Here is a 50,970-nt window from a genome sequence, read left to right as displayed (position 1 = left end):
CCCGAGAAATATTTCTCTGGGACCACATATCATGAAACTGACTGTGGTCCCAGAGAAATATTTCTCGGGATTTCAAACTTATAGCTGTGAAAATAATCTTTTCGGACATTACGGCAGAGATCTTCAGTTGTGTCGAAGGGGATCTCTGCCACCAGGTCGCCGTTACTCCCTGCTTTAAAGATTTGAATTTTCGATTTGAGCAGTGTACGGTACATGCCATCGGCAGTCAGTTCGCTGGTGAAGTTTTCAATTTCCGAATACACAAGCACCGGTCGTCCTGGTGTGTACTCATCCCGTTCAAAGCGTTCATAACTTCCGAAGCTGTTAATTTTGTGGCAGAAGGCAACATTTTTCAGCGAGAGATTGGCTTTTTCCTGCAGTCTCGCTGTAGCCTGCCTCAGTTGTGTCACGGTCTGAGTTGCCCTGTCAGCCTGGTTAGGAATGGCTTCCTGGTCAAAATAGTTTGCGACTGCCCAGAACGTCTGTTGCCAGAACTCCTGATCGGCAGGATCAATTCCCGGGATTGCCTCCAGTGCGCGTTCGTGCTGGTTGGCCATCAGGTACAACATGCGAAGATATACATGGCGTTCAATATAATGCTGTTTTTCTGCCGGAGTAGAACCTGGTTGTAGCTGAGATATTTCTGCTTCGGCAACTGAGATCAACTGCTGTAACTGATCAGTGGGTGACAGGCTTGAGGGATTTGTGTCAGTATAACCAGTCGGCGTAGTCAGTTCGGCTGTTTGTGGTATTGCCGGCTGCATGGGCAAATTTGTTGAGGGTAATGTTTGTGGAATATTTTCTTGCGGGCCATTGATCGCCGTACTGGTGCGCGAGATTCCACTCTGTAAAGCGGACGTTCCTTGCTGAAACGCTGTAGACAAACGATTCTTTAATGTACCAACCACAGGAATATGGTTGAGTCCCTGGCTGATTGTCTGCGAAGTGGAATAAGCCTGGGGTTGAGTGGGGGCAATGGCTGGCATCCCGTTTTCAGGATGAGGACCGATGCCTTCCAGTTTACCGAATTGAACCGGATTGGATGGCATCACCGGCTGGTTTTCGTCAGGTGAAATCTGGCCTGGGACCGGCAGTTGCTGAGCATTGGCCTGGATCACAGGCGATTCAGAAACACCTGGTTCACTATGTCCCAGTCCGGGGAGAGAAACCTGTGAAATGGAAGCAGTGTCACTTTTCGCAAGCTGCTCCTGCTGCATACTGTTTACCATTCGCCGTGTACGGAGAATGTTTTTAATCATCTCAGGATCGACGCCTTTGAAACTGCTCAGATATTGTTTACGTTCCTGAGGAGTTGCATCTTTCAATTCATCATGAATGTAGGCGAGTAATTCTGCGTTATGTGTTGTGACTTTGACAGGGAGCTCGGCCTCGGCTGCCATTTTTTTTGTGTCTGACTCGGTTTCTTCAGATTTCTCAGCGGTCGCGACTGCTTCCTCTGTTTCTTCTGGCTGCTTGTTTTTGGGTTTTGCTGCAGTAGATTTTCCCCACTTCCAGGGCGCAGTGGGAGCTCTCCAGGCCATTGTCTGTTTGCCTGGTGCTGAACTGCAGCCATTGAGTGAGAATAAGATGAAAACAGCAGGGAGAACCATGCTGAGCCGGAAATACTTCATTTCGTTGCCCGGATCATTGGGGTAAAGGGCTCAATTAATGGAGGAGCACTATACTTGTGCCAAACATTGAATCAGGTGAAGGGGGTTGGAGAATCAGACTGATACTGATTCCGTAACGAGTATCTGAAATGACAGGACACGCGTTTTATGAAAAATCATGAAATGAAGCAAGATCGATTCAAGTTCCAATGGCATTGAACCGGGAGAATGGTTCTGCCGGGCTCAATTAGCTCTTGAAATGACAAGGGAAATAGTTGAAACACTATTTGTAAGTGCTATTGCAGCAGTTGGTTATATAAATCTGGTGCTGGTGGTCAGGAACGTATCTATCCTTGCCGGAAAGAAAGATATTCAGGAATTCTGCGCAAAGCAGCTGGCAAATCAGACGCTCAATTTTGTCTGCGGTTCAAAAACAGGTTCAGATTGATGGCAGAACTACAATCAGAAGCCTCGGGTTCAGGGTAACTCCCAGTTGCTGTCAAATAATTCCGCCCAGACGGTTTGATTCTTAAATGTTCCGTCTTTCTGTTTTTGAAATTGAATGACGGCAATATCACCCAGTTTGGGGAAGAGCCAGGAGTTTGAAGCCAGAAAATCTCTCTCATGCATTGTATGGCCTGAGTTGATTACGACATACCGGGAAGGGTTTAACGGGTTGGGATAGATCAAGGCAATGCCATGATTTTGTGTGTCATATTTTTTGCCATTGACCGTTATTTGATCTGCGGTCCATTCGACTGGCAGGTCTTGAAGTACTTTTGTGATCATTGCATTTGATCCCGGGTCGCCGAACAGGATCAGATTTTTATCCTGGATCACTTGATCGGAGACTTCAGTGTCTTTGATCACAGGCACTTCAGCTCTCAGCCATTTGTCAAACTCTTTCTCAAAGAGAGACAAGACAGAAGTTGACCACTCATTCTGTTGCGGGGTCAGCGGTGTGCCAGTTCCTTTGACGCAAACGAAGGGCAGGGTAAAAGCATCATCAATCGGGCCTTGCAGATTCTGGCGTTTTCTCAAGTTGGGGTTTTCGATGAACGACTTCGAATCTTCATACTTCAAAACGTCCCAGCCATTATTGCCTTTTATGAAATAGACCTGTGGCAGCAGTCCATTGGCGGCTGATTCGAGTGGCAGCAGATTTCCATCCAGATCCACCCGGGGGGCAATGTTTCGAGCGATGGAAAGCGCAGCCACATTTTCCGTCGTCAGAATCAGGTTGCCGGATTCTTCATCCACGCCGCCTTCGACCAGGGTTGGCTCGTACATTTCATCAAGCTCTTCGATTCTTACCCATTCACATTCATTAAACTTGGGTGTGTAGGTGATAAATCGAATCTGTTTTTTACCAGGCCAGGCAGGTCGCCCTGCTTTTGAGTGTTCTAAGAGTTTGGCCAGGAAATCCTGATAAGCGGGCATGCGAGACTGGTGGCCCGCATCGGGGCTGATATACAGGTGGATGTCAATTTCTTCTGATTTTGCTTTCTCAACCATTCTGGTGCTGGAAACCAGTTGTTTATCTTTTCCGCCGCCATAAGTCACAACAGGTACATTTGCGGCATTGAGGGCATAATCAATCGAATCGTAAATATGCAGTGTCTTATCCTGGTAATGGGGGAGCTTGTCTTTGTGGTTCTGGTATTGATAAAAGTCGACAAAGCCTGCACCAGGGCCAACGCCGCACCACAGTGAAGGATAATGCAGGCCCAGGTGCCAGGTTCCCGCTCCGCCCATGGAAAAGCCACGCAGCGTGATACGCTGTTTGTCGATCAGGTATCGACGCTTGACGTCTGCAATGGCTTCGTGGACGTCAACTTCGCCACTCCAACGCCAGCCATTATCAGTTCTCCCGAAGGGATCCAGGTGCAGCCAGTCATGATCTTTACGGGGACCTTTTCCATTGGGATGGGCAATGAAAAAGACCTCATTGCGTTTGCCGCCACGGCCATGAAGTTCCACATGGAGTGGCCAGCGATGACTGGTTTTTTCGTGATAATCCGCGGGAAACGTTAAGGCATACGGCTGTACGGAACCATCGATTTTGGAATAGTAACCAAAGATGACAGTTCCAGTCTGCTCAGTCCATTCCGGCTTTCCTGCTTTGAGTTGTTCTGCTCTTTGCTGGCCTGTTTTCAAAACCTGGAACGTATCTTTGACATATTGAGGTTTATAAAACTCCTGATGTCGGAGAATCCATTCTGCCGCCTTGGCGTACACTTCGACATCCGCCAGGAGTTCCTGTTTGATTTCCGGTTGTGTTTTCAGTTCGCTGATCTGTTTCTGTAGTTCTTTGAGCTGTTTCTCAAGCTGGGCCTGATCTTCAGCGCCGGGGGATTGAGCGTGTAGTCTGCCGGGATTAGAGAACAGGGAGGTCCAGAAAATCAGTATGAAAATAACAGGAGCAATGCGGAGGCAATTCATCTTTAAACCCTGCAATGTAAGGGGAACGAGCTCATGTCTGGAAAGCGGTTCCAGACTGACAGGCTGTTTATTGTATATTGGCTATGGAAAAACCTTAACCAGAGGAATTCAGTTCACGGAGCGGTTTCATTTCCGATGTGAACCAGACCCGCATTTACAGTATCACGGATTAAAGGGCCAGGCAAGAGGTACAATGATCACAGTCATCAGCCAGACGATCAAAGTTAAGGGGCCTCCAATGCGAAGGTAGTCGGCGTATTTATACCCGCCGGGACCAAAAACCATCAGGTTGGTCTGATAACCGATCGGAGTTGCAAAGCAGGCCGCTGCGGAGATGATGATCGTAATCACGAAGGGCATTACATCTACATTCAAAGTCGCAGCAGCAGCAACTGCAATCGGGAAAATCAGGGTGGCAGTCGCTTTTGCCGTGATCAGATTGGTGAGAACCAGTGTGATCAGTGAAAGGATCGCCAGGACAATCAGCGGGCTGTTATTGGCCATACCCGTAAAACTGGAGGCAATTAAAACGGCAGCTCCCGAGTTCTCGATTGCCCGCCCGATGCCCAGTCCAGCCGCGATTGTGATCAGTACTCCCCAGTCAATCGATCGCTTGGCTTCGGTGGCGCTGCAACAGCGGGTGGCAGTCATCAGCCCGGCGGCAACCATGGCAGCGACAATCATCTTGATGTTAAAGATCGCAACCATCAGAATCATCGCCAGTAAGATCGTGCGGGCAATCCAGGCACGTTCATGACGCGGAGGAGTGGAGTCTTCTACCTGGCTGACGAGAAAGAATTCACGGGAATTTCTCTGCTGATCGATAAAGGAAGGATGTGCCTCTATCAACAGAGTATCACCGCGCTGGAGTTCAATGTCGCCGATTTTTTTATTGATTCGTTGACCATTCCGGGCCACGGCAATGACAGCAGCATTGTAATTAGAGCGAAATTTAGCGGTGCGAATCGACATGTTGATAAATCGAAAGCTGTCGGAAACCACGGCTTCAATCAGGCAACGCTCGGACCGGGGGCCTGAGAGTTTAAACAGCTGGTCGGTTGCCGGTTTGAGACCCGGGATTTTCTGGAGATCGATGACTGATTCCACGATTCCCACGAACACCAGCTGGTCATTGGCGGCCAGTCGTTCGTTGGAGGAAACAGCGGCAATGACATCATCCTTGCGGTCGATTTCCATCAGATACATTCCCGGCAGATGTCGCAGCCCCGCCTGTTCGATCGTTTTGCCAATCAGGGGACAACCGGGTTCGACAATCATTTCCACGGTGTATTCCCGCGGGTCATCCATGGGCGTGATGGCTGGTTTGCGTTCAGGCAGGAGCCAGCGGGCAAACACCAGCAGGTAGAGCAGGCCCACGATCATCACAGGAATACCCACCCAGGCAATTTCAAACATGGATAAACCGGGACGGTGAGCCTGACGCTGCAGCAATCCATCGACCACGAGTGTGGTACTGGTTCCGACCAGTGTGCACAGCCCTCCTAAAATTGCCGCGTAGCTTAACGGCAGCATCAGGTGTGATACGGAAATCCGCATTTTCTTGGCCCAGTCTGAAATAATGGGCATCATCATGGCGACGACAGGAGTATTATTGAGAAAGGCGCTCAGTACTGCGGAAGGCAGCATCACGCGCGCCTGCGCATCGGTCAGGGATTTGGGACGACCCAGCAGTTGTTGCCCCGTGAAGGCAAATCCTCCTGTCTGTCGGATGCCTTCGCTGACAACAAATAAAAATGCCACCGCAATCAAGCCTTCATTTGCAAAACCGGCGATGGCTTCTTCTGCCTGGATCACCCCCGTGACGACCAGAATGGTGAGCCCCCCCATCAGGATGGTGTCGGCACCGGCACGCAGAAACGTCAGTGAGCAGATCACTCCACCCAGAACCAGAAACGTAACTACAATATGCCAGTCCATGTGGGTCAATAATTCATAATCAAAAGATGAATCAAACTAAGTGTGACTATTGACTGATTCCCAGTTCGTTCAGAGTCTGGATCAGTTTCGGGTGTAACAGACCATTGGTAACGATCACGCCCTGATTATTGGACAGTTCATAACCTTGATTAAATTCGAGTGGTTTTCCATGGATGTCCGACACGGTACCACCTGCTTCCTCGACCAGTAATACGCCAGCGGCATGATCCCAGATTTTTTCACGATAGCCGGCTCTTGTTGGCAGCCGCATGTAGATGTCTGCTTCTCCCTGTCCCACGATGGCGTACTTTGCCTGACTGTCGAGTCGTCTGGGATCTTTTTCGATGCCCAGTTGTTCTGCAATCTGCTGTGAATGACCATGCGAGCTATGGCCCGATTCGACGGACTCACAAAAACGAGATTCGGAGAAGTCTGGTGTCTTCGTAACGTGGATGGGAACCGAAGCCTGAGAGTTGTTCTGTTCCAGCGGCATAGCGAATGAGCCTTGGCCTGCGACTGCGTAGTAAATCGTTCCCGTGACGGTTCCCTCTGCCGGACAGGGGAGGTTAGGGCAACCTAATACTCCCAGGACAATTTTTCCCTCAACAATCAGAGCGAGCGAAACGGCATATTGTTCTTTGCGCAGAAAACCTTTCGTGCCATCAATCGGATCCAGGGTCCAGAAACGATCGCTATATGTTTTTGCTCCCCCATGGTCGATCCAGGAACAGACATGTGCTGGCGTGGTGTCAGGAACACCTGCTGCGTTCAGTTCAGAAACGATCTTTTCCAGAAATTCCCGGTTTTCAGATTCTTTCAGTTCAGCGGCATCTTCTTCTCCGATCACCGGATCTGCAGGAAATGCCTGGAGTAATTCTCGACAGATGACAGCCTGGCTGCTGAAGTCAGCGATTGTAACCGGGCTTTTATCTTTCTTTTCCAGAACTTCATCTGTGATCGCTGATTGAACAGAACGGCAAATCAGAGAAGCCTGTTTGACGGCTGCGAGGGCTGTTTTTAATTCGCTCTCATATGGTTTCGTCATGTTTCGTGCGATTCTTCGATCTGTAAACTAATCATTTTCGGAGTCCCAGAAAGCTCCATGCCGATCTACCTGGTTTCATCGTCAGCAGGTCTTACAGCGGGAGTGACACGGGTTGATTTTTTTCGCAGCTTAATGCGACTGCTTCTGTGAATTCCATATATTTTACACCAGATGCAAAATCGGTATGATGTACGATTTCTTCGCCGCGAATCGCTCCGATAAATTCTGCTTCGACACGCCAACCACCCTGGTCTGCCTCGGGAACCTGAATCGCTTTTAATTCCGGTTCTCCCATGTGACCGACAAAAATTTTCTCTTCCGGCGTGAAGTGAACCTTAATCGTGCCATGGCTGCCATACAGGTGAATCTGCAGTCCCGGCCCAAACAGGATCGAACCACTGAGGTGATACATGACATTGGCTCCGCCCTGCAGTCTGGATACGATCTGCAGACTGTCGGGGATCGTCACATCAGCATTCCCCGGCCCTTTGGTTGAAGGCCGTTGCGGTTCAAATATCGAGCATTGTGCGAAGACTTGCTCTGCAGGGGGAACCCAGCGACTGAGAGTTTCGTGCAGAATCCCCATCGTGAGGACGTTGTTCCCGCTGATTTCTTTGTCCTGACGCCAATGCAATTTTTTGCTGTAGTCCCAGAATGAATCGTCGGCTCCCAGCACAACCACTTCCCGCAAATCTCCCAGATATTTCTGAGTGATCAACTTAATGACTTCCGGATTGTATTTGAGGCCGAACGGGCTGGGGACAATCTGGGCGATCAGATCAGGTCTTGCCTGGGATACCTTGAGCATCTGCTTTGCTTCGGCCAGATTTCGTGCCATTCTGGCTTCTGTCAGAACATGCTTGCCGGCTTCCAGGGCCATGCAGGTGATTTCGCAGTGCAGGTCCGGCCAGGTCCCGATCATCACGGCGTCAATTTCCGGATCTGACACCAGTTCTTTCCAATGTGAGTAAGTTTGAGGGATCGCATATTTGCGAGCCACTTTCTCGGTCGAAGCGGGAGTCGAGTTGACAACCCCCACAATTTCGACATCCTCAATCGCTTGAAATCCTGGAATATGGCGGGTTTTTGTATTGGCTCCTGCCCCCACAATTCCGATACGGATCGTTTTTTTACCCATTAGCTTACGTAGTCCCGATGATCCAAGATGCGTGTTTTGAATTGAAAATAATCAGCTGGCCACAATCACAATGATACCGGTGGCCTGCCTGTTTCAACGTATCCGACGATTCTAACGAGCTGAATTCTGGAGGACCATTCACACAAAACAAACAATTAAAGGTTCCCCAAATTCTAAGAGGAAAGTCGTTGTTTTGTGCCTGATATTACACGAAATCGCAATTGGACACTGTCGGTATGTGTACTATGCTGCTGATTTCTGCTGTGACGCCGGTTCGATCTTATTCAAGATCGCGATCGCAGCCTGTGCTGATGCTCCGGGGATGACAGTCTCATCATAAAGTGAAGAGAGTTTGTGTCGGGCTCTTTCGAGGGAGAGCGGAGTTCTGAGCCAGTCGCTGAGGATGGTGTTGATTTTCGCCAAATCCTTGACCGCCGATCCCACGGAAGGGAATTCAGGCATGAGTTCTCTGTCCGCGATCAAGTTCGGCAGAGACATATACTTACAGGTGATAAGCAGGTGCGCCATGAAGTACATGCCCCAATGGCTGCGATAGATGACAACGGCAGGAGTCTTTCTCGCCAGTAACTCGAGGCTGACCGAGCCTGATACCATCAGGCAGCAATCAGCAGATTCGATAATCTCGGAGGTCTTTTTGAGATAGAGCCGAATGGGCAGGTGACTGAGTTTTGCTTCCTCAATAAACTGGCTGCAGAGATCAAGGTGTGCTTCCCGGTAGCAGGCGACAGGAAATGTCACTTGCGGAAACTGATCAGCGAGCTGGCTTATAATCTGCAGCATGAAAGGAAAGTTCCGCGTGACTTCGCCGGTGCGCGAGCCAGGTAGAACTCCGACCTTTTTTTCTGATTGCGCAAGTTCGCTCAAGGTGCTGCTGTCCAGCTTTTTTGACGCAACTTCATCAAAGAACGGGTGTCCGATGTAGTCTACTTTGACTCCCCTGTTTTCATACCAGGCTTTTTCAAACTTCAGTCCGGAGAGGACATAATCTACGTTTTTACGAACACGGCGAATGCGCCACGGTGCCCATGCCCAGAGTTGGGGGGGGAGATAATAAAATACCGGAATGCCCAGTGCTTTTGCTTTCCTGGCAATCCACCAGTTGAAACCGGGAAAATCGACCAGAATGACAGCGTCGGGACGGTGAGACTCCAGGTAGGCGCCTGCCTGCCGGATCAGTTGAATGAACTTAAAAATCAGCGGTATGACATTGAAAATACCCATGACCGCATAATCAGTCAGTCTGACTTCCACGTGACAGCCAGCTGCCTGCATTTCGGGACCTCCAAATGCTGAAAAAGTAGCCTCCGGATTCCGTTTGCGAATTTCTTCAATCAGGTGTGCTGTATGCTGATCGCCACTGGGCTCGCCGACAGAAAAAAACAGGTGCATCAAAGTATCCTCTTCCAGTACTTGAATCAATTCGCGTCGAGGATCCTGCTCGGCACAATTCATGAAGACGGGGTCAGGGCAACAGCGGGTCTCCGCAGGCAGAGCAGGGGGCTGTTTCCTCCCCTGAACCTCGTAAAGTTATGCTCAATAAAGCTTTTTGGTCAACCCCGATTTTTCGCAGGTTTTATCGGGAAGGGGTTGGAAATGAAAACAGCTCCCTGAAAATAAATTCAGGGAGCTGTTTAATATGATCAGTGTGATGTCGAACTCAGTTGCTTTCTGAAAAACAGTCTCAGTCCACTCGCATAAGGGTTAACCTTCTGCAGTTGCGGTCTCTGTTTCTTCAGCAGCTTCCGATTCAACAATTTCCAGTCCAGGTACGGTGATCGTTTTGATCTGGACGGTAGTATATTTCTGGCGGTGACCGGTATGTCGGCGAGAATTCTTTCGGCGTCGGAACTTTTGAATTTCGAGCTTTTCACCCTTCAGTTCTGCTAAAACCACTTCTGCTTCCACAGAGGCGCCTTCAATGGTGGGAGTTCCAATAGAACTGGATCCACCGCCGTTGGCCAACAGAACGCTTTCAAAAGTAATGGGATCGCCTGCTTTTGCTGTAGCTCGGTAGTCGATTGTCAGGGTGTCGCCTTCCTGAATCGTATACTGACGGCTGCCATCTTCGATTACTACAAACATCCTCAAACCTTCTTTTCTTCTTACACTTTGATCAATAATTTGCTGAAGACGGATTGAGAAATCAAATTCAATCCGGTTTGTATTCAGAATCAATCGCGCAATGCCATTGATAGTATCTGGTTAAGCACGCATGCTCTACTGCGGCGATTCGCTGGAATGTACCTGCCTGGCGCAGAAACTCTTCCATTCACACGAATAGCGAGCAGGGCATTGTAAAGTGTCACTTTTGAAATTTCGAGTCAGAAACCCCTAGAAATTTACTTCATTTCCAATATCGTCATAACATCGCGCCATTAAATGCTCCGGCTCTACATCTGTACGAGCGTTTATAATGATTGAAGTCTGGGCGGTTTCTTCCAGCTGGGTAATGTCTTTTCGTCGCTTGTTATTGAGATAGTTGGCGACGTTTTCGTGTACATTCAGTACCAGCCGTGAAATATTTTTCTTATTCACAGTGGTCATCAGGGTTCGCATGACTTCAATCGCCATACTTTCCGCAGTTTTTACCTGGCCGGTTCCCCGGCAGGAAGGACAGTCTTCGTACATGCTTCTTCGCAGGGAAGGCCGAATACGCTGACGTGTCATCTCGATCAGGCCAAAGGGGCTGATGCGTAAAACTTTGGTGCGGGCGCGATCCCGTTTGACGAGTTCTCTTAACCTGCGTTCCACGGAACGACGATGTTTCTCTTCCCGCATATCGATGAAGTCGATCACGATCACACCGCCGAGGTCGCGCAATCTGATCTGGCGACTAATCTCTTCTGCCGCCTTCATATTTACTTTGAACGCGGTTTTTTCCGCATTGTCATCTGCTCGATAGTTTCCACTGTTCACGTCGATGGCGACTAAAGCTTCCGTCTGGTCGATGACAATCGAACCGCCCCCCTTCATGGGAACATGTCGATTCTGGATGCTGCAGATTTCATCGTCCAGTTTACTGTTATAGAAGATGGGGTCGTTGCCCGTGTAGTGTTTGACCCGATTGACGTGCTTGGGAAGCACGACCTTCATGAAGTCTCGGGCTCTCTGATAAGCCGTCGGTTCATCAATGTAGAGCGTATCGATTTCACTGTTATAGATGTCTCGAATTGTGCGGATCATCATATCGCTCTCGGAATAAATCTCGACGGGAGCGGGTAGTTTTTTAATCCGACCAACAATGGTTCCCCAGAGTCGCAGCAGATAGTTTAAGTCCCGCTTGAGGTCATCAGCGGTTCTGTCAATTCCGGCTGTACGTACGATAAATCCAAGACCCGGTGGGGGAGCCAGTTCAGTCAGAATGGTTCTCAGTTCTTTGCGTACATCTTCGTCAGCGATTTTGCGGCTGATACCAACCCGTTGCAGTCCGGGCATAATGACCAGGTAGCGTCCCGGGATACTGATGTAGGTTGAAAGGGTCGGGCCTTTGTTGCCCAGGCCTTCCTTGATGACCTGCACCAGGACTTCGCTGCCTCGTTTCAGGATTTCCTGAATAGGAGGTTTGTTGGCAACACTGCGTTCGTTAACGCGGCGGCCTTTTGGATTGCGACCGCGACCTGATTTGCCGTCACCTTGTTCAGTCAGATGTTTGTAGTATTGATGCTCAATATCGCTGACATGCAGGAAGCCGTTGCGGCCTACGCCGAAGTCCACAAACGCAGCCTGAATGCTGGGTTCGATATTAACAACTCTTCCCTTGTAGATATTTCCTACCAGGTTTTCGAGGCTGTTTCGTTCTACATAAAGTTCTTCGAGAATGCCGTCTTCAACGATAGCAATTCGACTTTCCTCCGGTTGGAGGACATTAATCAGCATTTCCTTTTTCATGGAATACCCTTTGTCGTGTTTCACGACGAAAACTGTATTCCTCATCAGCCACGGGGGAGGCGGACCTGCTACGCATTGAATGAATCAGTGCGATAGTAGAATCGGCCAGTTGCCTGTCGAGTTGCTGGAAGAATCCAGCGAAGGCAGACCTCAATGCATGAATTGCGCAGTGACGGAATAAATCCCGTGGAACACAATCAAAGAGAGGCTTCGTGATGCGGCTGCTGAGCCGAATCATTTCCCTTGTGAAGCCATAAAAGGTCCGGAGCAGAATATCATCTGTCTGGTCTCTGACAGCAGTTTGCAGATTCGAATCAGGCAGGCTGCAGTATTGCAGGTCATGCCAGTCGGATATTGATAACTGATGTGATGGTGAGACCAGAACTGCGATCTGGCGGGAACTTTGCCGGCTCTGAAACCGTGTTGCGAAAGCTGCAGCATAACCCTTTAAGGCGGCAATGGCCGTCTTTTGAATGATTTCCCGGGGGTAGTCTGATGGTTTGCTCATGCTGTCATTGAAAGCAGAAACGGGACGCAGGTAATCTCTTCAGTCTGATTTAAGATATCAGACTGAGTGCTGAGACTATCCGTTGTGGTAGCGTGTTCTACTCATACATTTTTCGGATTCAGGGTCAGGAAACGATGTGGTAATACATTTCGTCTTGATGGAATTTGTTGTACGCAATCCACTCACCACCGAGGTGAGCTGGATGGCCGCTGGCTGAGTTTTTGAATAACAGTTTCAGACAACGGCAAGTTGTAAACGTATAAATGGGGTGAGAGATGCCGGCGTTCAGGCAGGCATCCATCAGGAATCTGTTGCTTACTGACAAGCTGGCTTTTTCAGAGAACCGGCTGTGACTGACAGTTGGCAGTCACAGTGGCATTTCTTCATCAAACAGGTCAGGGCAGATTTTGTACAGTTCTCCTCTTAAATAACTTTCTACGTCCCGGGCGACATCGATGGTCATGGCGTGTGCCGCAATTTCCTCTGCCCGGGCGATTGTCAGGTGTCTGATTACTTCTTTTACTTCCGGTATCGCCAGTGGAGTGGCGCTGATCGACCTGATTCCCAAACCTGCAAGCAGGGGGATCGACTTCAGGTCAGAACTCATCTGGCCACAGACTGTCACCGGAATATTTTTTTTGTTTGCTGCCTCTACAATCATTTTAATCAGCCTTAAAATCGAAGGATCTGATGAATTGTAGAGTGGTGAGACCGCGGGGTCAGAGCGGTCAACTGCTAGAGTATACTGAATTAAGTCATTTGTCCCAATGGAAAAAAAGTCAACTTCTTCCGCAAACTCTTCTGCCAGCAGGGCGGCGGCAGGTACTTCGACCATCATCCCGATCGGGATATTGGAGTTAAATTCCACTCCCCGCTCTTCCAGGTCTTCCAGTACGTCTCCCACGATCATTTTGGCTTGCCGCCATTCCAGCAAGGTGGAAATCAGGGGAAACATGATTCTGACATCCCCATGCACGGCAGCCCGGAAAATAGCCCTGAGCTGTGTTTTAAACAGGGGTAAATCCCGCAGGCTCAGTCGTACACTTCTCAACCCCAGTGCGGGATTCATGCCTTCTTTCGCCAGATGTCGATATCCCCTGGGGATCTTATCGGCTCCCAAATCGAGTGTTCTGATGACAATGGGCCGATTTTTGGCGGCCTGAACGACTCGGCAGTAAGCATCGTAGTGGACTTCTTCCGTCGGTTCGGTATTTGACTGAAGGTAGAGAAATTCGGTGCGGTAGAGTCCAATTCCGTCAGCACCCCGTTCTGTGCAGTGTTCGACTTCATTGGGAAACTCGATATTTCCCATCACATGAATTCGGGTGCCATCTTTGGTTTCCGAGCGAATTTTTCGGCGTGAAGCCAGCCGGGCGGCCATCGATCGCTGTCGTTCGCCGGTATCCTTGTATTTCGCGAGGGTTTCCTCGTCGGGGTCGATAATGACTTCGCCATTGTTGCCATCAACAATGACCATATCTCCGCCGGAAATGTCAGATAGAAACTCACCCAGACCAACGACCGCCGGTATTTCCAGTGCACCTGCCAGGATGGAAGTATGGCTTGTTCGACCACCGACTTCTGTCGCAAAGCCGAGAACAAATTCCTTGGCCAGTCCTGCTGTTTCACTGGGAGTGAGATTGTTGGCGAGGACGATAATGGGGGTGGTGAGGTTGGAAAGTTCTTCGCGTTTCTCTCCCAGCAGTTGTTTGAGCAGGCGTTTCTCGAGATCGATGATATCGCTGGCCCGTTCTGCCAGGTAGTTATCGCCCAGGTGCTGAACCAGCTTGGTGTACCGTCGAAATACCCGACTGGAAGCATGCTCTGGCGAATAGCACTTTTCGCGGATGAGGGTTTCAATCTCCTCCCGCAGGCGGGGGGAACTGACCATCTGTAAATGAGCAGCAAAAATGGCCCCGTATTGTTCGCCTAATTTATCGGAGGCCAGTCTTTCATTTTCTGCGATTTCTTCACAGACGGCATCCAGCGCTGATTGCAGGCGGGCGATTTCCGTGTCGATGGCGTTGACGCTGACGAACTGACGTGGGATGCGAAAGTCCTCCGCACCCAGAATGAGTGCGGGGCCGAAATTGACTCCCGGAGAAACAGCGATTCCACGTTTAACAAGCATTCAATCAGAGCCTAATATGGCGCTTTCAACAGACAGGCAACTGGCGGAGTACCACGCAGTCGAAGTGTACGGGGGTTATTCTGGCAGATCAGTCAGTTCTTCGAATTTCTTGTATCCTGACTCAAAAAATTGAACCATTTCTTCCATCATTTTGCTGGCGTCATCACCATTTGCTTCCAGGACAAGCTGAGTTTCGGGAAGGGCTTTCAGCTCAAGCAGGTCATAAACCTCCTTGGCGTTTCCTGTCTGGTCTCCGTTCGAAATCTTAAAATCGCAAGTATAATCACGGGCGATCCGTACTATTTCTGAAATAGGGCGAAGATGGAGTCCCTGTTTCATTTTGACAGTCACAATCTGACGGCAAACAGATTCTTGCATAGCACTAACTGATAACTACTCATGCAACCTGAAAACAAATTACTCTCGAAGAGAAAATGACCGCTGCTTTCAGTGAGATTTCGTAATTACCCCTTTCCACTTAGTTCGACCAACCAGGAGCCACAGCGAAGCATGTGTTCTGAATCTCAGAAACAGGTTAACTCAGACAGGAATAGTCAGCCTTTTCGAACAGGGTTTTCCCTGACAACACCACACTGACCTTAATCCAGTTGATTACTGTCAGCCTCATTCAGCAATTCTACAATGTCGTCCACACTTTTGGACTGGCGTAAAAACTTACAGAAGTTTTGATTTCTCAGGTGGCGGGAAATGTTTTCCAATCCCCGTAAATGATCGCCCGGACGATCCAGAGGTGAAATCAGCAGAAACAGAATGTAGACGTCTTCTCCATCCAGGCTGGCGAAATCAACGCCTTCGGAGGACAAGGCAACTGCTGCTGTCAAATTTTCTACCGAGGAATGCTTGGTATGGGGAACGGCGACACCATTTCCAATTCCCGTTGATCCCAGCTCTTCGCGCTTGAGAATGGCTGAGACGATACCTTCTTCGTCATCTGCTGAAATGCTGCCGGCATTCTTCAGGCCAGCAACCATTGTGCGGATCGCTTCTTCTTTGGTAGTGACATTCAATTCCGGAATGATCGCGTCCGAAACCACGAAGTCTGTTAACTTCATGTATTCTTTCCTTCTAACTAACTACATCTGCAAAAAATCAGTGTTTGCGGTCGTTACGCAAAACTAATGTGTGAATCATGACACGCAGTGTTGATTGAAACTCAATGTTCACATCGCGGGTCACACTATTAAATATTGTAAGCGAGTTCTTCCAAACACTCAGTAAAAAACATGCTGAGCTCTGGAAATTAATCTGATTCAGATTCGGCTTCCTCTTCGGCTTCCGCTTCTGCCAGCCCATTCTCCGCAATTTCGTTCATGGGAAGATCGCGGCGATGATCCTGAATTTTCTGTTTATATTTTTTGATCTGTTGTTCCATTTTGCTCAAGGCAGACTGGAAGTTTGGTTTCACTTCGTCTCCTTCAGCGTGAGCAACAAAATTATGTTTATGTTCTGCATCAACAAGAATTTCGACCCGGTTCTGGTTTTCACCCTGGTCGATCGTGATCTGGATTGCAGTGACACGCTCAAAATACGTCAGCAACTTCTCAGACTTTGTTGTAATATAATCTCGCAGGCTATCTGAAACGCTACCATGCCGACAAGTAATCTCAACTTGCACTGACTGTTCTCCTGTAAAAAAACTATCCACGTTGTGTATACGTATGTGAGTTGATCCGGGTGTCGTAATTGGTGATGCTAACAGATTCTAGCTGGCCGGGTCCAGATATACCAGTCACTAATTCGCAAGCTTAAGCTGCAAATGTCAGGACCTTTTCCACAGCTGATGCTTCAGATATAATCCCATTATTCAGGAATGAGGATTCGTTTGTTTAGATGGTCGTGGGCGAGAGCAGGGGTCGCCACAATCAAAAATGGAATGTTTTTGTCAAAGCCGGCTGAAATCAGGCGTTTTAAGGAGTCTCTCGACTCAGGTTTGCAATCGGTATTCAATAATGGCAGTTTTAACCGAAACTCTGTCTCTGCAGGTGACCCGGGGTGAAATCAGCTGAGAGGCTGAAATCTGGGTATTGGTTCGATATCCTGAGAGTGCTCCCCTGGAATTCTGTTATACTCATGCCAGATGGTATCTGAAATCAGGGTTCGCAATCTTGATTAGGTGCTGTGCTGGTAAATCTCAGTTCAACGGTGAGGTAAAAGTAGTTTATGCCTACTTACGTATATGAAGTCGTGCTTCCGGATGGTTCCGCCGGAGAACGGTTTGAAGTGATACAGAGAATGAGTGATCCGATCCTGACAACTCATCCTGAAACAGGTGAGCCTGTCCGTAAGGTCATTACGGCTGCCTATTTTTCAGGTAAATGGTCGGATGCTGAAGCAAAACGGACCTTGAATGATGATAAGCGCCTGGGAGAACTTGGTTTTACCAAATATGTAAAATCATCAAAGGGGACTTATGAAAAAAGAGCCGGTGACGGTCCGGACCTGATTTCTTCAGATTAATAATCTCGGAGAATGAGACCAACGACGCGGGACAACGATTTTCGACCTGCAGAGAGAAGCCGTGATTGACGAGGAGCAAATTGTTATGAAATCACAAATTCAGCATATCATCATGGGGTTGCTGCTGACTCCGGGCATGATCTTCTCGGTTCATGCTGAAGATCCCGCGAAGCCGCCTGTGGAAAAACCACTCTATTCCCAGACTCAGTGTGAGGGGACTTATCCCCATCATCTGCAGGGACTCTGTGTTGATGGCTTGGGAAATATTTTCTGGAGCTTCACCACCGAACTGGTCAAAACCAATTCTGCAGGGAAAGTCCTGGTAAAAATACCCGTGGGAAATCACCATGGTGATCTCTGTTACCATGAAGGCAAAGTTTTCGTGGCCGTGAATTTCGGAGATTTCAATAATCCCAAGGGAAAAGCGGATTCCTGGGTGTATGTCTATGATGCAGAAAAGCTGTTGCTGATCGCCAAACATCAGACTCCCGAAGTTACTTTTGGAGCAGGAGGAATTGCCTGTCACGCCGGGAAATATATCGTGGTGGGAGGCTTACCTGAAGGCGTCGACGAAAATTATCTCTATGAATATGATTCCAGTTTTAAATTCATCAAGAAGCATGTATTGAAAAGCGGCTATACCTTGATGGGAATCCAGACGGCAGCCTATGCGGAAAACCAGTGGTGGTTTGGTTGCTATGGTTCCAAACTTCTCAAGGCAGATATGAATTTCAATTTTACAGCGAAATATGATCAGGACTGCGCTTTAGGAATCGATCAGGTCAACGAGAATATGTTGTTGATCGGTCGCAATACGAAAAACGATAAGCGATACACGGGAGAAGCGGTTCTGGCAGTTCCTGATGCAGACAAGGGGTTCGTTATCAGGAAATAGTCGAACGGGTCCGGGCACATTGTTGGAGTGATGCCCAACCCTCAATTTCCAGCTTGCCAAAGCACTATCGGTTTCCACCACCTCCCTGAAGATTGGATGCTGCCAGCCCGAACAGGGCACCTTCCAACAGGTGTCTTTCAATGAATGCCCCAATCGCTTCTGATTTGGTATATTGCAGGATCACGTAGTCGCCGGGCTGAATTAAGATACGCTGGCTGGGAGTACGCACGGCTTCGTAGAGATCCACTTTGATCGGCAGCTGTGTTCCATTGGGCAACTGTCTCAGGATGATGGCATTACTCGCACTGATGGTGACATCCTGATTCAAAGCAGAGGGGCCCCCTGCCGACTTGCTGTTTCCGCTGTTTCCGGATGCCTGTGCAATGGAAATGGCACCCAGAATGTCCAGGTCGTAATCGCGGGGCAAAGTGTATTGCCCGCCACCCAGCAGACCGCCGGTATAAAATATTTCCGTATCTCGTGATTCAATAAATACCACATCGCCATCATGCAGAATAATATCATCGCGTGTGAGATGGACCTGTTCTCCCGGACTCAGGCGAATGGGAATTTTGATGATTCCCGAGCGTTGCATGGTGGAGTCGTTCATGATGGTCGGTGCCATGTAATCACCCGGGTAAAAACTCCCTTCACTGGAATACAGAGGCTGTCCGACTTCAAAATCCGGGTCTTCGGGGGTTGGCGAATAGTGGGGGATCGGCGTGTAGGAATCGGATACCTGCTGAATCTTCTGGTCTGAATCCGAGTTGTCAGATGTATGAGTGCCGGTCTGGATGGGTGGGGGACAGACTGGCTGATTCATCCCATGCGCCCCTCCGCGAATAATATAGATGGAGTTTTCTGCGTCCAGTCCCGGCAGTCCTCCCGTTTCCGCGAGTGCATGCAGCACGTCATTATTATAAGCCGGCAGATTGATTACCCGCCCTGTACCCCGCTTTGATCTTCCGACGTTCAGATTCCCGATGGTCGTACCCACGATATCGTTGGAGTTTTCCTGGCGGATTACAAGGACTCGGTAGGACCGGGGTTTTTGCAGACTGATGAGGATGCGGTCGCGGCCTTCCCGCAGGATGCTTTTTTCAGTGGTATATTTGCGACGAATCGTTTCTTCCAGTTGAGTCAGTGTCAAGCCGCGGGCAAAGACGGTACCGATCAGTGGCAGGGAAATCGTACCATCTTCACGAATCGGAATCGGGTAACCCAGAGAGGGGGCAACCTCCTGTGTCTGCGGGAAGTGAACGGGGGGAACATCTTTAAACTGGCCAAGCACGCCTTCAATATAAACCCCCAGTACATCGCCTGAATCTAACAGATATTGTTTGGGAGCAGGTTGCCGCAGCAGGGAGAGATCGATGGTTTCTTTTCCTGATCGAGTTTCCCCTTTGTACTCAGTCGGCAGGTATTGAGCGGGAACACCTTTCAGAGGATGAATCGCAGCGCAACCATTGAATAATAATGAGAACCAGAAAACACAAAAGATGTGCCACTTAACTGCGTGTGTTGGTTTTCGATACTGTTGCATCCTGGTCGAACCTTTTAATTCAACTGCTGCGTTTTTGATTTCTAACGACATACTGTCGGTCATTTCCTTACTCAGATTTCTGTGAAACAAGTTTCATGTTTCCCTGAAAAATCGCGTCTCATCTTCGGGATCGATAGTCAGGCAGTGTCTCAGTGGTAGAAAAATTCATCCGGTTCGAGTAATTGATTTGATCAATCTGTTGCCCATTTCGATCTGCTGCTGAAGTGGGCATTTCAGGCAGAGGGGTGTAAGGATACGACTGCAGTGTAAAAGGGCTCGGAGGTGGATCATCATTGATATAAGCTGGTACATCAGGCTGTTGGGTAGCAGAAGTTTCAGGTTGCACCGCCGGTGCTTTAATCACGGGAGGCAGCCTGGGTGCTGTGACCGGTGGTTGTGGTTGTTTATGTAACTCTGGTTGAGGTAGAACCGGTTTTGCCGGCGCCGCATCTCCCGGCAGCGCCGGAGGTGGTGGTAAGGGTTGATGGTGCTGGGGGTGAGTCTGTTGTGGCTGTCGGGGTTGATTGACAGATGGTTTCGGCAATTTCAGTTCATGGGGTTCCGGTCGTGGCGGGGGATTAATAATGGAAGCCGGAGGAACTGATTGAGTTTCTGGATGAGCCGGCGGGATTGGTTCAGTTGGATAGACAGTGCCCGCGTCCCACTGTTTATAAGCCGGCTGGTTGTGACCGGCGAGAGAATAGGGAGTGGCGATTTCATCGTATTCATATCGACCTCCCGCCAGTGCATGCTCTGCCCCCAGTTTATAACCGGTGAACCATTCCTGGATTTCCAGATAGCCTTCGGGAGTTCGGTAATGCGCGGCCCAGTACTCCTCGGGGGGGACGGGAGGCACTTGTCCGGATTCACCCAGTGCGATATCAACATAGGCTTCCTGATATCCTTTTCGGAATGCCTTTGAAGGTTTGTCTTTACAATTGCAGGAAATCTCTTTGAGGGATTCTTTCGCACACTTTTTGGCCGCGTGTTTGACTACCAGTTTGTCGAGATGCGCCTGGTACCCGTCAAATGAGTGGTACGGATGGGGAGAACATTTATCTTTATGAAACAAAAAGCATTTCTTCACCCGGTTATATGCGGGAGAACAGATTCCGTACTCTTCACCGTCAGTATGTGCGCATCCGGTTAAGCCGGTCAGAATCAAAATCAGAAACGTAAAAAAAACGTTCCGGGATTTAATTCGGAAGACTGTCTGAAATGATTGTTTGATCAATGATTTTAAAGCCACTTGGGAGACCGCCATGCGCAGATTAATTGTTAATCGATACGCTTGGTTTATCGGATTCCTGTTATTCCGCTGTGCACGGTTTTTCGTATCTTGCGGATTATCCGGGGCTGTATGACAGATAAAATCGTTGGAAGTTCAAGAGTTGCCTCAGTCCGCGTATTCCGAAAATCTTGACTGGATTGCCCGGCTTCTGCTGGAGAGGGATGCTGCGAAGCATGTCCGGTATCAACCGGCAGGTTCTGCCGTTGGAAAGAGGACGAATCATTCGGCTGCGAAGTAATCTTTCAGCAGACGAAAAACACGTCCCGCCCGCTGTTGAAAGACCTCAGGTTGTTTAATCCATCCCAGCGGAGTGATTCGAGTTGCGATTTCTACCTGAGAAGATGTCTGTCGCCTGTTGCTGGATGATTTTTTAGTAGACGATCCGAATACGACTTCGATTTCGACTGGTTTACGATCATCTGTTTTACCCCAGAACGGAAGTAATCCAGCCTTGCCCAGGCGCATCACCGCCCGGTTCGTACTGACTTCAGTCAATCGTGCCTGGTTGTCGTTTACGAAACCACCCAGTTTATAGACAATGAAGTCTGAGGAGATCAGTGCGTTGAATGTACTTTCGAATTTCATTCCGTCTGAATCTGATTTTTCCGGCAATGCATCCGGAATGATCTCACCCGTCTTGAGTTGTTCGCAGGTCAGTGCGCGAACCTTATTTCGCCCTGTTTCTTTCGCCTGATACAAGGCGGAATCAGCACGGTGAAACAGGCTTTCCAGAGAATCACCTGGCTCATACTGAGCCACGCCGAATGAGGCTGAAACTCTGATATTAGGCTGGTTCTCCATTTTCAGGTTTGAGACAGCCAGGCGCAGGCGTTCTGCTTTTTTAACGGCATGTTCCAGGGCGGTCTCAGGGCAGAGAATGACGAACTCTTCGCCGCCATACCGGCCGACCAGTTCACCCGAGTAGGTTTCATGCTGGAACAGACGCGCCAGTTCTACCAGGACTTCATCGCCTGTCGGGTGGCCATAACTGTCGTTGATGTCTTTGAAATGATCCGCGTCAATAAAGATCAGACTCAAGGGTTCCGGATTCTGTTCTTTCTGAATTCTGGAAAGCATGATCGCCAGTTGAGTTTCCAGTTCACCTCGGTTGGCAACCGACGTTAATGCATCCAGGCTGGCTGCCAGTTTGAGATCGTTGTATTCTTTCGGACGTTTGAGGCTTCGCGACAGGTCCCTGAAGATTTCAGTCACGCCCAGCAGGCGACCATCGTCACCAAACATCGGCACTGACTGGACTTCAATGTTGATCAGTCGACCCCCCGGTCGCTCGAGCATGAATTCCGTGGTCATGGGCTTGCCATTGGCAATGACCCGGTTCATCGAACATTCGGCTGATGTCAGGTTTGTGCCTTCCCTGTTGGTGAGAGGCAGGCTGGTGCTGCTCCATGATTCTCCCAGCATATTAATGGCACGCAGGTCTGCCAGTTTTTCCAGACCGGGACTGAAAACAACAAACTCCAGATCCGAATTCACGATATAAAAACCATCGTACAGACTTTCAATCTGAAACAGGTATGAAAAAATATTACTGATCAGGTTCGCTTCCAGCGCTTCCCGTTCTGTAAATTCTTTCGGCTGAAACAGTCGGTTGACCTCCAGTAAGGCATCATGAAAGGCCTGTTGTTCATTCTGTTCCCAGCGTGAAAGTGCGCAGACAATATTTCCGTCGAACTGCGTTCCCGCCGCTTCCATGAGAATGGACATGATTTCTTCATGTTTTTTCCCCGCGCGATAGACCTGGTCTGTCGCCAGCGAATCGTAAGCATCGGCAATTGCGAGAATCCGGGCACCCTGGTTGACTTCGCTGCCGATGAACTGGTAACCGTTGGTGGCCCCACTGAAGTGATAGCGGGTCTGCGAGAGGATCGTTAATACTTCATGATCGGTACGGCAAGCCTGCAGGACATCAATCCCGATGTTGTGGTAATGCGACATCAGCTCGATTTCTTCCGATGTCAATTTACCTGGCTTGAAGATGATGTGATCCGGGACGCCGATTTTTCCAATATCGTGTAACAGGGCTGCCACTTCGAGTCGTTTCAGGTGGATTCCTTCCCAGCCCAGATTTGTAGCGATACCCTTAGCCAGAAAAGCAACACGTCTTGAGTGACAAAGCGTGGAAGCATCCCGGGCCTGTAGTGCAGACAGGAGATTACGAAGGTGTTTCCGGGAAATTACCTGATCGATCAGGTCGCTGCTGTCGGACCCGAGGGTGTATTCTTCAAAGTTTTCCGATAGCGAGATCAGCTGTCTGAGAATCTTGGACGAGCCCATGTTATAGCTCCCGTGCACCGAGGCTGAACTCGGCGTGGGATTATTCGATGCTATGAGGGGGCTGTTCATCTTGCGACCTTTGGTATATCGAGCAGAGCTCTAACACAATTTGTTCTGATAAAAACGCATGTGCCTTGCATATCACGAAAAAATCTCTGTTTGCAATATCTGTGTTTCATAACGGAAGGGAGATCACTACTGCAGTTCTTTGCTTCTGCATTTGTTTCACCAGTCAGTTTTAAAACGGAGACATGGCAGATTGTACTGGATTCAGATATTGATGTCTGTTTTAAGTCGAAATGACATTGTAGATATACATCAATTGGATTCAGTTAAATTAAAGCTAGGTTGCGAAAGCAGGATGTCAAATTGCAACATGCCTGTGGAGGGATCAACTGCCCCGTGAATGCGCAGGAAATCCGAGTGAAGCAATCGTCAGGAAATGCGGGATTGAAGCAGTCGTGGCATCTGTATGGATTGTGATGCGCGGAGGGCCACGAAGTCATCAATGTTTATCGATTATAGGCTGCAGTCGCCGCATTCGCCCGGGACTGAACGACCAGCCCCAGCGAATGATATTCATCCTGCGGGATCCGCTCTGCAGGTCCTGTGATCGTAAACGCGGCGATTCCAATTCCATTTCGGTCCAGGATGGGTGCTGCGATACAGCGGATTCCCACCAGCCCTTCTTCGTGATCGATGGCATAACCCCGTTGACGAATCAGATCCAGTTCGTTCAGAAATGCGCGCTTTGACGTGATGGTGTGCTGTGTAAATCGCTTAAAGTGCAGACGGTTGACCAGGTCATCGCGTTCATTGTCTGGCAGAAAGGCAGCGATCGCCTTGCCCGGCGCGCAGCTGTAACACGGGGCGCGGGCGCCGATCTCAGCAGAATATTTAAATGCATGTCGCGCCAGCATCTGTTCCAGGATGACGATCTCTCTGTCAATCAAACAGCAGAACTGAGTCGTTTCACCGGTCGTGTCTCGCAGTTCTCTCATCGGCCCAATGACACATTCCATTAGTGGGCGGTCCTGGACCGTCGGCGGAATCAACTGCAGAAATCGATTTGTCAGATAATACTTTTTAGTAGTGACATCCCGTGATAAATAGCCGAGTTCTTCCAGAGCTTTTCCAATTCGCAATAAAGAAGCCTGGGGGATGGTCAGTTCTTCGCTGAGTTCGCTGAGTGTGCAGCCATGCGAATGTCGGGCGAGGTATTCCAGAAGTGCGATTCCCCGCTGCAGGCTGGGTGAGGCAGTGGCTTCTGATTTACGTTTTGTATCGGGAATGCTCATTGTTGTTGACTTCATATATGAAATAAGTTTCAATAGTGAAATATGATATTGCTCTCCGGGGAGCGTGTCAACCTCCGCAGCCGGGCAGCCGGTATTCAATTGCCTCACAAGACTCATTGGAACGACAGCAGAAAGAATTTTGCCATGCGTGCAGGTGGTCCGGGATGGAGTCTGATTATTTTGTCAGTATTTATCGTACTGAGCCTATCAGTGAGGTCTCACGCGGCGGACCCGTTTCAAAATGCAGAGACGGCAGGTGCTGAGTTTGACCGTGTGATGGCACCCTTGATTGCGGCGCACTGTCTGGACTGTCATGCCGGCCTGGATCCCCGTGCCGGTTTTGATTTTTCCAATCGAAAGTCAGCGTTTCAGGGTGGTGAAAGCGGGCCGGCACTTCAGACGGGAAAGCTGGAAGAAAGCCTGTTGTGGCAATATATCGAATCCGATGCCATGCCACCTGAGCATCCCCTGACAGCCAGGCAGAAACAGCTGTTCAAATTGTGGATTTCCGCTGGTGCCCCGTGGGGCACTGATCAGATCGATGCCTTCAGTAAAACCACTGAGAAGCGGGGCGGCTATGACTGGTGGTCTCTGCAGCCTCTACAGAATCCGGTTATTCCCTCTCTGCCCGATGATGGCTGGGGACAAAATACGATCGATGCGTTTATCTTAAGCAAGTTGCAGGAGCAGGGCCTTCAGCCTCAACCCGTGGCTGATCGTCGAACCCTGATTCGACGTCTTTCCTATTCAGTAACCGGCTTGCCTCCCGAGCCGGAAGAAGTGGATGCCTTCCTGGAAAATGAGTCGCCAGATGCGTATTCGCAACTGGTTGATCGCCTGCTTGCTTCACCTCACTATGGAGAGCATTGGGCTCGTCACTGGCTGGATGTGGTCCGGTTTGGCGAGAGCAACGGCTTTGAGAGAGACCAGCCTCGTTTGAACGCCTGGCATTATCGGGACTGGGTGATTGAGGCACTGAACCAGGATCTGCCTTATAATCGATTTGTGAAATTACAACTGGCGGGTGATCTGCTGGAGCCAGATAATCCACAGGCGATCAAGGCAACCGGATTCCTGGTGGCAGGCCCGCATGATGTCGTAATTCCCGTCAGTAAAACAATGCGGGCGACGATGAAACAGGATGAACTGGAAGACATGGTCGGCGTTGTCGGTCAGACGTTTTTAGGATTAACTGTCAACTGTGCCCGTTGCCACGATCATAAATTCGATCCGATCAGCCAGAAGGAATACTATCAGTTTGCAGCGGCACTCTCCGGTGTGGCCCATGGGGAACGGGGTCTGCCCGATCCCGTTTATGAAAATGCTCAGCGGGAACTGACGCAGACAAAAAAGACTCTCAATGAAACTCAGAAGGCTTTGCTGGAATTAGAGACCGTTGCGCGCCAGAGAATACTTGCTTCACGTGTAGCAGAGGGAAAGACAGAGTCTGCTGGTGTATTGACGTCACCCATAGCAGCCTGGGATTTTCGGAAGAGCACACAGGACCTTGTGGGTGGTTTACAGGGAACGTTACATGGTTCCGCCAGGCAGACCGGGGAAGGGCTGTTGCTGGATGGAGATCAAGCCTATCTGAAAACGGAACCCCTCAAACAGGAGTTGACTGAAAAAACTCTGGAAGCCTGGGTTCAACTGGCAAATCTGAATCAGCGGGGAGGCGGCATTCTGAGTGTGCAGACTGGGGATGGCACCATCTTTGATGCGATTGTATTCGGAGAACAGCAGCCGGGGCACTGGCTGGCTGGCAGCGATCACTTTAATCGTACGAAATCATTCCAGGGTCAGCCGGAACAGGAGGCGAATGAAAGGGAAGTTCAGATTGCCATTGTGTATGCTGCGGACGGCAGGGTCACCGCCTGGCGAAATGGAAAACCATATGGAAAGTCTTATCGGTCAAGTGGCCTGCAATCGTTTCCTGCAGGAAAAACGGAGGTGCTCTTTGGTTTGCGTCATGGCTCACCTGCTGGAAATCGACTTTTGAAGGGGCTGATCACGAAAGCGCGTTTATATGACCGGGCCTTGACTGCGGCAGAAATTCAGGAGTCTGCAACAGGCGAAGGGACCTTTTTCTCAGAGGCAGAACTGCTTGCAGTACTGTCTCCCGTAGAGCAGGCAAAACGAAACACATTGCAACGGGAACGAACTGAGTTGCAAAGCAGAATGAAGCAACTGCAGTCGGTTGAGCCGAAAAAAGCTTATGCGGCACTTTCCCGGAAACCGCCTGAAATGCATTTGCTGAAGCGAGGCAGTGTCACTGCGCCAGCCGGTATTGTGAGCCCTGGAGGCTTACAGGCCATTCAGGGGGTCGACGGAGACCTGGGGCTGGCGGCAGACAGCTCGGACCATGATCGCAGAATCCGGTTTGCAGACTGGGTAACCAGTGCGAAGAACCCGCTGTTTGCCCGGGTGATCGTTAATCGAGTCTGGCATTATCATTTTGGGCGGGGGCTTGTAAATACTCCCAACGACTTCGGATTTAATGGAGGCGACTGCAGTCATCCGGAATTGCTGGACTGGCTGGCGCGCCAGCTGATTCAGAAAAACTGGAGTCTGAAATCATTGCACCGTCTGATTCTGCTCTCTGCCGCCTATCAGCAGTCAGCTCAACTCGACCTGGATGCGTTGAGTGTCGATGCCGACAACCAGTGGTTGTGGCGCAAGAGTCCGCAGAGAATTGAAGCAGAGTCGATTCGCGATTCCATTTTAAAAGTATCAGGACAGCTGAATGCCCAGGTCGGGGGTCGGGGATACCAGGATGTGAAGTCCTATTTTTTCAAAGGGACGCAGTTTTATGAGCCGCTGGATCCGGTCGGCAGAGAGTTTAATCGTCGATCGATCTATCGATTTTCTGCAAGAGGCGGACGGCATCCTTTGCTGGAGACGTTCGATTGTCCCGATCCCTCGACTACCACACCGGACCGTGCCTCAACGACAACGCCCCTCCAGGCACTTTCGCTGATGAACACTTCTTTTGTTTTAAGAATGTCAGATCATCTTGCTGAACGCATTCAGCAGCGCGTCGGTACCGGACAGGAGAAACAGGTTGAAGAGCTGTTCTTACTGGCTTATCAGCGTCAACCGCAGCCTGCAGAGTTGTCAACAGCATGCGAGTTTTGCGAGCAACACGGACTCTCCGCATTATGCCGGGTGATACTCAACAGCAATGAATTTTTATATGTGAATTGAGAGCAGGATGTCATTTCAGAAACAAGAACACTCCGTAACTGACGCTGGTTGCGAATCGATGTCGCGTCGTGAATTCTTTTCCTGGGCGCGCTCTGGTCTGGCGGGAACGGCCGTCATGGATTTGCTGTTGCATCAGAAACCGGTTCCCGCTGCAGAAGCGTCCCGGGAGGCATCAACGGCACCTCATTTTCCGCCTCGGGTCAAACGGGTGGTCCATATCTGCCTGATCGGAGGCCTGAGCCATCTGGACTCCTTTGACTATAAACCTGCGCTGAAAGACCTGCACGGCAAAACGATGCCTGCTGATAAAACTCCCGAAACCTTTTTCGGTAAAGTCGGCCTGTTGCGTAAAAACGATTTTGAATTCCGCCAGCGCGGGGAAAGCGGTCTGTGGATTTCCGATCTGTTTCCTCACATCGCGGCCCAGGCAGATGAGCTCACGCTGTTGCGGTCCATGAAAGCAGATTCCGCCAATCACACTCCCGCCACCTTCCAGGAAAATACGGGATTCCGTTTGAATGGGTTTCCGGTCCTGGGATCCTGGCTTTCCTATGGGCTGGGATGTGAAACCGATGAGCTGCCTTCGTTTGTGGTGCTGCCTGACGTACGCGGTTACCCCGCTGCAGGAACGATTAACTGGTCGAATGGCTTCTTACCCGCTCTGCACCAGGGGGTGCCTTTTCAATCTCAGGGGCCAGCGATACGCGATCTGTTCCCTGAACGAAACATCTCGAAAACAACGGAACAAGCCAGTCGGCGGTTATTAAACCAGTTCAACCAGGGCCACCTGGAGCGGATGGGCTCGAACAGCGATCTGGAAGCACGAATTCGCAGCCATGAACTGGCCGCCAAAATGCAGCTGGCGGTACCCCGGGTTACTGATTTGACCACTGAAACTTCTGCCACCCAGTCACTGTACGGTTTTGATTCCGAAGTCACAGCTCCGTTTGCACGTAACTGTCTGCTGGCGCGACGCTTACTTGAACAGGGGGTTCGTTTTGTGCAATTGTTTTCGGGAGGCCCGTTTGGATCACCGCGGATCAACTGGGACGGCCATGAAAACGTGAAAGGCAATCATTTACGTGAAGCAGCCCGCATCGATCAGCCCATCGCGGGTTTGTTACAGGATTTGAGGCAGCGGGGCATGCTGGATGATACACTGGTTCTATTTTCCACGGAGTTTGGCAGGACACCGTTTACGCAGTCTGCTTCTGATCAGGTTGGTACCGGCCGTGATCACAATATGAATGGTTTTTCAGTCTGGATGGCAGGCGGCGGGCTTAAGCATGGAGCCAGTTATGGAGCGACTGACGAATTTGGCTGGAAAGCTGTTGAAAAACCGATTGCCTGGCATGACTATCATGCCACCGTGCTCCATTTACTGGGGATCGACCATACCCGTCTCACCTGGTATCACAACGGGATTGAACGCCGCCTGACGAATGTGCATGGCGAAGTGATTCATGAGATTCTTGCCTGAAATTCATTTGAATTTGTTGTTTCCAGGCAGAACACCCTGAATTTTCAAGAAGATATTTTGTGTGTGTAGACGAATCGACTAGAATGGCTATAGTGTGTTTTCTTAATCGGCATCAAAGGGGCGCTTACTTCTGTCTGATTGAATGGAACGTCCTGTCTAAAAAATTAATGAAATGAATACTTTACAGAACCCTCGAAGCAAGTCCGACACCAGACGGGTACTGATCATCGGCGGTGGTTTCGCCGGATTGAATGCGGCACTGGAACTGGGGGGAGTAGCCGGAGTGGAAGTCACCCTGGTGGATCGCCATAACTATCACCTGTTTCAACCGCTGCTCTATCAGGTGGCGATGGCCGGGCTCAGCCCCGCAGATATTGCCACCCCCATTCGCAGCTTGCTTTCCGCTTATCGCAATACCAGTGTTTTACTGGGGGAAGCGGAGTCGATCGATCTTCCCGGACAAAAAGTCAAATTCGATTTCGGCGAACTGGAGTTCGACTACCTGGTACTGGCCTGTGGTGCGACACACAGCTATTTCGGTCATAATGAGTGGGAAAAATATGCTCCCGGCCTGAAGACAATCTCACAGGCAACAGAAATCCGAAAACGGGTCCTGTCTGCCTTCGAGCATGCGGAACGCGTAACCGATCAGGATGAGCAAAAGAAGTATCTGACTTACGTGATCGTGGGGGGAGGCCCTACCGGGGTGGAACTGGCAGGTGCCATCGGGGAGATGAGCCGCTTTACGCTCTCACGGGATTTTCGACGAATCAATCCCAGTCATACCCGCGTCATTTTAGTGGAAGCAGGCCCCAGAATCTTGCCCATGTTTTCCGAGCAGCAGTCAAACCGGGCGGCCCGTGATCTGGAGAAGCTGGGAGTTCAGATCTGGACCTCATCTGTGGTAACGAATATCAATGCCGAGGGAGTGGAACTAGGGGATGAGCGAATCCGGGCTGCCACGGTGTTGTGGGCGGCAGGAGTTGAGGCTTCCGAACTCGGACAGGCAGGAGGCATGCACGTCGATAATCGTGGCCGGGTGCTTGTCGAACCGGATTTGAGCCTGGAAGGACATCCGAATGTATTTGTGGCCGGCGACCAGGCCAGTTATACCCATCAGACAGGCAGCCCACTGCCGGGAACTGCTCCCGTTGCCTTGCAGCAGGGGCGATTCATCGGGAAAACGATTCGCAATGAAGTCAAAGGCAAGCCGCGCAGCAAGTTCCATTTCCGGGACAAAGGTCAGATGGCTACCATTGGACGCAGTCGCGCCATTGTCGAAATGGGGCGGTTCAAGCTGGCTGGTTTTTTTGCCTGGGTCGTCTGGCTGGTCGTGCACGTGTTTTATCTCACCGGCTTTAAAAACCGGGTACTGGTGGTGATGCAGTGGGCCTGGTCCTATCTCAGTTTCAGGCGGGGCGCCCGATTGATTGTTGACCGGGGCTGGGTTCCTGCTGATGAACAGGATTCGGCAACAGAAACCGAAGAAGAGGAAGTTCCTGTACCTTCAGAGCATTAATGAATACAGGCTTCCGGGCCTGGAATGTCTGACGCTGGGGGGGGAAGCCGGATCTTCCTCAGTTGGTGAGTTCTTCGGGAGGAATAGGACTGCCGTGGGGATCCTGGTCCGTCTCGTTCGTATCCTCATTCAACTTTTCACGTAACTGGCGATCGGTAAAGTGTTCCAGTCGTTCGGCCTGTCTGTGAATGGTTTCTGTCGACATGCCCGCGTGTTCGACCAGGTAGTGTTCCCAGAGACGATGTGAACGAACCAGTTGACGTTCCCGATCACGGCCCGCTTCAGTCAATTCAAATTGACCATCTGATCCAGCAATCTGGTTCTGGTGTGTCAGGTAATAGAGTGTGAGACGGGTGGGCCAGGCGCGGGAGAATAGAATCTCGCGCAAATAGCCGGCATCCGGTTTAAGGTCCGGGTCACGTTCTTCAATACGATACATGAGCGCGATGATGTCTTCTGCCAGTATTTTCCAGGCCAGGAACTGCCTTCGAACAAAAATGACCAGAATTCCATGCCGAGGGCCGGACAGGGCAGCCAGAACAAACAGCAGACCCGCGGCGACGGCCATCATCCCGGCGGTAGAAGTACTGCCATAACCGAACCAGTGTGGAACGGTTATGGCGCTGATGTGTCCCGTGATGGCAGCGATGACAGCCAGTATCACACTGATAACAATCATGCGTCCCAGGCGATCGGTAAGCATGTAGGCGGCAGCGGGGGGAACCACAAACATTGCCACAACGAGAATATTGCCCACTGTTTCAAAACTGGCGACGGCCGTGATCGCGACCAGTGTCATGAGCGTGTAATGGATCAGTGTGGCGTTAAATCCCGTGGTCGTTGCGAGAGCCGGGTCGAATGAACTGAGTTTGAGTTCCTTGAAAAAGCAAATCACAAACAACAGGTTGATTAACAGAACAATCGAGAGCACGGCGACAACCCGGGGGATTTCCCAGCCGGCAATCAGAACCGTATCGAGGGGAGTCAGTTCAATTGCACCGTAGAGTACGCAGCCCGGATCCAGGTCAACATGGTCCGCAGCCTGCACAATCATGACCAGACCCAGCGCAAACAGTGATGTGAAAACCACTCCCATGGCAGCGCCTTCGTCCACTTTTCCGAAGCTGCGAATCCACTCTGTGAACAGGGCTGTTAAAATTCCCGCGATGACCGCACCGACAAACATGGGCAGACTGCTGCGGCTGTCACTGATGAAAAACGCGGCAGCAAGACCGGGCAGGATGGCGTGCGTAATCGCATCACCCAGCATACTCATTTTTCTCAAGACCAGAAAATTTCCCAGCAGGGCTGTTGCGACAGAACAGAGAATTCCCGCGACAATGATCCAGCCATCCAGATACCAGTTCCACTGGCTCAATGCTTCTCGAATGACATTCATGAACCAGGCCTCCCGGATTGAGAGACCGATGAATCCGTGTTTCCCGGATCGATCTCCAGCGTGTGAGGGCTGGCTAAAATATCGGAGGACGCCTGTTGAATCAGTAACGCTTCCAGCTCAGCAATGACTTCCGGTTCCAGGACATGTTCGATGGCATCGGCGTCCCGATCGACCTTACTCGACGCCACGTCGGCATAGGTGATGAGGTACAGTTCCCAGAGTCGATGCTCGTGAACGACCCGTGCGGCTTCGGTCAGACCCAGGGGTGTCAATCGTATCTGATCACCGGAAACGGTCTCAATTAAGTCATTCTGTTCGGCACGCCGGATGATTTTGTGGAGTGCTGTTGGCGACCAGCTGCGCATCTGGTAGAGGGCAGTGACGGGCACCGGTTTGATCTGTTTTTCTGCCAGCATGCGATGCGCTTCCAAGTATTCATAGATGCTGCGCAACAGGTGTTGTCGATTGACTTTAGTATTCAGTTGATAGCGTCTGACTTTGCGGATCAGAATGCCCCGGGGAATTCCAAAAACCATGCTGACCAGAAACATGCTGGTTGCCACCAGTACAATCATCGCACCGGAAGGCAGGTTGGGGAAAATCGCGCTCATGGCAGAGCCTATCATTCCACTGAGCGCTCCGAGGACTGTAGCGACGAGCGAGAGGTAAAAGATCTTTTCTGTCCAGAAGCGGGCTGCCGCGGGGGGAATCACCAGGAGTGAAATCATCAGAATCAGACCAACCGCCTGGAGACCAATGATCGTCACTACCACAACCAGTCCCATCAGAATCATATCGAGAAAGACAACGGGGAAGCCCCGTGAGTGCGCAAAGCCTTCGTCAAAACAGAGTAGTGTGAGTTCCTTATACAGGAAGATAGAGATCAGCATACAGGTCAGACCCGCGCTGCCAATCAGCCAGGCATCGCTGGCGACCATTGATGCGGTCTTACCGTAAATAAAAGATTCGAGTCCGGCTGCGTGACCCGTCTGCATCTGCTGGACAATTCCCAGTAATGCGACTCCCGCTCCAAAAAAAACACTGAGCACAATTCCCAGGGCGGCGTCTTCTTTTAAACGGGTTAAATTACGAATCAGCAGAATGGATGCGATCCCCAGCAATCCGCTGATGGCAGCTCCCGACAGCAGCACAGGCAGGGTTTTGCCATTCATGCCCAGTGATGTCGCGAGAATAAAAGCCAGTGCTATGCCGGGCAGGGTGGCATGGCTTAAAGCGTCCCCCATCAGGGCTCGTTTTCTCAGCAGGGCAAAACTGCCGATCATGCCGGCGGACATGCCCAGTAATGTCGTGCCCAGAATGACGATGCGCGTGTTATAGTCCTCTAAAAAGAAAACCCGTCTCCAGTCTTTCCATTCAGGAAGGGAAATGCTGCGGTCTGTAATGGATTCCTGGGAAATAGAGGGCTCGGCTGCGAGCAGCGCAGGCGCAGGACAGAGACTCAGCAGCAGAACTATCATGGCAAACAGTCTCATAAAGACTGCTCCCGGCGACGCATGGTCTCGGTTGCTTCTTCCAGCAGAGTCAGTCTGCCGCCATAGGTTTTCTGCAGATTTTCAGGCGTGAAAACATCTGCGGTCAAACCATGATCGATCACCCGCATATTCAGCAGGATGACATAGTCAAAATATTCCGGTACGGTCTGGAGGTCATGATGGATCACCAGCGCCGTTTTACCGGACTCTTTCATTTCCTGCAGGATCTGGACGATTGCTTTTTCTGTAGCGGCATCCACGGCTGCGAAGGGTTCATCCATCAGGTATAAATCAGCATTCTGCACCAGGGCGCGGGCCAGGAAGGTCCGCTGTTGCTGTCCCCCTGAGAGCTGGCTGATCTGGCGGCGGGCATAGTCGGCGATTCCCACACGCTCCAGTGCTTCCATGGCACGAACTTTATGTTTTTTGCGAACAGGCAGACACCAGCCAATTTCTTTATAGAGTCCCATTGTCACCACATCCAGGGCGTCCACGGGAAAATCCCAGTCGACACTTTCCCGCTGGGGAACGTAACCCACACGGTGTCGATTTTTCTGATACGACTTGCCAAAGATCTGAACCCGTCCGGATGCTTTCGGTATCAGATCCATGACGGCTTTCAGCAGTGTGCTTTTCCCTGCGCCATTGGGGCCAATGATCCCAATCAGCTTACCCGGCGGGATATCAAAGCTGACGTCCCAGATCACAGGCTTGCGATGATATGCCACTGTCAGATCATAGACCGAGAGGGGGATCGCAGCGTTTGAAGTATCGTTTTGCCGGTCGGGGGAAACACTGTTGCTGGTATTCATAAGATCGAAACGATTTCATTGAATGTATGCTGGATATAAGAGTCAGATAAATACGGTCAGGATGTGAGGGGGTTGAGTCACGGGGTGAGTTTGCCCTGCATTCCTTTTTCAGGGGCGGTGCCGCCGAGCGCTCTGGCAACGATCGTGAAATTATGATCCAGCATGCCCATGTAACTCCCTTCGTAGCTGCCTGCTTCTCCCATGGCATCAGAGAACAATTCGCCGCCAATAATAATCTCATGACCTTGCGCTTTCGCACCATCGATCAACGCTGTGATATTCTTTTTAGAGACACTGCTTTCCACAAAGACAGCTTTGACATCTTTCGCGACCAGTAAATCAACCAGTTCGTTGATCCGTTTCAGACCGGCTTCTGATTCTGTAGAAATCCCCTGAACTCCCAGCACTTCCAGTCCATAAGCCCGGCCAAAATAATTGAAGGCATCATGCGAGGTGATTAAAATTCGACTGTTCTGCGGTATGGACTGAATCACTTTCAATCCATACTCATGCAGCGTATTGAGTTGCTGTTTGTAGTCGTCAGCATTCTTCTGATAGTCAGCGGCGTGCCTGGGGTCATACCGGCTCAAAGCGTCTTTCACCGCATCAACACAGAGTGACCAGGTGGCGACATCCATCCAGACGTGGGGGTCGTAATGACCGTTGAAATCGTCCGGTTCCAGTAAGGTTTTCTGGTCGATCAACTCCGTGACTGCAAAGACAGGTTTGTTGCGAGCGACCTTGATCAGGGTGTCCGCCATTTTTCCTTCCAGCATCAGTCCAGAATAAAAGACCATGTCGGAATTCATGATTGTCTGCACATCATCACGGCTGGCTTTATGCATGTGGGGGTCGACCCCCGAACCCATAATTTGTGTGACGGCCACATATTCTCGTCCTACATTTTTCACCAGATCTGCGACCATCCCCACGGTTGCGGCTACCGGAATCGGATATTTTAACTGCTTGTCTGACTGCTGATCAGAGGATTCTTCAGGAACCGAATCCTGCCTGGACTGGCAGCCTGCCAGTATGCCTAACATCAGGCTGAATGCGAGAAGCTTTCGCATTGATGATCTCCTGGTAGAGAATGTGTGTACAATGAATGTTAAATGTAGCCTAGGCTACATTTGGTTTTATTTTAGCAGAGTCCATGATGGTGTCAACACCAGCGGTGATTGTTGTACTCAGGGTTTCAAGTGGCGATCAAAGAAGCCGATCACGGCAGGTCTGAGATCCTGCTGGCTGGGTTGCAGATGGAAACTGTGCGGAGCACCTTCAATAATCAACAGCTCAGAGGGGAGATTCTCTTTCTGGAGTGCTGACTGCAGAACTTCTGACTGTTCCACGGGGACGGTTGTATCCTTTGTTCCATGTAAGATCAGGAAGGGGGGATCGTCTTTTGTGAGGTGTGAAACGGCCGAAGCCTGTTGGCTGAGTTCTTTCTCCTCTTTGGTGAAGGAGTCCAGCAGATCGCGTGATTTTGCCAGGGTCATCAGGTCATGTGCGCCATACATGGGGACGACGGCCTGAATTTTCGTAGAAAAATCGGTATAGGGACCTTCCGGATCGAGTTGAGGATCATCGCCGGTCACCGCCAGCATGGCGACCAGATGTCCTCCCGCTGACCCGCCAATGGCGCCGATATGGTCAGGATTAATCTGATACTGCCTGGCGTGCTTTCTTAAATAACGGACCGCGGTTTTACAGTCCTGCAGATTGCCCGGCCAGACCTGCTTGAGATTCTCTGTAAATTTAGAGTGCCGTCTGGCGAGTTGATAATTAATACTGGCGCAGACGTAGCCGGCTTTGGCCAGATTATTTCCGATGTTCAACTCGCGGCGGGCTGCTTTATCACCGCCGTGCCAGCCTCCGCCGTGAATGATCACGACAGCCGGATAAGGGCCGCTTTGAAATTGAGGATCGGGCAGATACAGGTCCAGTTTTTCGCTGCGTCCATCGCCCAGATAATCGAGATCTTTTTTGATCTGGACCTGGGACAACTCCTGTTTCACACGTTCGCTGGGATCCAGGAATTTTACTTTATCTTTTCCGGCCAGCGCGACCAGGTCTTTGATATCAAACTGCTGCAGTAATCCAAAGCAGAAGAGTTCCGGTGCCTGATTGACAGATTGATCCTGTTCAATCACTTCTTTTAACGAACCCAGAGAGCCTTGTAGTTCAACGCCGGAGAAGACCTGCGGATCGATGGCGGCTGCTATGAGAGTGAACAGGCTGCTGCGGGGGCCGACAGACTGAATTTTGACGGAAGTCTGTTTTTTCTGATCACGTAACCAGTGTGCAATCGAAGTTAACTGGCTGGCCTGGATTCCCAGGGGGCGCTCTCCCACTGCGGCGACCAGCAGTCCGTACAGAAAGTCACGTTGACTGATTTTCGATTCGCCAAAGTAAAAGGGATCGACGGCCAGCACCGTTTCTCCCTGTGACAGTAACTTCTGAACCTGTTCTGCCAGACTTTTGCGACCTGCATCTGCTACGAGGATTGTCGTGGATTCCGAAGGGCCGTTGGAGAATTCTACTGCGGGGACGGTCCAGCTTTTGTCGATTTTCAGTTTCCAGAATGTGACTTGAGTTTTGCCTGTTGTTGTCTGGCTGGATTGTGTGGCCTTAAGTGGAGACTCTGCGGGCTCGAAGTGCACGACCTGTTTGAGTGCAGCGCGCTGTTTTTCCGGAGTGGATTTCGTACGCCGGGGCAGATTCTGGCAGAGCTTGAGAGCCAGTGTATGGAAGTCGGCATTATTTTCAGGTAGTTCGACTTTGAGTTCCTCTGCTGATTTGAGTTCGGCGTTACATTCGATTTCCTTGACCGGTAAGGGATTGCCCGGTTCCGAAAAATGAGCCGACAGCATGCGATAGAGGGCTTCGCGATTGTCCTGGAGGAAATTATGATCGCCGGGATCGTCGTTGACGTGTTTCTGCAGATTGTTTTCTTTGTCATAGAGTTTAAAGATCGGGAAGGCTGCCTTTAAAAGCGGGGGTTGTGCATAACCCGATTCAAAGCAGCAGTTGTCTTTGGAGTTGTTGGTGAGCAGGGTGGGACGGGGAGCCCGCATTGCGGTCAAATGGGTGTAGTCAGCATAGACGGCCAGGTCATTGGGGGTCTGTTCGGAATCCCCCAGATCTTTTGTGTGATCAACGCGTGTCAGGAAGCTGGAATAGCCGGCGACCGGGTTGGAAAGCGTCACTCGTTCATCCAGCGAACTGATGAAAATGGTCTGCCAGCCACCGCCTGAAAGGCCGGCCACCGCGACACGATTCGGATCAGCATGGGGGTGCGATAAGAGGACATCCAGGCCCCGTTTCATGGACAGATAAAAAGGGGCCAGGCCGCTTGTACCACACAAGTCGAGCTGGTTCATTTTATAATGTGTAAAACCGGAAGCATTGAGCTGCCCCATGCCCAGCCATTCGATGTTGATCGCCAGCATGCCCCGCTTCGCCTGGTTGATACAGCGGACCTGCTTGTAGTCAGCCGCTTTTCCGTTGCGGTCATGACCATTCACATTCATGACGACAGGAACTTTTCCTGTCAACTTGTGGGGAACATATAATACCGCGGGCACCCAGAGGCCGGGCAGTGCTTCAAAGCGTAACTTCTGGATTTTATACTCGGGGCCGCCCTCGATTGTTTCGAGCCAGACGACTTTCAGTTTAGCGTCCCGCCATTTTTCGGCTTCTCCACGAAAAACCACTTTATTCAGAACGTTGCTGCGGACTTGCGAAATATATTTTTCCCATTCCTCAACGCTGCTGATTTCCGGCATGCCGGGAACACGCGGCGCAATGAAGGCCTGCACTTCTTTCCAGGGAAGATCTTTTTCCAGCACCGGCTGAGATAACAGACTTTTCAGATCGGGTTCAGCCGCCTGTGAGAGGGTGAGCCCCGTTAGAAACAGGCACGAGAGCAAAAGAATGGTACGGACTGGCAGGGTAAGCATGGTTGTCTCTCCCGGTGGATGCAGGCGGGTATGATTCAAAGCTGTTTTCTGGTGCTGACATGACTCCAGAGATTCGACTTGGAACGGGGGCACGGAACAGACCTCAGGTTACCCCGGTCCCATTTTACTCTGAAGGCATCCTTTTATTTTGAGAGATGGATACAGTCAGCACAAGTTGGATCATAAAATTAAAGAATGTCTGGTGATAAAAACCGAGCTTCAGCATCCCGTTCGAGAGAGTTATCCTTTGCCGAGTTCTATGGAGCGGTTTGTTGCCGCGCTGACTGCGTTCATCAGGCTGTTTCTTAATCCGCCGGCTTCCAGCGCGTGAATTCCCGCGATCGTGGTTCCTCCGGGGCTGGTCACCGCGTCTTTGAGAGTGCCGGGATGTTCGCCTGTCTGCAGGACCATTTCAGCGGCCCCTTTCACAGTCTGGGCAGCCAGTTGTGTGGCGATGTGACGTGGCAGCCCCACGCGGACTCCACCATCGCTGAGGGCTTCAATCACCTGGTAGATATAGGCAGGGCCGCTGCCTGACAGGCCGGTGACCGCGTCAAGTTGAGACTCGGGAACTTCAAAAGCGATCCCGACCGTCGAAAGTAATGTCTCCACCAGCTGCGCATCTTCTGTCGATGCCTGTCCGCCACGCGCAAAAGCAGAGGCACCCTGTTTGACCAGGCAGGGGGTGTTGGGCATTACACGGATCATGCGAGTGGATTTTCCCAGGGTATCCAGAAACAGAGCAAGTGGGCAGCCGGCCGCGATGGAAATCAGGAGGTGCTGGGTGGTCACAGCTGATTTGATTTCCCGAAGCACGTCGGGAATCTGCTGGGGTTTGACCGAGAGAATGATGATCTCTGACTGTTCCAGGACCAGCTGATTCGAGGAAACTGACCGTGCGCCGGTCTCCTGGACGAACTTCTGCCTGGCAGCTTCATAAGTGTCGCTGGCACAGACATGGTCTTTTGTTGTGAATCCAGAGGAAATTAGTCCTCCTGCCAGAGCGGTTGCCATACGACCAGATCCGATGAAGCCGACCCGGGAGAGACTCTGTTCTGTCATGCTGTTACTGCTTTCTGCTGCCTGTAGTTATGGTGATCACCTGCGGCAGGACGCCAAATTTGGTCTGTCCTTGGATTTTCAAGTGGATATTCCCTGATTGAGGGGGCATAAACTGCTAGAATAAGATAATGTATGCCAAGTTACGTACGGAATTGTAACACCTGTAGTCAGAATGTGCACGAGAGCGCGTTCTCTGAATGATTTACCATAGTGTGAGCTGATTGCGAGATGAAGACTGCTGGCTATAATAAGTTGGACAATGCAACCGGAAATGAAAGCCAAACGATAATGTCTGACTTGATTCCACCCCCAATCCGTGTGGGGGCGGTCTCCTATCTCAACTCGAAGCCTTTGATTGAAGATCTGGAAGCGCTCGCCGAAAATACTGAACTGATGTTGGATTATCCCAGTCTGCTGGCGGATGATCTGGCTGCCGGGCGTATCGATGTGGGTTTGATTCCTTCGATTGAAGTGATCCGCAGTTCTGAATATGAAATCATATCCAATGCCTGTGTGGCCACCCAGGGTCCGGTTTTGAGTGTTAAAATGTATAGCAGAGTGCCTCTGGGGCAGATTAAAAGGCTTGCGCTGGATATGGGTTCGCGAACGAGCGCGACACTGGTTCGGATTATGCTGGCAGAGCAATATGGCGTTTATCCGGAAGTCGAGCCGCTGCCCATCGAGAAGACGATCGAAGCCAGTACGGCTGATGCCATTTTATTAATCGGGGATCGTGCCATCCACACCCCGGAGACAAGCTTTGCAGCGACCTGGGATCTGGGAGAAGAATGGTTACGCTGGACGGGTCTTCCGTTTGTATTTGCCATGTGGGCCGTTCGACGCGATCAGGAAACGGGTTCGCTGGAATCGGCGCTGTGTCAGGCGCGGGATAAAGGCGTGTCGCTGCTGGATGAAATTGCCCGCCGGGAAGCCCCGAAGCTGGGCATTGACGAATCGGTAGCCAGAAGCTATCTGAAAAATAATCTGAGTTTTTATCTGGGGCCCGCGGAACGTTGCGGGTTACGTTTGTTTCAAGAATTAGCTATTAAAACGGGACTTGCGCCCGAGGGGGTTCCTCTTGTCTTCCGAAATTGCATCTCTGCTGGATAAAGCGGTCGCCGGCGAACGACTGAACCGAGAAGAGGGACTCAAGCTGATGGAGTCTCACGATCTGGTTGCGCTGGGTCGTGCGGCAAATGAAGTCACAAAACGTCTGCATCCGGAACCATATCGCACTTACAACATTGATCGGAATATTAACTATTCCAATTCCTGTACGGCGGTCTGTGATTTTTGTGCCTTTTATCGCAATCCCAAATCTCCCGAAGTCTATGTACTCAAACCCGAGCAGTTGTATCAGAAGATTGAAGAGACGATCGAACTGGGCGGCGATCAGATCCTCCTGCAGGGGGGGCTGCATCCCACGCTGAAACTGGAATGGTATGAGGATCTGCTGCGCGATCTGCGCGAACGCTATCCCACCATTAATGTCCACGGTTTCAGCCCTCCTGAAATTCATCACTTCACAAAAGTCAATAAGCTCTCGCTGCGTCAGGTGCTCGAACGGCTTAAGGCTGCTGGCCTGGGAAGCGTACCCGGCGGCGGGGGAGAGATTCTCGTCGATCGTGTGCGGAAAGAGATCACACGAGGCAAAGTCCTGACCGATGAATGGCTCGACGTGAATCGTGTCTGGCATGAACTGGGGGGCATCTCCAGTGCTACGATGATGTTCGGCCATATCGAAACACTGGCAGAACGCATCGAACATCTGGATCGTCTGCGTGAACTTCAAGATGAAACGCATGGCTTTTCTGCTTTCATCTGCTGGACACTTCAGCCGGATCATACGGACATGGATTATGTTCCTCCAGCGGGGGCGTTTGAGTATTTAAAGACACAGGCCGTGAGTCGACTGTACCTGGATAACTTCCAGAATATTCAGTCATCCTGGGTCACCCAGGGAGAAAAAACCGGTCAGATGGCACTCTTTTTTGGTGCCAATGATATGGGCAGCCTGATGATCGAAGAAAATGTGGTTTCCCAGGCCGGGACCACCCATCATCTGACTGTTGAGACGATTCGACGCTGTATCACCGAATCGGGTTATATTCCTCGGCAGCGGAATGTCTTTTATGACTATATCGATGATCCCGATTCCAGCGGTCCTGCCAAAGGAGCAGGTCACGTTCCTCTGCCCGTGCTCAACTGACAGAAAATTGATCATACACTCAGCTCAGGTCAGCCGATTCGCGGTGATAGGCTATGCTTACCTGTAATAATAACGTATAAGTAAGCCTCTCTACTCGGTTGATTGGCGCGATGCTGATCGTCTGATTTACGCGGGCATTTGGGATAATGGACGGATATGATTCACGTCGAAGGTCTGAGCAAAAGTTTCGATGATTTGCGTCGTGGCAGTATTGTCGCGCTCGACTCGGTGAGCTTTGATGTTCAGGCGGGAGAAATCTTCGGCTTACTGGGACCTAATGGAGCCGGCAAGACGACCTGCCTGCGGATGCTGAGTACGGTACTGCAGCCGACGGGCGGAACGGCAATTGTCGCCGGCTACAATGTCGCGACCCATCCCCAGGATGTGCGTGGGCAGATTGGATTCATGTCCTGCAACACCGGTATCTATGATCGGATGACTGCCTGGGAGATGGTAGAATACTTTGGTCGACTCTACGGCATCGAGGAGCAGGAACTCCAGGAGAGGCTGGATCGCATTTTCACCACTCTGCAGATGCAGGACATCAGGGATATGCTCGGTTCCAAAATGTCGACCGGCATGAAGCAGAAAGTCTCCATTGCCCGCACGATCATTCATGACCCACCCGTGCTGATCTTCGACGAACCCACAACAGGACTTGATGTTCTGGTCGCGCGTGCCGTCTTGAAAACAATAGAAGCGTTGCGCGAGGAGGGCAAGTGCATTATTTTTTCGACTCATATCATGCGGGAAGTTGAAAAGTTATGTGATCGCGTCGCGGTGATTTACAAAGGAAAAATTCTGGCGATCGGTAGTATCCCGGAACTGGAAGAACAATATCACGAGTCGGATATGGAAGAGTTGTTCTTCAGTTTAATTCAACAGCATGAAGACCAGCTGGCGATGAAGGCTCAATAATTCAGATGATACAGTGGAAGAACATCAAGCTGATTTTAATGCGTGAACTGCGCGACCAGATGCGCGACCGCCGCACCCTGTTTATGGTGGCAGTCCTCCCGCTGCTGCTCTACCCGGCGATGGGGATCGGCATGGTGCAGATGACCGTGTTGTTTTCCGAACAACCCCGGACTGTAGTCTTGCTTGGTGCCGATGAATTGCCAAAACAGCCTCAGTTACTGGACGGGGATCAGTTTGTTTCCAACTGGTTTACGATTCCCTCAGATGCGGACAAACTGCGCGTTATTACGGACAGCCAACCTGAGAACACTGATTCTGAGTCTACAGATACTGAAACCAATTCCGAACGTGAAGAGATTCTGAAGCAGGCCCATCAGCTGGAGCTGGAACTGAAACAGCATCAGAGTCTGCTGGACGAATGGGACAAGTTGAAAGGCAAGGAAGACAGTAGCGAAGCTGAGCTGCTGCTCCATGAAATTACTGAAACCAAGGAACGGCTGAGTAAACAGTTTGCGGAAAGCAAGATCCAGGTTCTGATTATTATACCAAAGGGACTTTCAAAAGAACTGGAGCAAGTCAGTGCGAAGCTGGCGCTTCACGAGCCAATAGACTTTGATCCCGCAGTTTCGTCCAGGCCATTGATTCTGAGAAACAGAGCCGATGAGAAATCGAAACTGGCCTTTATCCGGGTTCAGGAAGCGATGGATGCGTGGGAAAAAGCGATTTTACGTGCCCGGCTGAATCGAGCCAGGCTTCCTGTTTCTTTACCAACGCCAATCAATCCGGAAGTGATCGATCTGGCGCAGGATGATCAGCTGGCAGCGAATCTCTGGAGTAAACTTTTTCCCGCCCTGTTGATTATCATGGCAGCTACAGGTGCCTTTTATCCGGCGATTGACCTGGGAGCGGGTGAGAAAGAACGGGGCACGATGGAAACGCTGTTAATCTCACCTGCGAAGCGAACAGAAATCGTACTGGGTAAGTTTTTAACAGTGTTGGTTTTCAGTGTGTCGACGGCGTTGTTGAATCTGGCCAGTATGGGATTTACCGGCAAACATATGGTCAATGTGGCGGGAACGGGGGCGCTTTCCAGAATGGGGGATCTGTCGTTTCCTTCGTTTTCGGCCCTGTTCTGGATTGTGGTACTGCTGATTCCCCTGGCAGCGCTCTTCAGCGCCTTGTGTCTGTCGCTGGCCACGTTTGCCCGCAGCAGCAAGGAAGGGCAGTACTATCTGACACCGTTATTGATGGTCACGATCGGCCTGACCGTCTTCTGTTTATCGCCGGCAGTGGAGATCAATCCCTTTTACAGTCTGATGCCGGTGGTCGGCGTTGCCCTGCTGTTGAAGGGGATGTTGTTATCGACGGTCAACGCGGGCATTTTGTACGTGTATGCGATTCCGGTCCTGATTACGAGTATCGGATATAGTCTGCTGGCACTCTGGTGGGCCATCGACCAGTTTCAACGTGAGGATGTCTTATTCCGCGAGGCCGAACGCTTCGAGGTTGGTCTCTGGCTGAAGCACCTGATGCGTACCAAGGATTCACTGCCCAGTTTTGCCGAGGCGGGTTTCTGTTTTGTGATCATCATGCTTCTGCAGTTTGCTGTCATGAATACCATGCGAGACGCCATCCAGATGGCGACCACGGCAGAGCGTCCCACGCGAATGATGCAGCTGCTGATGATCCAGCAACTGGCGATCATTGCGACGCCGGCGCTGATGATGGGTATTATGCTGACGACGAGCATGCGAAAGACGTTTCGTCTCTATCTGCCTCGCTTCAGTTTCTGGATCGTGGCGACGATCCTGGCGTTTGCCCTGCATCCCCTGTCGCAGGAACTGGTTTCCAGTTTACGGTGGTTCTTCCCGGCTTTGCCGAAGGGAACCGTTGCCGTCCTGCAGGATATGTCAGATCCCAATCAGTCGATCTGGCTGATTTTACTGGCGTTTGCCCTGGCACCTGCAGTCTGTGAAGAGCTGGCATTTCGAGGTTTCATTTTAAGTGGCTTTGGTCGACGTGGTCGTGCCTGGCTGGCGATTATCCTGTCCAGCCTCACCTTCGGCGCCATGCATATGATTCCCCAGCAGGTGTTTAATGCGACCCTGGTTGGTCTGGCACTGGGTATGATTGCGGTTCACAGTCGCAGTCTGTTTCCGGGGATTGCCTTTCATTTTATCTATAACGCCCTTTCAATCTACCGTGGTCGAGTACCTGAAAAATGGGTTCCCGAACATGGTCTGCAGTATTTTGTCAGTATGGGACCGGAGGGCCTGCGTTATTCCTGGCCTCTGCTGCTGATTTGTGCCGTGTTAGCGATTGCACTGCTGCGATGGGTGACACTGCAGTCCAGGACTGCTCCCGGTGAGCAGACAGAGTCGTTGACGTTGTCTGCCTTTGACCGCCGGCTCACAGATTCCACAAATTAGCTTTAATCTGATATCATCTGATCTGGTCGTGATTTCACCTGCCATCATCGTTTATTAGACAAAGTGATATTTTGGAACGTCAGATCTTAGCAGCGCGCTGGGTATTTCCCGTTGAGGGACCTCCACTGGAACGGGCCATCGTTGAAGTGGAAGGCTCCCGGATTGCCGCCGTGTACCAGGGAGAACATCCCCGGGCAGTCGATCTGGGCAATACTGCTCTGATCCCCGGACTGGTGAATACGCACACTCACCTGGAATTCAGTCAGCTGGAATCTCCGCTGGGACCCACAAAGCCGTTTGCCGCGTGGATTCGCTCGATCATGAAATCGCGGTTCACCTGTACTGTTCCCGCAGGTCAGAGGATCCAACAGGGAATCGAGGAGAGTTTGAAAGCCGGGACGACCTGCCTGGGAGAAATCGCAACCAGTTCAGAGAGTTTGCAGCTGTTGTCTGCAGATGACAGGAAACCCTCTGCGGTCGTTTTCCGCGAATGTCTGGGTTTCACACCAGATCGGATTGAAAAGCAGCAACAGATTGCAGCAGATTATCTGCAGCTGGGAACGGATCTCGAGTTGAGTGATGCCGTGGGCCTGGGAATCAGCCCGCATGCGCCTTACAGTGTGAATCCCGATTTATATCTGAATCTGGTTCAACAGGCGCGTGATCAGGGCGTGCCCGCCGCCGTGCATCTTGCGGAGACAGAAGATGAACTGGAATTTTTGACTCAGAAATCGGGTCCCTTTGTAGATCTGTTAGCTGAGCTGGGGCTCTGGGATCCGCAGATATTGCGAGACGGGATGCGCCTGTATGATTACCTCGCACCACTGGCGGAACTCACATCTGCGCTGGCCGTCCATGGAAATTATTTTGGTGATGCCGAGATCGAATTTCTGAAGCAGGCCCCGCAGATTTCTGTTGTTTACTGCCCGCGTACCCATCATTATTTTGGCCATCGCCCCCATCCCTGGTTGACTTTGATCAGTCAGGGAATCAATGTGGCACTGGGGACGGACAGTCGGGCTTCCAATCCTGACCTCAGCCTCTGGAAAGAACTGCAGTTTCTCCGTGAACAGTTTCCCAATGTCTCGACAGATCTCATTCTGGAGTGTGGCACTTTAGCGGGCGCCCGTGCACTGGAGCTGTCAGACCGACTGGGATCGCTGACTGTCGGGAAACGAGCAGATCTGGCTCTGATCCGCCTGACTGATGACCTGGTTTCCGATACGGGAGGAGCGCATTTGTTGAATTCCCGGTCCTATGTTTCAAGAGTCATGTTGAATGGCGTCTGGATCAATTGATTTCAGCAGAAATACCGTTACCCTATTATCACCAGTCGGCGCATTTTATGTAGTAGTCAAGGGGGCCAACCCCTTATTAGAAACATCCGGGTTCGGTGATGCGCGAAACCGACCTGAAGCTCAACTGTTGCAGGTGAAATTCTCAATTGTTGTTGGGGAACCCATTCATGGAAAAAACAATGTCAATCGAATTTGGTCAATCTGTGGCACAACAGTTGTTTACTGTTTCTGATGAAGAATTTTTGCAGTCGGTACAATGGAAATCAAAGCCGACGGGCGATTTGATGAAGGGCGCACAGTCAGGTGAATTGGGCCGGTTCTGTAAGGGACTGGCATCCACCCTGAAATCCATTGGCAAACAGAAGCGATCAGGAAAGCTGTCTGCTGAAATGCCGTGGTCTACGCTCTGGTCGGTTGAGTCGGTAGATGAAACCTGTCGCACTTCGGATTTGATCAGCCTGATTGGTTCCGCGAGAAAATTGCTGGCTCGGCCCAAAAAGAAATCAAAGACTGCGAAACGCAAAGAGACTCCTGAATTGAGCTGGGATGAAATCAGTCGCCTGCTGGTCGGCTGGATTGATCAGATTTCCGCCTCCGATCCCTTACAGCCTTTTGAATTGTTGCTGTTGATCGAAATGCTGGAAAATCTGGGTACTCGCCTGGCACCGGCTGCGCTCATCAGTGTCTGGCGGGCCTGCCTGTTTTCTACGGTGACGCTTTGTTTCAAGCTTGAAGAAACTGACTTCTCAGGGATACCCGAAGATCAGGTCGCACTGATTTCGGGAGAAGTTCCCTGGCGTGCCGGATTATTCTTCTCGGAGATTTCCGGGGCAAAGAATTTCCGTCAACTGGGTCAGCAGAATTTACGAGACAGTTTTTTCGATCGCACTGATAACGATGGAACTCCGCACGCGGATTTCTTTCCCCGACTGGATTACTGGTTGATTACCTTGACCAGGGCGACTTATGCAGGCCAGGTCTGGGGCAAAAAATTATGGGATCAGGAAGCCCTGGATCGTTTCCAGTTATCGGTTGAGAAAATCACAGCAGCCTGCGATGCCAGTGGTCAGATTGCGCTGTGCCCCACGCATACAGTTTCGCATCTGGAATTACTGTCAGCAGCAACCAGTATTGCAGGACTGCCGTCCCGAAGTGCAGAGCGATTATATTTAAAATCGCTGCAGAGAGAAAAAAAGCGCTCCGGGTTTTTCATTCAGTCAGAAGAATGTGCTTCGACCCAGTCAGACTGGGCTGCCTATGCTTTGATGAGAAATTACTGGTCTGATACATCCAATCTGCTGGTGGTGAACTGGAACGGGGAACTCCCGGTCGTCAGCCTGACGGCAATGGGAAAATTACTGTTGCAGGGAACCTGGGAATTTTCATTGACAGTCAACGGCGAAAATCTGACGGGCGATGGTGAATGGAGTTGTGTCTGCTGGAATTCAGATGAAGATGCGGACTACCTCGAATTACAGATGGACCTGGATTCCGGTTTTCGGCTGGAGCGTCAGCTGTTGCTTCCCCGCAACCAGCACTTTGCTTTTCTTTCAGATATTGTGACCGGGACCGAAGCTGCCAACATTGAATATCGATCGATACTGCCGGTCTCTCCCGAATTGACGGGCAGTGTAGACAGCGAAACACATGAAATGATGCTCAAAACCAAAGGACTGACGGCACGGATCTTTCCGATCGGCTTATCCCAGGAGCGGGATTTCTTTCAGCCGGGCAGCCTGACTTTTAATGAACAGCATCAACTGATTTTGCAGCAGCAGGTTTCGGAAGCATCGGCACTGTATGTCCCACTGGTGATCGACTGGGAACCCGATCTGAAGCGCAAAGCGGCAGACTGGTCTCGACTGACCGTGAGTGAAGCAGGGAAGATTTCTCCGCGGGATGAAGCAGCCGGACATCGATTACGGATCGGAACACATCAGTTACTGGTGTATCGCAGTCTGAAAAAAGCGGACCAGGCACGGGCCGTGCTGGGCCATCATACCAGTTACGAATCTGTGATCGGTCGCTTTGATACTAATGGTGATTTAAATCCGCTCCTGTTTGTAGAGTAATACCAGCCAAACGAGGCGATTCTTTGCTTTCTGAAATGTCTGGGGGGTACTCAGGGCGGCCCGGATTTCTTACAATGAGAATCAGAGAGTGTCTCGTTAAACTCTGGCGTCTCCAGGGGTATGGGGACCGGGTGTAAGAGATTGAGAGAGGCTTTATTTGCATGCGAGGTACTCTCGGATCAGCCTGTCTGTATAACGTTACGTCTAAATTTTATGAGTCAGGCTGTCGGGTACTGAACTAACTGTAAGTGGATTGAATTCCGCCCGTTTTAGTGTGATCATGTTATCAGGCTGGATCAAACACTGTTTGCCGGCCTGCGATCATAGAGTTTGTGTCGAACAGATCACTCGAGAGTATAATCAGAAGAATCGCATCACTAATCTGAAACGATCAAGGACAAGAGAATTATCATGTCAGCAGACGCCTTTGCCGCTTTGGAAGAATTACAGCAGCAGTCACCGCAAGCCGTTTTGGATCGATTGGTTGAAACTCTGACTACGCAGAAAAATTATCATCGACTGTTTGATGCCCTGTTAATGCAAAAGAAACTGGCGCTGGGCATGGGTCTGTTGAAGCCAACCAGTTTTGACAATGTACCGGAAGCTAAAAAGAAAGAGTTCGAGGAAGCATATATCGATGCGGCCCGTCAAGTCGGTAAGTTATTCCTGGAAGAGAAAAAGTATTCCGATGCCTGGTTATACTTCCAGACCATTCAGGAGCCCGAGCCGGTTGCAGACGCCTTGAAGAAAATCAATCCGCGCACGGTACCGGAAGAGAAAGTGGAAGAGCTGATCCAGGTTTGTGTTTATGAAGGGGCGAATCCGGAAAAAGGATTTGAGCTTATGTTGCAGGTCAACGGCATCTGTAACACGATCACCGTATTTGACCAGATGAATGCACAGCTGAGCCCGGAGGGGCGACAAAAGGTTGCCTGCCTGCTGGTTGACCAGTTGTATGCAGATCTCGTTCACTCTCTGCAATATCAGGTACAACAGAAAGTTCCCATAGCTCCTCCCACAGACAATCTGCGGGAACTGATGGCGGGACGGGACTGGATGTTTGAATCCGGCAGTTATCATATCGATGTTTCGCATTTAAATTCGGTGGTTCGTTTTGCCCGCCTGCTGCCTGACAATGATCCTCATCTGTCAAAAGTGATTGAATTGTGTGAATATGGATCCCGGTTAGACAGCCAGTTTCAGTATCCGGGAGAGACTCCGTTTGAAGACTTTTATCCGGCACATATGCACTTTTTCAAATCCCTCGTGGGAGATGAAAATGATCAGAAAATGGGGATTGCCTATTTCGAAAACAAACTGGAGCAGGAACCGGATGAAGACGACAAGCAGATGATTGCATATGCAATGATTGATCTTCTGACGCGATTGGGACGAAATGACCGGGCCATCGAACTGGCGGAAACCTATCTGAGTCAGTTTGAAGATCCCAATACCTTTTCCTTCACTGATCTGTGCCTCAAAACAGACCATCTGGATGTCCTGCAGCGAGTGGCACGTGGTAAAGGAGACCTGGTCACCTTTGCCGGGGCGTTACTGGATTCACAGGCTGAAACACAGCCGCAGGAATCCTGATCGATAGATCTGAAACCGAGCCTTCCGCATGTCCCACCTGCCTCATAACCGTGCTGCCTGGAATCGACTGGCGGAAGTTCGCAGTCAGTTTACCAAAGTCGCGACCGATGAAGAGTGTCGAGCACCCTTACAGACACTTGATTCACGGGGCTGGCTGCCTGAATCTGTCACTGGCAAACACGTGCTGTGCCTGGCGTCGGGAGGTGGCTGGCAGTCGATCCTGTATGCATCTGCGGGGGCGCAGGTCACCGTCGTTGATCTCAGTAATAAAATGCTGCAGCTGGACGAACAGGAAGCCCACAGGCGAGGCCTGCAGGTAAAAATCGTTGAAGCATCCATGGATGATCTGTCTGATTTGCGGGATGCGCAATTTGATATTGTGCATCAGCCTGTGAGTACCTGTTATGTTCCCGATGTGGAAGAAGTCTACCGGGAAGTGGCGCGCGTACTGCGTCCGGGAGGGCTCTATATCAGCCAGCATAAAACTCCCACGAGTCTGCAGATTACCAGTCGAAATCAACAGCATGAATACGTTGTCGGTCTGGAGTATTATCAGCAGGGGGCACTGCCGAAAACGGATGACCGGTCTTACCGGGAAGACGGTGCGACCGAATACCTGCACCGCTGGGATCAACTGGTGGGGGGCTTGTGTCGTGCTGGACTGTATTTCCAACACGATTCTTGTTTCTTGACAATTTACACCTCGCGTTTTATATTGTCTATATTATATCGCTTATATGCATTGTCGTTGCAATCAAGTCTCATAAACATGTGATTGGTTCTTATATCTATAAATCTGGTTTTGGTTATGGTATCCCAATTTGTATTTGTGTACAGATCAGTCTCGACATTTAATGCAGCAATATTGTTTTTTACATTTAGCGCCATTCCTCCATTTTCAGTTGTTTGTATAGAATTAAAAATTGGAACTGGAGCCTCTGGGCATAGACGATTGCATTCTCCGTAATTAAAAATATCGCGGCAACTTTCTCCAATTACCAG

At 50.6% G+C, this 50,970-nt stretch carries 35 protein-coding genes; 13 read left to right on the top strand and 22 right to left on the bottom strand.

What is annotated here, in order from left to right; genetic code table 11:
- Positions 1-29 precede the first annotated feature (29 nt).
- The 12 genes from AACZ40_RS06560 to raiA form a co-directional block, all read right to left on the bottom strand.
- Positions 30-1,541 (bottom strand): hypothetical protein, encoded by a 1,512-nt coding sequence (locus AACZ40_RS06560; protein ID WP_339673675.1) that lies wholly within the window; start codon positions 1,539-1,541, stop codon positions 30-32.
- A gap of 546 nt (positions 1,542-2,087) precedes the next feature.
- Positions 2,088-4,052: a prolyl oligopeptidase family serine peptidase gene (locus AACZ40_RS06555; protein WP_291170244.1), complete on the bottom strand. Its 1,965-nt coding sequence runs from the start codon at positions 4,050-4,052 to the stop codon at positions 2,088-2,090.
- Between the two features lie 162 nt (positions 4,053-4,214).
- On the bottom strand, positions 4,215-5,990 hold the full coding sequence (locus AACZ40_RS06550) for an SLC13 family permease (protein ID WP_291170247.1): 1,776 nt from the start codon (positions 5,988-5,990) through the stop codon (positions 4,215-4,217).
- A gap of 46 nt (positions 5,991-6,036) precedes the next feature.
- Positions 6,037-7,035 (bottom strand): 3'(2'),5'-bisphosphate nucleotidase, encoded by a 999-nt coding sequence (locus tag AACZ40_RS06545; RefSeq protein ID WP_291170249.1) that lies wholly within the window; start codon positions 7,033-7,035, stop codon positions 6,037-6,039.
- Positions 7,036-7,126: 91 nt separating this feature from the next.
- Positions 7,127-8,173, bottom strand: a complete 1,047-nt coding sequence (locus tag AACZ40_RS06540; protein ID WP_291170251.1) for a Gfo/Idh/MocA family oxidoreductase — start codon at positions 8,171-8,173, stop codon at positions 7,127-7,129.
- 243 nt (positions 8,174-8,416) lie between these two features.
- Positions 8,417-9,583 (bottom strand): lipid-A-disaccharide synthase, encoded by a 1,167-nt coding sequence (gene lpxB, locus AACZ40_RS06535; protein ID WP_291170252.1) that lies wholly within the window; start codon positions 9,581-9,583, stop codon positions 8,417-8,419.
- Positions 9,584-9,895: 312 nt separating this feature from the next.
- Entirely contained in the window at positions 9,896-10,276 is a 381-nt protein-coding gene (gene rplU, locus AACZ40_RS06530) for a 50S ribosomal protein L21 (protein WP_291170253.1), read from the bottom strand.
- Between the two features lie 249 nt (positions 10,277-10,525).
- Positions 10,526-12,082 carry an Rne/Rng family ribonuclease gene (locus AACZ40_RS06525; RefSeq protein ID WP_291170254.1) on the bottom strand — a complete coding sequence of 519 codons (1,557 nt, stop codon included), beginning with the start codon at positions 12,080-12,082 and terminating at the stop codon, positions 10,526-10,528.
- 875 nt (positions 12,083-12,957) lie between these two features.
- Positions 12,958-14,721 (bottom strand): phosphoenolpyruvate--protein phosphotransferase, encoded by a 1,764-nt coding sequence (gene ptsP / locus AACZ40_RS06520; protein ID WP_291170255.1) that lies wholly within the window; start codon positions 14,719-14,721, stop codon positions 12,958-12,960.
- A 75-nt stretch (positions 14,722-14,796) separates the two neighbouring features.
- On the bottom strand, positions 14,797-15,099 hold the full coding sequence (locus tag AACZ40_RS06515; RefSeq protein WP_291170257.1) for an HPr family phosphocarrier protein: 303 nt from the start codon (positions 15,097-15,099) through the stop codon (positions 14,797-14,799).
- Between the two features lie 221 nt (positions 15,100-15,320).
- Entirely contained in the window at positions 15,321-15,794 is a 474-nt protein-coding gene (locus tag AACZ40_RS06510) for a PTS sugar transporter subunit IIA (protein ID WP_291170259.1), read from the bottom strand.
- A gap of 188 nt (positions 15,795-15,982) precedes the next feature.
- Positions 15,983-16,357: a ribosome-associated translation inhibitor RaiA gene (raiA, locus tag AACZ40_RS06505; RefSeq protein ID WP_291170261.1), complete on the bottom strand. Its 375-nt coding sequence runs from the start codon at positions 16,355-16,357 to the stop codon at positions 15,983-15,985.
- Positions 16,358-16,902: 545 nt separating this feature from the next.
- Here raiA and AACZ40_RS06500 point away from each other — a divergent pair.
- On the top strand, positions 16,903-17,199 hold the full coding sequence (locus AACZ40_RS06500; protein ID WP_291170263.1) for an FmdB family transcriptional regulator: 297 nt from the start codon (positions 16,903-16,905) through the stop codon (positions 17,197-17,199).
- Positions 17,200-17,284: 85 nt separating this feature from the next.
- Complete coding sequence (locus tag AACZ40_RS06495) at positions 17,285-18,094, top strand: hypothetical protein (protein ID WP_291170264.1); 810 nt, start codon at positions 17,285-17,287, stop codon at positions 18,092-18,094.
- A gap of 64 nt (positions 18,095-18,158) precedes the next feature.
- Here the strand turns inward: AACZ40_RS06495 and AACZ40_RS06490 are convergent, their stop codons facing one another.
- From AACZ40_RS06490 to AACZ40_RS06475, 4 genes are all read right to left on the bottom strand, one after another.
- A complete protein-coding gene (locus tag AACZ40_RS06490; protein WP_339673669.1) occupies positions 18,159-19,688 on the bottom strand; it encodes a polysaccharide biosynthesis/export family protein in 1,530 nt (509 codons plus the stop codon).
- A 67-nt stretch (positions 19,689-19,755) separates the two neighbouring features.
- On the bottom strand, positions 19,756-20,709 hold the full coding sequence (locus AACZ40_RS06485) for a hypothetical protein (protein WP_291170268.1): 954 nt from the start codon (positions 20,707-20,709) through the stop codon (positions 19,756-19,758).
- 438 nt (positions 20,710-21,147) lie between these two features.
- Positions 21,148-23,223, bottom strand: coding sequence for a diguanylate cyclase (locus tag AACZ40_RS06480; RefSeq protein WP_291170270.1), 2,076 nt, complete (start codon positions 23,221-23,223; stop codon positions 21,148-21,150).
- 512 nt (positions 23,224-23,735) lie between these two features.
- The gene (locus AACZ40_RS06475) at positions 23,736-24,521 is read right to left on the bottom strand and encodes an IclR family transcriptional regulator (RefSeq protein ID WP_291170271.1); all 786 of its coding nucleotides are present in this window, start codon (positions 24,519-24,521) and stop codon (positions 23,736-23,738) included.
- A gap of 210 nt (positions 24,522-24,731) precedes the next feature.
- Between AACZ40_RS06475 and AACZ40_RS06470 the strand changes: the two genes are divergently transcribed.
- From AACZ40_RS06470 to AACZ40_RS06460, 3 genes are all read left to right on the top strand, one after another.
- A complete protein-coding gene (locus AACZ40_RS06470; protein WP_291170273.1) occupies positions 24,732-27,725 on the top strand; it encodes a DUF1553 domain-containing protein in 2,994 nt (997 codons plus the stop codon).
- Between the two features lie 58 nt (positions 27,726-27,783).
- Positions 27,784-29,205 carry a DUF1501 domain-containing protein gene (locus tag AACZ40_RS06465; protein ID WP_291170275.1) on the top strand — a complete coding sequence of 474 codons (1,422 nt, stop codon included), beginning with the start codon at positions 27,784-27,786 and terminating at the stop codon, positions 29,203-29,205.
- A gap of 172 nt (positions 29,206-29,377) precedes the next feature.
- The gene (locus AACZ40_RS06460; RefSeq protein WP_291170277.1) at positions 29,378-30,724 is read left to right on the top strand and encodes an NAD(P)/FAD-dependent oxidoreductase; all 1,347 of its coding nucleotides are present in this window, start codon (positions 29,378-29,380) and stop codon (positions 30,722-30,724) included.
- A 58-nt stretch (positions 30,725-30,782) separates the two neighbouring features.
- On the opposite strand, the gene AACZ40_RS06455 is transcribed toward AACZ40_RS06460, so the two are convergent.
- The 6 genes from AACZ40_RS06455 to proC form a co-directional block, all read right to left on the bottom strand.
- The gene (locus AACZ40_RS06455) at positions 30,783-32,123 is read right to left on the bottom strand and encodes a metal ABC transporter permease (protein WP_291170279.1); all 1,341 of its coding nucleotides are present in this window, start codon (positions 32,121-32,123) and stop codon (positions 30,783-30,785) included.
- On the bottom strand, positions 32,120-33,616 hold the full coding sequence (locus AACZ40_RS06450) for an iron chelate uptake ABC transporter family permease subunit (protein ID WP_291170281.1): 1,497 nt from the start codon (positions 33,614-33,616) through the stop codon (positions 32,120-32,122). Before AACZ40_RS06450 ends, AACZ40_RS06455 begins: the two co-directional genes overlap by 4 nt.
- Positions 33,613-34,428, bottom strand: a complete 816-nt coding sequence (locus AACZ40_RS06445; RefSeq protein WP_291170283.1) for an ABC transporter ATP-binding protein — start codon at positions 34,426-34,428, stop codon at positions 33,613-33,615. Before AACZ40_RS06445 ends, AACZ40_RS06450 begins: the two co-directional genes overlap by 4 nt.
- A gap of 77 nt (positions 34,429-34,505) precedes the next feature.
- Positions 34,506-35,498: a zinc ABC transporter substrate-binding protein gene (locus AACZ40_RS06440; RefSeq protein ID WP_291170284.1), complete on the bottom strand. Its 993-nt coding sequence runs from the start codon at positions 35,496-35,498 to the stop codon at positions 34,506-34,508.
- Positions 35,499-35,615: 117 nt separating this feature from the next.
- Entirely contained in the window at positions 35,616-38,387 is a 2,772-nt protein-coding gene (locus AACZ40_RS06435; RefSeq protein ID WP_291170286.1) for a prolyl oligopeptidase family serine peptidase, read from the bottom strand.
- 240 nt (positions 38,388-38,627) lie between these two features.
- Positions 38,628-39,449, bottom strand: a complete 822-nt coding sequence (gene proC, locus AACZ40_RS06430) for a pyrroline-5-carboxylate reductase (protein ID WP_291170288.1) — start codon at positions 39,447-39,449, stop codon at positions 38,628-38,630.
- A 288-nt stretch (positions 39,450-39,737) separates the two neighbouring features.
- Between proC and AACZ40_RS06425 the strand changes: the two genes are divergently transcribed.
- From AACZ40_RS06425 to AACZ40_RS06390, 8 genes are all read left to right on the top strand, one after another.
- The gene (locus tag AACZ40_RS06425) at positions 39,738-40,559 is read left to right on the top strand and encodes a menaquinone biosynthesis protein (protein WP_291170290.1); all 822 of its coding nucleotides are present in this window, start codon (positions 39,738-39,740) and stop codon (positions 40,557-40,559) included.
- The gene (mqnC, locus tag AACZ40_RS06420; protein ID WP_291170292.1) at positions 40,528-41,658 is read left to right on the top strand and encodes a cyclic dehypoxanthinyl futalosine synthase; all 1,131 of its coding nucleotides are present in this window, start codon (positions 40,528-40,530) and stop codon (positions 41,656-41,658) included. The genes AACZ40_RS06425 and mqnC overlap by 32 nt, the downstream gene beginning before the upstream one ends.
- A gap of 156 nt (positions 41,659-41,814) precedes the next feature.
- Positions 41,815-42,576, top strand: a complete 762-nt coding sequence (locus tag AACZ40_RS06415; RefSeq protein ID WP_291170294.1) for an ATP-binding cassette domain-containing protein — start codon at positions 41,815-41,817, stop codon at positions 42,574-42,576.
- Between the two features lie 5 nt (positions 42,577-42,581).
- A complete protein-coding gene (locus AACZ40_RS06410; RefSeq protein WP_291170296.1) occupies positions 42,582-45,005 on the top strand; it encodes an ABC transporter permease subunit/CPBP intramembrane protease in 2,424 nt (807 codons plus the stop codon).
- A gap of 71 nt (positions 45,006-45,076) precedes the next feature.
- Positions 45,077-46,303 (top strand): amidohydrolase family protein, encoded by a 1,227-nt coding sequence (locus tag AACZ40_RS06405; RefSeq protein WP_291170297.1) that lies wholly within the window; start codon positions 45,077-45,079, stop codon positions 46,301-46,303.
- 179 nt (positions 46,304-46,482) lie between these two features.
- The gene (locus AACZ40_RS06400; protein ID WP_291170299.1) at positions 46,483-48,375 is read left to right on the top strand and encodes a hypothetical protein; all 1,893 of its coding nucleotides are present in this window, start codon (positions 46,483-46,485) and stop codon (positions 48,373-48,375) included.
- A 411-nt stretch (positions 48,376-48,786) separates the two neighbouring features.
- Positions 48,787-49,968 carry a hypothetical protein gene (locus AACZ40_RS06395; RefSeq protein WP_291170300.1) on the top strand — a complete coding sequence of 394 codons (1,182 nt, stop codon included), beginning with the start codon at positions 48,787-48,789 and terminating at the stop codon, positions 49,966-49,968.
- 28 nt (positions 49,969-49,996) lie between these two features.
- A complete protein-coding gene (locus AACZ40_RS06390; RefSeq protein WP_339673656.1) occupies positions 49,997-50,743 on the top strand; it encodes a class I SAM-dependent methyltransferase in 747 nt (248 codons plus the stop codon).
- Positions 50,744-50,970: the final 227 nt, after the last annotated feature.

Origin of the sequence: uncultured Gimesia sp. (assembly GCF_963972345.1) — a bacterium.
Taxonomy (GTDB): domain Bacteria; phylum Planctomycetota; class Planctomycetia; order Planctomycetales; family Planctomycetaceae; genus Gimesia.
Note: the sequence above shows the minus strand (reverse complement) of the source record. Positions and strands in the feature narration are given on the sequence as shown.

What these genes read in the sequence shown, in the direction of transcription:
- AACZ40_RS06560 (WP_339673675.1), bottom strand. Translation starts at nt 1,541, where the DNA reads ATGGCCTGGAGAGCTCCCACTGCGCCCTGGAAGTGGGGAAAATCTACT.
- AACZ40_RS06555 (WP_291170244.1), bottom strand. Translation starts at nt 4,052, where the DNA reads ATGAATTGCCTCCGCATTGCTCCTGTTATTTTCATACTGATTTTCTGG.
- AACZ40_RS06550 (WP_291170247.1), bottom strand. Translation starts at nt 5,990, where the DNA reads ATGGACTGGCATATTGTAGTTACGTTTCTGGTTCTGGGTGGAGTGATC.
- AACZ40_RS06545 (WP_291170249.1), bottom strand. Translation starts at nt 7,035, where the DNA reads ATGACGAAACCATATGAGAGCGAATTAAAAACAGCCCTCGCAGCCGTC.
- AACZ40_RS06540 (WP_291170251.1), bottom strand. Translation starts at nt 8,173, where the DNA reads ATGGGTAAAAAAACGATCCGTATCGGAATTGTGGGGGCAGGAGCCAAT.
- lpxB (WP_291170252.1), bottom strand. Translation starts at nt 9,583, where the DNA reads ATGCACCTGTTTTTTTCTGTCGGCGAGCCCAGTGGCGATCAGCATACA.
- rplU (WP_291170253.1), bottom strand. Translation starts at nt 10,276, where the DNA reads ATGTTTGTAGTAATCGAAGATGGCAGCCGTCAGTATACGATTCAGGAA.
- AACZ40_RS06525 (WP_291170254.1), bottom strand. Translation starts at nt 12,082, where the DNA reads ATGAAAAAGGAAATGCTGATTAATGTCCTCCAACCGGAGGAAAGTCGA.
- ptsP (WP_291170255.1), bottom strand. Translation starts at nt 14,721, where the DNA reads ATGCTTGTTAAACGTGGAATCGCTGTTTCTCCGGGAGTCAATTTCGGC.
- AACZ40_RS06515 (WP_291170257.1), bottom strand. Translation starts at nt 15,099, where the DNA reads ATGCAAGAATCTGTTTGCCGTCAGATTGTGACTGTCAAAATGAAACAG.
- AACZ40_RS06510 (WP_291170259.1), bottom strand. Translation starts at nt 15,794, where the DNA reads ATGAAGTTAACAGACTTCGTGGTTTCGGACGCGATCATTCCGGAATTG.
- AACZ40_RS06500 (WP_291170263.1), top strand. Translation starts at nt 16,903, where the DNA reads ATGCCTACTTACGTATATGAAGTCGTGCTTCCGGATGGTTCCGCCGGA.
- AACZ40_RS06495 (WP_291170264.1), top strand. Translation starts at nt 17,285, where the DNA reads ATGAAATCACAAATTCAGCATATCATCATGGGGTTGCTGCTGACTCCG.
- AACZ40_RS06490 (WP_339673669.1), bottom strand. Translation starts at nt 19,688, where the DNA reads ATGTCGTTAGAAATCAAAAACGCAGCAGTTGAATTAAAAGGTTCGACC.
- AACZ40_RS06480 (WP_291170270.1), bottom strand. Translation starts at nt 23,223, where the DNA reads ATGGGCTCGTCCAAGATTCTCAGACAGCTGATCTCGCTATCGGAAAAC.
- AACZ40_RS06475 (WP_291170271.1), bottom strand. Translation starts at nt 24,521, where the DNA reads ATGAGCATTCCCGATACAAAACGTAAATCAGAAGCCACTGCCTCACCC.
- AACZ40_RS06465 (WP_291170275.1), top strand. Translation starts at nt 27,784, where the DNA reads ATGTCGCGTCGTGAATTCTTTTCCTGGGCGCGCTCTGGTCTGGCGGGA.
- AACZ40_RS06460 (WP_291170277.1), top strand. Translation starts at nt 29,378, where the DNA reads ATGAATACTTTACAGAACCCTCGAAGCAAGTCCGACACCAGACGGGTA.
- AACZ40_RS06455 (WP_291170279.1), bottom strand. Translation starts at nt 32,123, where the DNA reads ATGAATGTCATTCGAGAAGCATTGAGCCAGTGGAACTGGTATCTGGAT.
- AACZ40_RS06450 (WP_291170281.1), bottom strand. Translation starts at nt 33,616, where the DNA reads ATGAGACTGTTTGCCATGATAGTTCTGCTGCTGAGTCTCTGTCCTGCG.
- AACZ40_RS06445 (WP_291170283.1), bottom strand. Translation starts at nt 34,428, where the DNA reads ATGAATACCAGCAACAGTGTTTCCCCCGACCGGCAAAACGATACTTCA.
- AACZ40_RS06440 (WP_291170284.1), bottom strand. Translation starts at nt 35,498, where the DNA reads ATGCGAAAGCTTCTCGCATTCAGCCTGATGTTAGGCATACTGGCAGGC.
- AACZ40_RS06435 (WP_291170286.1), bottom strand. Translation starts at nt 38,387, where the DNA reads ATGCTTACCCTGCCAGTCCGTACCATTCTTTTGCTCTCGTGCCTGTTT.
- proC (WP_291170288.1), bottom strand. Translation starts at nt 39,449, where the DNA reads ATGACAGAACAGAGTCTCTCCCGGGTCGGCTTCATCGGATCTGGTCGT.
- AACZ40_RS06425 (WP_291170290.1), top strand. Translation starts at nt 39,738, where the DNA reads ATGTCTGACTTGATTCCACCCCCAATCCGTGTGGGGGCGGTCTCCTAT.
- AACZ40_RS06415 (WP_291170294.1), top strand. Translation starts at nt 41,815, where the DNA reads ATGATTCACGTCGAAGGTCTGAGCAAAAGTTTCGATGATTTGCGTCGT.
- AACZ40_RS06410 (WP_291170296.1), top strand. Translation starts at nt 42,582, where the DNA reads ATGATACAGTGGAAGAACATCAAGCTGATTTTAATGCGTGAACTGCGC.
- AACZ40_RS06400 (WP_291170299.1), top strand. Translation starts at nt 46,483, where the DNA reads ATGTCAATCGAATTTGGTCAATCTGTGGCACAACAGTTGTTTACTGTT.
- AACZ40_RS06395 (WP_291170300.1), top strand. Translation starts at nt 48,787, where the DNA reads ATGTCAGCAGACGCCTTTGCCGCTTTGGAAGAATTACAGCAGCAGTCA.
- AACZ40_RS06390 (WP_339673656.1), top strand. Translation starts at nt 49,997, where the DNA reads ATGTCCCACCTGCCTCATAACCGTGCTGCCTGGAATCGACTGGCGGAA.